General features: G+C 65.3%; 59 protein-coding genes and 1 tRNA gene (1 of these 60 only partly in view). 32 read left to right on the top strand and 28 right to left on the bottom strand.

Features of this window, described 5'->3' with window-relative positions; genetic code table 11:
- A protein-coding gene (locus GFD32_RS05135) for a universal stress protein (protein WP_163575490.1) crosses the window boundary here: on the bottom strand, positions 1–366 show its 5' portion. 90 nt of this gene lie to the left of the window's left edge; only the first 366 of its 456 coding nucleotides appear in the window; it begins with the start codon at positions 364–366; the stop codon falls past the left edge of the window.
- Between the two features lie 104 nt (positions 367–470).
- Here GFD32_RS05135 and GFD32_RS05130 point away from each other — a divergent pair, with 104 nt between their 5' ends.
- The gene (locus GFD32_RS05130; protein WP_163575489.1) at positions 471–1013 is read left to right on the top strand and encodes a preprotein translocase subunit YajC; all 543 of its coding nucleotides are present in this window, start codon (positions 471–473) and stop codon (positions 1011–1013) included.
- A gap of 28 nt (positions 1014–1041) precedes the next feature.
- Here the strand turns inward: GFD32_RS05130 and slyA are convergent, their stop codons facing one another.
- Positions 1042–1485 (bottom strand): transcriptional regulator SlyA, encoded by a 444-nt coding sequence (slyA, locus tag GFD32_RS05125; protein ID WP_163575488.1) that lies wholly within the window; start codon positions 1483–1485, stop codon positions 1042–1044.
- 203 nt (positions 1486–1688) lie between these two features.
- On the opposite strand from slyA, the gene fadB reads away from it, so the two are divergent.
- The 3 genes from fadB (at position 1689) to GFD32_RS05110 (ending at position 5390) form a co-directional block, all read left to right on the top strand.
- Entirely contained in the window at positions 1689–3851 is a 2163-nt protein-coding gene (gene fadB / locus GFD32_RS05120) for a fatty acid oxidation complex subunit alpha FadB (protein WP_163575487.1), read from the top strand.
- A 29-nt stretch (positions 3852–3880) separates the two neighbouring features.
- Positions 3881–5059, top strand: coding sequence for an acetyl-CoA C-acyltransferase FadA (gene fadA, locus GFD32_RS05115; protein WP_163575486.1), 1179 nt, complete (start codon positions 3881–3883; stop codon positions 5057–5059).
- 157 nt (positions 5060–5216) lie between these two features.
- Entirely contained in the window at positions 5217–5390 is a 174-nt protein-coding gene (locus GFD32_RS05110; protein ID WP_163575485.1) for a CCGSCS motif protein, read from the top strand.
- A gap of 158 nt (positions 5391–5548) precedes the next feature.
- Here the strand turns inward: GFD32_RS05110 and GFD32_RS05105 are convergent, their stop codons facing one another.
- Complete coding sequence (locus tag GFD32_RS05105; protein ID WP_163575484.1) at positions 5549–6013, bottom strand: flavodoxin family protein; 465 nt, start codon at positions 6011–6013, stop codon at positions 5549–5551.
- A 72-nt stretch (positions 6014–6085) separates the two neighbouring features.
- Between GFD32_RS05105 and GFD32_RS05100 the strand changes: the two genes are divergently transcribed.
- Positions 6086–6562 carry a YbhB/YbcL family Raf kinase inhibitor-like protein gene (locus GFD32_RS05100; RefSeq protein WP_163575483.1) on the top strand — a complete coding sequence of 159 codons (477 nt, stop codon included), beginning with the start codon at positions 6086–6088 and terminating at the stop codon, positions 6560–6562.
- 10 nt (positions 6563–6572) lie between these two features.
- Here GFD32_RS05100 and GFD32_RS05095 read toward each other — a convergent pair whose 3' ends face one another.
- On the bottom strand, positions 6573–7454 hold the full coding sequence (locus tag GFD32_RS05095; RefSeq protein WP_163575482.1) for a LysR family transcriptional regulator: 882 nt from the start codon (positions 7452–7454) through the stop codon (positions 6573–6575).
- A gap of 122 nt (positions 7455–7576) precedes the next feature.
- Here GFD32_RS05095 and GFD32_RS05090 point away from each other — a divergent pair, with 122 nt between their 5' ends.
- Both GFD32_RS05090 and GFD32_RS05085 read left to right on the top strand, forming a co-directional pair.
- Positions 7577–8458: a HalD/BesD family halogenase gene (locus tag GFD32_RS05090; RefSeq protein ID WP_163575481.1), complete on the top strand. Its 882-nt coding sequence runs from the start codon at positions 7577–7579 to the stop codon at positions 8456–8458.
- Positions 8459–8543: 85 nt separating this feature from the next.
- Complete coding sequence (locus GFD32_RS05085) at positions 8544–9827, top strand: M24 family metallopeptidase (RefSeq protein WP_163575480.1); 1284 nt, start codon at positions 8544–8546, stop codon at positions 9825–9827.
- A gap of 99 nt (positions 9828–9926) precedes the next feature.
- Here GFD32_RS05085 and GFD32_RS05080 read toward each other — a convergent pair whose 3' ends face one another.
- Positions 9927–10613 (bottom strand): type 1 glutamine amidotransferase domain-containing protein, encoded by a 687-nt coding sequence (locus GFD32_RS05080; protein WP_163575479.1) that lies wholly within the window; start codon positions 10611–10613, stop codon positions 9927–9929.
- A 186-nt stretch (positions 10614–10799) separates the two neighbouring features.
- Between GFD32_RS05080 and GFD32_RS05075 the strand changes: the two genes are divergently transcribed.
- A complete protein-coding gene (locus GFD32_RS05075) occupies positions 10800–11162 on the top strand; it encodes a thiol-disulfide oxidoreductase DCC family protein (RefSeq protein ID WP_163575478.1) in 363 nt (120 codons plus the stop codon).
- 85 nt (positions 11163–11247) lie between these two features.
- The gene (locus tag GFD32_RS05070; protein ID WP_163575477.1) at positions 11248–12201 is read left to right on the top strand and encodes a GGDEF domain-containing protein; all 954 of its coding nucleotides are present in this window, start codon (positions 11248–11250) and stop codon (positions 12199–12201) included.
- 28 nt (positions 12202–12229) lie between these two features.
- On the opposite strand, the gene GFD32_RS05065 is transcribed toward GFD32_RS05070, so the two are convergent.
- From GFD32_RS05065 to GFD32_RS05035, 8 genes are all read right to left on the bottom strand, one after another.
- Positions 12230–12652, bottom strand: a complete 423-nt coding sequence (locus GFD32_RS05065; RefSeq protein ID WP_163575476.1) for a secondary thiamine-phosphate synthase enzyme YjbQ — start codon at positions 12650–12652, stop codon at positions 12230–12232.
- A gap of 31 nt (positions 12653–12683) precedes the next feature.
- Complete coding sequence (locus GFD32_RS05060) at positions 12684–13526, bottom strand: nitrilase-related carbon-nitrogen hydrolase (RefSeq protein ID WP_163575475.1); 843 nt, start codon at positions 13524–13526, stop codon at positions 12684–12686.
- 39 nt (positions 13527–13565) lie between these two features.
- A complete protein-coding gene (locus GFD32_RS20050) occupies positions 13566–13694 on the bottom strand; it encodes a hypothetical protein (RefSeq protein ID WP_276208791.1) in 129 nt (42 codons plus the stop codon).
- 74 nt (positions 13695–13768) lie between these two features.
- The gene (locus GFD32_RS05055; protein WP_163575474.1) at positions 13769–15079 is read right to left on the bottom strand and encodes an MmgE/PrpD family protein; all 1311 of its coding nucleotides are present in this window, start codon (positions 15077–15079) and stop codon (positions 13769–13771) included.
- 74 nt (positions 15080–15153) lie between these two features.
- Positions 15154–16035, bottom strand: coding sequence for a glycine betaine ABC transporter substrate-binding protein (locus GFD32_RS05050; RefSeq protein WP_163575473.1), 882 nt, complete (start codon positions 16033–16035; stop codon positions 15154–15156).
- Positions 16036–16074: 39 nt separating this feature from the next.
- Positions 16075–16806 (bottom strand): ABC transporter permease, encoded by a 732-nt coding sequence (locus GFD32_RS05045; RefSeq protein WP_163575472.1) that lies wholly within the window; start codon positions 16804–16806, stop codon positions 16075–16077.
- 4 nt (positions 16807–16810) lie between these two features.
- Complete coding sequence (locus tag GFD32_RS05040; RefSeq protein WP_163575471.1) at positions 16811–17971, bottom strand: ABC transporter ATP-binding protein; 1161 nt, start codon at positions 17969–17971, stop codon at positions 16811–16813.
- Between the two features lie 36 nt (positions 17972–18007).
- Positions 18008–18673: an ABC transporter permease gene (locus GFD32_RS05035; RefSeq protein WP_163575470.1), complete on the bottom strand. Its 666-nt coding sequence runs from the start codon at positions 18671–18673 to the stop codon at positions 18008–18010.
- 381 nt (positions 18674–19054) lie between these two features.
- Here GFD32_RS05035 and GFD32_RS05030 point away from each other — a divergent pair, with 381 nt between their 5' ends.
- The 3 genes from GFD32_RS05030 (at position 19055) to GFD32_RS05020 (ending at position 22314) form a co-directional block, all read left to right on the top strand.
- Positions 19055–20635, top strand: a complete 1581-nt coding sequence (locus GFD32_RS05030) for a thymidine phosphorylase family protein (protein ID WP_163575469.1) — start codon at positions 19055–19057, stop codon at positions 20633–20635.
- The gene (locus GFD32_RS05025; protein WP_163575468.1) at positions 20635–21540 is read left to right on the top strand and encodes a ribose-phosphate diphosphokinase; all 906 of its coding nucleotides are present in this window, start codon (positions 20635–20637) and stop codon (positions 21538–21540) included. The genes GFD32_RS05030 and GFD32_RS05025 overlap by 1 nt, the downstream gene beginning before the upstream one ends.
- 141 nt (positions 21541–21681) lie before the next feature.
- Positions 21682–22314: a hypothetical protein gene (locus tag GFD32_RS05020; protein ID WP_163575467.1), complete on the top strand. Its 633-nt coding sequence runs from the start codon at positions 21682–21684 to the stop codon at positions 22312–22314.
- A gap of 20 nt (positions 22315–22334) precedes the next feature.
- Here the strand turns inward: GFD32_RS05020 and GFD32_RS05015 are convergent, their stop codons facing one another.
- Positions 22335–22781, bottom strand: coding sequence for a M48 family metalloprotease (locus tag GFD32_RS05015; RefSeq protein WP_163575436.1), 447 nt, complete (start codon positions 22779–22781; stop codon positions 22335–22337).
- Positions 22782–22912: 131 nt separating this feature from the next.
- On the opposite strand from GFD32_RS05015, the gene GFD32_RS05010 reads away from it, so the two are divergent.
- Both GFD32_RS05010 and gloA read left to right on the top strand, forming a co-directional pair.
- Positions 22913–23671: a VIT1/CCC1 transporter family protein gene (locus tag GFD32_RS05010; protein ID WP_163575466.1), complete on the top strand. Its 759-nt coding sequence runs from the start codon at positions 22913–22915 to the stop codon at positions 23669–23671.
- Between the two features lie 111 nt (positions 23672–23782).
- Entirely contained in the window at positions 23783–24316 is a 534-nt protein-coding gene (gene gloA / locus GFD32_RS05005) for a lactoylglutathione lyase (protein WP_163575465.1), read from the top strand.
- Between the two features lie 11 nt (positions 24317–24327).
- Here gloA and GFD32_RS05000 read toward each other — a convergent pair whose 3' ends face one another.
- Together GFD32_RS05000 and GFD32_RS04995 are read right to left on the bottom strand one after the other, a co-directional pair.
- Positions 24328–25224 carry a complex I NDUFA9 subunit family protein gene (locus tag GFD32_RS05000; protein WP_163575464.1) on the bottom strand — a complete coding sequence of 299 codons (897 nt, stop codon included), beginning with the start codon at positions 25222–25224 and terminating at the stop codon, positions 24328–24330.
- A gap of 87 nt (positions 25225–25311) precedes the next feature.
- The gene (locus GFD32_RS04995) at positions 25312–25515 is read right to left on the bottom strand and encodes a putative motility protein (protein ID WP_163575463.1); all 204 of its coding nucleotides are present in this window, start codon (positions 25513–25515) and stop codon (positions 25312–25314) included.
- Between the two features lie 225 nt (positions 25516–25740).
- Between GFD32_RS04995 and GFD32_RS04990 the strand changes: the two genes are divergently transcribed.
- The 8 genes from GFD32_RS04990 to GFD32_RS04955 all read left to right on the top strand — a co-directional run bounded on the left by GFD32_RS04990 (position 25741) and on the right by GFD32_RS04955 (position 34504).
- Positions 25741–27396, top strand: coding sequence for a putative bifunctional diguanylate cyclase/phosphodiesterase (locus GFD32_RS04990; RefSeq protein ID WP_163575462.1), 1656 nt, complete (start codon positions 25741–25743; stop codon positions 27394–27396).
- Between the two features lie 252 nt (positions 27397–27648).
- Positions 27649–28113 (top strand): SUF system Fe-S cluster assembly regulator, encoded by a 465-nt coding sequence (locus tag GFD32_RS04985; protein WP_163575461.1) that lies wholly within the window; start codon positions 27649–27651, stop codon positions 28111–28113.
- Positions 28114–28199: 86 nt separating this feature from the next.
- On the top strand, positions 28200–29642 hold the full coding sequence (gene sufB / locus GFD32_RS04980; RefSeq protein WP_163575460.1) for a Fe-S cluster assembly protein SufB: 1443 nt from the start codon (positions 28200–28202) through the stop codon (positions 29640–29642).
- 134 nt (positions 29643–29776) lie between these two features.
- Positions 29777–30529, top strand: coding sequence for a Fe-S cluster assembly ATPase SufC (gene sufC, locus GFD32_RS04975; protein WP_163575459.1), 753 nt, complete (start codon positions 29777–29779; stop codon positions 30527–30529).
- Positions 30526–31902: a Fe-S cluster assembly protein SufD gene (sufD, locus tag GFD32_RS04970; RefSeq protein WP_163575458.1), complete on the top strand. Its 1377-nt coding sequence runs from the start codon at positions 30526–30528 to the stop codon at positions 31900–31902. The genes sufC and sufD overlap by 4 nt, the downstream gene beginning before the upstream one ends.
- Positions 31903–31915: 13 nt before the next feature.
- Positions 31916–33175: a cysteine desulfurase gene (locus GFD32_RS04965; protein ID WP_163575457.1), complete on the top strand. Its 1260-nt coding sequence runs from the start codon at positions 31916–31918 to the stop codon at positions 33173–33175.
- A 31-nt stretch (positions 33176–33206) separates the two neighbouring features.
- Positions 33207–33779, top strand: a complete 573-nt coding sequence (gene sufT, locus GFD32_RS04960; RefSeq protein WP_163575456.1) for a putative Fe-S cluster assembly protein SufT — start codon at positions 33207–33209, stop codon at positions 33777–33779.
- Positions 33780–33799: 20 nt separating this feature from the next.
- Positions 33800–34504, top strand: coding sequence for a SanA/YdcF family protein (locus GFD32_RS04955; protein WP_163575455.1), 705 nt, complete (start codon positions 33800–33802; stop codon positions 34502–34504).
- Positions 34505–34536: 32 nt separating this feature from the next.
- Here GFD32_RS04955 and GFD32_RS04950 read toward each other — a convergent pair whose 3' ends face one another.
- The 4 genes from GFD32_RS04950 to GFD32_RS04935 all read right to left on the bottom strand — a co-directional run bounded on the left by GFD32_RS04950 (position 34537) and on the right by GFD32_RS04935 (position 37506).
- Positions 34537–34977, bottom strand: a complete 441-nt coding sequence (locus GFD32_RS04950; RefSeq protein WP_163575454.1) for a hypothetical protein — start codon at positions 34975–34977, stop codon at positions 34537–34539.
- 89 nt (positions 34978–35066) lie between these two features.
- The gene (rimK, locus tag GFD32_RS04945; protein WP_163575453.1) at positions 35067–35975 is read right to left on the bottom strand and encodes a 30S ribosomal protein S6--L-glutamate ligase; all 909 of its coding nucleotides are present in this window, start codon (positions 35973–35975) and stop codon (positions 35067–35069) included.
- A 31-nt stretch (positions 35976–36006) separates the two neighbouring features.
- On the bottom strand, positions 36007–36444 hold the full coding sequence (locus GFD32_RS04940) for an ATP-dependent zinc protease family protein (RefSeq protein ID WP_163575452.1): 438 nt from the start codon (positions 36442–36444) through the stop codon (positions 36007–36009).
- A gap of 18 nt (positions 36445–36462) precedes the next feature.
- Positions 36463–37506 (bottom strand): DUF3549 family protein, encoded by a 1044-nt coding sequence (locus tag GFD32_RS04935; RefSeq protein ID WP_163575451.1) that lies wholly within the window; start codon positions 37504–37506, stop codon positions 36463–36465.
- A gap of 273 nt (positions 37507–37779) precedes the next feature.
- On the opposite strand from GFD32_RS04935, the gene GFD32_RS04930 reads away from it, so the two are divergent.
- The gene (locus GFD32_RS04930) at positions 37780–38112 is read left to right on the top strand and encodes a YqcC family protein (protein WP_163575450.1); all 333 of its coding nucleotides are present in this window, start codon (positions 37780–37782) and stop codon (positions 38110–38112) included.
- Between the two features lie 79 nt (positions 38113–38191).
- Here GFD32_RS04930 and GFD32_RS04925 read toward each other — a convergent pair whose 3' ends face one another.
- Positions 38192–38866 carry an OmpW/AlkL family protein gene (locus tag GFD32_RS04925; protein ID WP_163575449.1) on the bottom strand — a complete coding sequence of 225 codons (675 nt, stop codon included), beginning with the start codon at positions 38864–38866 and terminating at the stop codon, positions 38192–38194.
- Positions 38867–39182: 316 nt separating this feature from the next.
- Here GFD32_RS04925 and GFD32_RS04920 point away from each other — a divergent pair, with 316 nt between their 5' ends.
- Complete coding sequence (locus tag GFD32_RS04920) at positions 39183–39479, top strand: hypothetical protein (RefSeq protein ID WP_163575448.1); 297 nt, start codon at positions 39183–39185, stop codon at positions 39477–39479.
- A gap of 77 nt (positions 39480–39556) precedes the next feature.
- Here the strand turns inward: GFD32_RS04920 and putP are convergent, their stop codons facing one another.
- From putP to GFD32_RS04890, 6 genes are all read right to left on the bottom strand, one after another.
- Positions 39557–41035 carry a sodium/proline symporter PutP gene (gene putP / locus GFD32_RS04915; protein WP_276208790.1) on the bottom strand — a complete coding sequence of 493 codons (1479 nt, stop codon included), beginning with the start codon at positions 41033–41035 and terminating at the stop codon, positions 39557–39559.
- Between the two features lie 58 nt (positions 41036–41093).
- The gene (putA, locus tag GFD32_RS04910) at positions 41094–44285 is read right to left on the bottom strand and encodes a bifunctional proline dehydrogenase/L-glutamate gamma-semialdehyde dehydrogenase PutA (protein WP_163575447.1); all 3192 of its coding nucleotides are present in this window, start codon (positions 44283–44285) and stop codon (positions 41094–41096) included.
- A 187-nt stretch (positions 44286–44472) separates the two neighbouring features.
- On the bottom strand, positions 44473–45276 hold the full coding sequence (locus GFD32_RS04905; protein ID WP_163575446.1) for an AraC family transcriptional regulator: 804 nt from the start codon (positions 45274–45276) through the stop codon (positions 44473–44475).
- 54 nt (positions 45277–45330) lie between these two features.
- The gene (locus GFD32_RS04900; RefSeq protein ID WP_163575445.1) at positions 45331–45717 is read right to left on the bottom strand and encodes a hypothetical protein; all 387 of its coding nucleotides are present in this window, start codon (positions 45715–45717) and stop codon (positions 45331–45333) included.
- 80 nt (positions 45718–45797) lie between these two features.
- Positions 45798–45871, bottom strand: a tRNA-Gly gene (locus GFD32_RS04895).
- Between the two features lie 358 nt (positions 45872–46229).
- The gene (locus GFD32_RS04890; protein WP_163575444.1) at positions 46230–46637 is read right to left on the bottom strand and encodes a CBS domain-containing protein; all 408 of its coding nucleotides are present in this window, start codon (positions 46635–46637) and stop codon (positions 46230–46232) included.
- 199 nt (positions 46638–46836) lie between these two features.
- Here GFD32_RS04890 and GFD32_RS04885 point away from each other — a divergent pair, with 199 nt between their 5' ends.
- The 8 genes from GFD32_RS04885 (at position 46837) to GFD32_RS04850 (ending at position 53479) form a co-directional block, all read left to right on the top strand.
- On the top strand, positions 46837–47337 hold the full coding sequence (locus GFD32_RS04885; RefSeq protein WP_163575443.1) for a YqaE/Pmp3 family membrane protein: 501 nt from the start codon (positions 46837–46839) through the stop codon (positions 47335–47337).
- Positions 47338–47407: 70 nt separating this feature from the next.
- A complete protein-coding gene (locus tag GFD32_RS04880) occupies positions 47408–48277 on the top strand; it encodes a carboxylate/amino acid/amine transporter (RefSeq protein WP_163575442.1) in 870 nt (289 codons plus the stop codon).
- A gap of 75 nt (positions 48278–48352) precedes the next feature.
- Positions 48353–49249 (top strand): NAD(+) kinase, encoded by an 897-nt coding sequence (locus GFD32_RS04875; protein ID WP_205599049.1) that lies wholly within the window; start codon positions 48353–48355, stop codon positions 49247–49249.
- Between the two features lie 3 nt (positions 49250–49252).
- A complete protein-coding gene (locus GFD32_RS04870; RefSeq protein ID WP_163575440.1) occupies positions 49253–50257 on the top strand; it encodes a metallophosphoesterase in 1005 nt (334 codons plus the stop codon).
- 174 nt (positions 50258–50431) lie between these two features.
- Positions 50432–51280: a rhomboid family intramembrane serine protease gene (locus GFD32_RS04865; protein WP_163575439.1), complete on the top strand. Its 849-nt coding sequence runs from the start codon at positions 50432–50434 to the stop codon at positions 51278–51280.
- Positions 51281–51305: 25 nt separating this feature from the next.
- Entirely contained in the window at positions 51306–51590 is a 285-nt protein-coding gene (locus tag GFD32_RS04860; protein WP_163575438.1) for a YeaC family protein, read from the top strand.
- A gap of 49 nt (positions 51591–51639) precedes the next feature.
- Positions 51640–52440, top strand: coding sequence for a DUF2797 domain-containing protein (locus GFD32_RS04855; RefSeq protein ID WP_163575503.1), 801 nt, complete (start codon positions 51640–51642; stop codon positions 52438–52440).
- 40 nt (positions 52441–52480) lie between these two features.
- Positions 52481–53479 carry a zinc-dependent alcohol dehydrogenase family protein gene (locus GFD32_RS04850; protein WP_240455549.1) on the top strand — a complete coding sequence of 333 codons (999 nt, stop codon included), beginning with the start codon at positions 52481–52483 and terminating at the stop codon, positions 53477–53479.
- A 6-nt stretch (positions 53480–53485) separates the two neighbouring features.
- Here GFD32_RS04850 and GFD32_RS04845 read toward each other — a convergent pair whose 3' ends face one another.
- Positions 53486–54568, bottom strand: a complete 1083-nt coding sequence (locus tag GFD32_RS04845) for a PA0069 family radical SAM protein (RefSeq protein WP_163575437.1) — start codon at positions 54566–54568, stop codon at positions 53486–53488.
- Between the last annotated feature and the right edge of the window lie 155 nt (positions 54569–54723).

Here is a 54723-nt window from a genome sequence, read left to right as displayed (position 1 = left end):
GAGCAGCAGGGCGAAGCCGTGCCGGCCATGGGAGCCCACCACGATGAGATCGACGTCGTGCTCCGCGGCGAAGCGATGGATCTCCGTGTCGGGCATGCCGACGACGACGTGCTGGTTCTCCTTGGGCACGTGCTCGTCGGCGATCTCGGCCAGGCGATGCTTGGCGTGCTCGTCGAGCTGGTCCTGGATGCTGGTCAGGTCCATGGGAATGTCGCCGCCGTAGGCGAAGCCCAGCGGCTCCAGCGTATGCATGATGGAGAGCTTGGCCTCGTTGCGCTCGGCGATCTGCAGCGCACGTTCCAGCACCTTGTGGGAGTCCTTGGTCAGGTCGACGGCGACCAGGACGTGGCGGTATTCGTTGCTCATGGCAGGCTCCTGCAGTGAGGTAGGGTCCGAAATCGTATAGACACTCTAGGACGACGAATGAGCGAGGACAACGACTTGCATCAAGAAACACTCGGGAGGTGGCGATGAGCTGGCTGGTGATCGTGCTCGTGCTGATGCTGATGCTCTCGCCGGTGATGTGGCTCAAGCCCAGCCCGCGTCAGCGCCGCATCGTGCCCTTGCGCAAGGCGGCCCGTGAGGCCGGGGTGACGGTGAAGCTCGAGCGGCCTCCGCTGCATGGCGAGAAGGCCGCCATGCCCGGCTATCGCTGGGATTTTCCGGTAGAGCGGCCCGGGCCGCGGTTCGTGCTGGTGCGCGATAGCGAGGCGAGCGAGGTTCTCGAGCCCTATCTGGCTGGCTGGCGCTGGCGCATCGAACCGTTGAGGCCGCTGCCGGCGAGTGCCCGCGAACCGTTGGAAGCGTTGCTGACGCGTTTGCCGCAGGATGCGCTGGTGCTGGAATCCAGCGAGCATGGCGTTACCCTGTGGTGGTGGGAATCCCAGGATGCGGCACGCTTTCGCACCTACCTCGACGACTTCCGTCGCCTGCGCGACGCTTTGACTGGCCAGCCCGACCGGCCGGATGGGCTGCGGGCTTTCGGGGCCGGCGGATCGTCGAACGACACGTGACGGTGCCCGCTGCCGGCTGCCAAGGCATTCAGCTTTCGTTTTCGCCGGCCTGAATCGCCAATCCATTCTCTTCGATGTGTGCCAGCAGGGCATCGAGGCGTTTCACGTCCTCGTCGCTGAGCCCGTCGAGCATTTCGCGTCGGGCCTGGGTCACGACTTCATCGATTCGCTCCAGCAAGGGCGTTGCCTCGCGAGTAAGGTAGACCCGTTTGGTGCGACGATCCTGATCGCAGGGACGACGTTCGATCAGGCCCTGTTCGGAAAGTTGGTCTAGCGTTCGCACCAGCGAGGGCGCTTCCACGCCGATGGCACGCGCCAGGTCGCACTGGGCCTGGCCGTCGCCGAGGCGCCACAGGTGATAGAGCGTGACCCAACGAGTCTGGGTCAGGCCCAGAGGTGCCAAGCGCTCATCGATGATCGCACGCCACAGTCTTGGCACGCGGGACAGGCGGAAGCCGATGTTCTGATGCATGACGTGTCGCTTTCCGTAGAGTTTGGCGAATTGTCCGGAGCCACGGCGTGTAATGCAACTGGCCATGCTTGCTCTCCACGACCTCGTCCCCGGCGCTTTTCACAGGGAGACGCTGAGATCGCCCTGCCGGGGCTTGACGCGTCGCTGGTTGTGCACCAAGCTTGCAAAAATCAAACGGCCGTATGAAATCGGGAGATGCTGGGATGATCTATCAAGGCAACGCCATCACGGTGGCGCGTGGCGATGACGACATCGCTACGCTCACCTTCGACCTGAAGGGTGAGTCGGTCAACAAGCTGTCGAGTGCGGTGGTCGCCGAACTGAGCGAGGCCGTGCAGGCCATCCAGGCGCTGAGCGGGTTGCAGGGCCTGGTGATCGGTAGCGCCAAGGATGCCTTCATCGTGGGGGCCGACATCACCGAGTTCCAGGGCATGTTCGGCAAGGGCAGCGAGTTCCTGGTCGAGATGCTCGAGCGAGTGCACGGCATCTTCAACGCCATCGAAGACCTACCCTTTCCCACCGTTTCCGCCATCAACGGCCTGGCGCTGGGCGGCGGGTGCGAGGTGACGTTGACCACCGACTTCCGGGTGATGAGTGAGCAAGCGCAGATCGGTCTGCCCGAGACTCAGCTGGGCATCCTGCCCGGCTGGGGCGGTTGCGTGCGCCTGCCGCGGCTGATGGGTGCCGACAACGCCATCGAATGGATCGCCGGGGGCAGCCAGAACAAGGCCGATGCCGCCCTAGCAGTTGGCGCGGTGGATGTCGTGGTGCCAGGCGAACAGCTCGCTGCGGCGGCCAAGGACATCCTGGCCCGCGCGAACGCCGGCGAGCTGGACTACCAGGCTCGTCGCAACGAGAAGACGCAGCCTCTCAAGCTCAATGCCATCGAGCAGATGATGGCCTTCGAGACCGCCAAGGGCTATGTGGCCGGCAAGGCAGGGCCCCACTATCCGGCGCCCCTCGAGGCGATCAAGGTGATCCAGAAAGGCGCCGGCGAGGAGCGCGCTCGGGCCCAGGCCATCGAGGCCAAGGCCTTCGCCAAGCTGGCGCTCTCCGATGTGGCCTTCAATCTGGTCGGTCTGTTCCTGAACGATCAGGTGGTCAAGAAGCAGGCTGGCAAGTACGAGAAACAGGCCAGCCCCATCGAGCAGGCCGCCGTGCTGGGGGCCGGCATCATGGGCGGCGGCATCGCCTACCAGAGCGCCTCCAAGGGCACGCCGATCCTGATGAAGGACATCAAGGAGGAGGCCATCGAGCTGGGGCTCAAGGAGGCTCGCAAGCTGTTCGCCAAGCAGGTCGAGCGCGGCAAGCTGACCACCGAGCAGATGGCCGAAAAGCTCACCAACATTCGTCCGACGCTCTCCTACGGCGATTTCGGTCACGTCGATCTGGTGGTCGAGGCGGTGGTCGAGAATCCCAAGGTCAAGGGCGCGGTTCTCACCGAGGTGGAAGGTCTGGTGGGGGAGGACACCATCCTCACTTCGAACACCTCGACCATCTCCATCAACCGTTTGGCGGCCAACCTCGAGCGCCCCGAAAACTTCTGTGGCATGCACTTCTTCAATCCGGTGCACCGCATGCCCTTGGTCGAAGTGATCCGTGGCGAGAAGACCGGTGACGCTGCCGTGGCCGCTACCGTGGCCTATGCCCGGGCCATGGGCAAGACACCCATCGTGGTCAACGACTGCCCGGGCTTTTTGGTCAATCGCGTGCTGTTTCCCTACTTCGGCGGCTTCAGCCAGCTGATGGCCCAGGGCGCCGATTTCCAGCGCGTCGACAAGATCATGGAAAAGTTCGGCTGGCCCATGGGTCCCGCCTACCTGCTCGACGTGGTGGGCATGGACACCGCCGTGCATGCCGGGGAGGTGATGGCCGAAGGTTTCCCCGAACGCATGGGCAGCCTGGGCGGCGACGGTGGCAAGAGCGCCATTCAGGCGATGTTCGAGAACGATCGTCTGGGGCAGAAGAATGCCAAGGGCTTCTACGCCTACGAGGAAGACAAGAAGGGCAAGCCGAAGAAGGTGAGCGACGCAGCCGCCATCGAGCTGGTCAAGGGCGTGGCCAAGGAGAGCCGCGAGTTCAGCGACGACGACATCATCGCCCGCATGATGGTGCCCCTTTGCCTGGAGACGGTGCGCTGCCTGGAGGACGGCATCGTCGGCAGTGCCGCCGAGGCCGATATGGCGCTGATCTACGGCATCGGTTTCCCGCCGTTCCGCGGCGGCGCGCTGCGCTACATCGACGCCATGGGCGTGGCAGCCTTCGTCGAGCTGGCCGACGGCTTGGCCGAAGAACTGGGGCCGCTCTACGCCCCCACCGACAAGCTGCGCGAGATGGCCGAATCCGGCGAGCGTTTCTACGGCTAATACCCCGCCACGAACAGGAGTAGCGAGACATGAGTTTGAATCCGAGAGACATCGTGGTGGTCGACGGTGTGCGTACCGCCATGGCCAAGGCCAAGAACGGCGCCTTCCGTCACGTGCGCGCCGAGAACCTCTCCGCCGCCGTCATGCAGGCGCTGTTCGACCGCAACCCGGGCTTCGACCCGGCCGAGGTCGACGACGTGATCTGGGGCTGCGTCAACCAGACCCTGGAGCAGGCCATGAACATCGCTCGCAACGCGGCGATCATGACCGGCATTCCGCGCAGCGTGCCGGCACAGACGGTCAACCGCCTGTGCGGCTCTTCCATGACCGCGCTGCACATCGCCGCCGCCAACATCAAGGCCGGCATGGGCGATGCCTACGTGATCGGCGGCGTGGAGCACATGGAGCACGTGCCCATGACCCACGGGGTCGACGTCAACCCGGCGGCCAGCAAGCATGCCGCCAAGGCGGCCATGATGATGGGTCTCACCGCCGAACTGCTGGGCAAGATGCACGGCGTCTCCCGCGAGGAGCAGGATGCCTTCGGCGTGCGTTCCCATCAGCGTGCCCAGGCGGCCATGGAGAAGGGTTACTTCGACCACGAGACGATCGGGGTCGAAGGGCACGACGAACGCGGTTACCGCGTGCGGGTCAAGCGGGACGAGGTGATTCGCGCCGATGCCAGCCTGGAGAAGATGGCCGAGCTGAAGCCGGTGTTCGATCCGCGTACCGGCTCCGTCACCGCAGGCACCTCCTCGGCACTCTCCGTGGGCGCCTCGGCCATGGCGGTGATGAGCTACGAGCGTGCCCAGGCCCTGGGTCTCGAGCCCATCGCTCGAGTGATCTCCACCGGGGTGGCGGGCTGTGACGCTTCGATCATGGGCTATGGCCCGGTGCCGGCGTCCAAGAAAGCGCTCAAGACGGCTGGCCTGACCGTCGACGACATCCAGACCGTGGAGCTCAACGAGGCCTTCGCCGCGCAGAGCCTTCCGGTGCTCAAGGATCTGGGGCTGCGCGACGCCATGGACGACAAGGTCAACCTCAACGGCGGCGCCATTGCCCTGGGGCACCCGCTGGGTTGTTCGGGCGCGCGCATCTGCACCACCCTGCTCAACGTGATGCAGCAGCAGGACACCAGCCTCGGCCTGGCCACCATGTGCATCGGCATGGGTCAGGGTGTCGCCACGGTGTTCGAACGCCTGAAGTGATCCTATGCGGCCGGCGCCCCCTGACCTAGCTAGGCAGGGGGCGTTTGCGGCGCTGGCTGAGCCAATTGTCCGCTTCTCGTGGCGTTGACGGCTTGGCCGATGCACAAGAAGATGTATTTTTTATGCATCTTATTAATGCCGCTGTGAGGTCACGCTGATGGGACTCAAGAATCTTTTCAAGAAAGACAAGGCAGAAAAGCCGGTGGTGCAGACGCAGGAGGCTGTTTCGACCAAGTCGGACGCGGCCGTCAACGTCGACCCGAAAAAGGTCGATGCGCAGCAAAAGGGCAAGCACGGGGATTCCGGCAATTGCTGCGGATCCTGCCAGTAACCCAGGCGGAAACCGGTCGTCAATTGAGCTGCCCGGGCCACCGGTCAGAACGATAGCCGCCCGAACCACGCCAGCAGCAGCGGGCTTGCCTTCCCGGCAGGCCCGTTCGTATATGGGCACGACGCACAGCGGCCACGCGTAGTGACATGGCCGATGGGCTACAGTACACCCGCCTCGAGCCCGGCAGCCAAGTAGAGGCCCAGTTCCTCCACCTGCTCCGCGAACGCCTCCTGCCACTCGCCGCGCAGAATCAGCGGTTCCTGCGCCCAGCGCCAGCGCAGGCCGGTGACGATGCCCTCCACGGCGCGGCGGGTGCCGGTGCCGTCACGGCCCGCACGCACGTAGAGCGCGCAGGGCAGACCCTGCTTCTCCTCGATCACGGCGTAGTAGCTGCGGTCGAAGAAGTCCTTCAGTGCTCCGCTCATGTAGCCGAGGTTTTCGGTGGTGCCGAGCAGGATGGCATCGCAGGCCAGTACGTCCTCGGGGCCGGCGTCGAGGGGGGCCTTGACCGTGATCTCGACGGCCTCGATATCCGGGTGGTGGGCACCGCGCTCGGCCGCCTCGCGCAGCTTGAGCGTATTGGCGGAGGGTGCGTGGGCCACGATCAGCAGTTGTTTGCTCATGTTGACAGCTCCTGGCCTTTTTCCGACGCTGAATCGGCATTTACCGTTCAGCGAATCTGGAGGACGATCGACATGGCCTTTGCGCTTTCAACCATGCAGCTGGAAAGCAGTGCCTTTGCCCCTCAGGGGGCCATTCCCACCAAGCATACCGGTGAGGGCGACGACGTCTCCCCGGCGCTGAGCTGGCAAGGGGCTCCCGAGGGCGCCAAGGGGTTCGCGGTGATCTGCCATGACCCCGATGCCCCGCTGGTGCAGCACGGCACCTATGGCTTCGTGCACTGGGTGCTCTACAACCTGCCCGGTTCCACCACCTCCCTGGAGGAGAACACGAACCAAGGCACCAGTGGCAAGAACGATTTCGGCAAGCTCGGCTACGGTGGCCCGATGCCGCCCGAAGGCCATGGCCTGCATCAGTATTACTTCTGGGTACTGGCGCTGGACAAGCCGACCGACCTTCCCGAGGGCTTGTCGCTGCCCGAGGTGCTCAAGCAGCTCGAACCGAACCTGATCGGCATGAACCGCCTGATTGGCACGTACCAGCGCGACTGAGGCCACGCCTTCATACCGAGGCCTGTGGCTGAGGGGCGGCCACGCCATCGTGGCCGCACACCAGGCGTTGCAGCTCGCGGCAGAAGGCCTCCAGCGCCTCGCTGGGGGCATCGCTGCGCCGGTGCAGTTCCACCTCCACCTGATCGAGGGGCGGTAGCCCCTCGGTCTCTCCCACGATGCGACACCCCTTGGGCACGCTGCGTGGTGTCTTGATCGTGGCGGCCAGCCCGGCCTGCACGGCCAGGTTGATGCCGGTCGGTGACGGGCTCACGTAGTGCAGTTCCCAGCGCCTGGCGGCACGCCCCAGTGCCGACAGCGCATGGGCACGAAAGATGCACCCCTCGGGGTTGAGAGCCAGCGGCAGCGTCTCCCAGGCCAGGACATCGCAGTGCTCGGCCACTACCCACACCATCGGCTCCCAGCCCAGCAGGTGGCCCGATGGCGTCGGTGCATGGCGAATCGATAGCACCACGTCGAGCAGGCCTTCCTGGAAACGCTCCACCAGCGCAGCGCTGATATCGCAGGTGATGTCGAGACGCGTCTCCGGGAAGCGTTCGGCGTGGCGGGGCAGCAGGTCGGGAAGGTAGGTGGCCGCCTGCTCCTCGGAGGTGCCGAAGCGGATCAGCTCGCCACGTCGCGATTCGCCGAGCGCTTCGCGAGCCTCCGATTCGAGCTTGAGCATGTGTCGGGCATAGGGCAGCAGGCGCTCGCCGGAGGCGGTCAGCAGCACGCTGCGGCTGGTGCGCTCGAACAGGGGATTGCCCATCTGCTCCTCGAGCCGCTTGATCTGCAGGCTGATGGCGGACTGAGTGCGATGCAGTACCTTGCCGGCGGCACTGAATCCCTCGCATTCGGCCACGGTCACGAAGGCGCGTAGCAGGTCGGTATCCATTATCGATGAGCCTTTTAAATTTATTGTATCTCAAGCATTCATTTTTATTATGGTTGTCGGCTCACTATCCTGTCCAGGGACAAGACGACACCGTCAAACCCCGACGAACAGGAGTCATGTTCATGCACGCGACGGCAACCGAGACATCCACGCACGCGCTCAGCGGATTGATCGACTTGGCCCGCTACCCTCTCGACGATCTGGACGGCGAGGCCGGCCAGGCGCTGCTGGCCCAGTGCCGCCGCCAGCTCGCGGACGACGGCTGCGTGGTGCTCGAGCGGTTCGTGCCCGATGAGGCGGTGGCACGCCTCGAGCGCGAGACCGAACGTCTCTCGCCGGAAGCGCACTACAACCAGACCGAGACCAATCCCTACAACAGCGCTGGCGACCCGAATCGCCCGGCCGGCCACCCGGTCAACCGCTTCGACGATCGCACCAACGGATTCGTGGCCGGTGACCGTATCGACGACGACACCCTGATCCGCCAGGTCTACGCCAACCCGGACTTCCAGCGCTTCATCGCTGCCGTCGTCGGCATGGAGACGATCCACCCTTACGCTGACCCGCTGGCCGATCTGGTGGTCAACGTGCTGCGCGACGGCTGCCAGCATCCCTGGCACTACGACACCAACGAATTCATCGTGACGCTGATGACGCGCCAGCCCGAAGGCGGCGGTCTGTTCGAATACGTGCCGGGCATTCGCAGTCCCGAAGGCGAGAATTTCGACGCGGTGAAAGAGGTGATCGATGGCGATCGTTCGCAACTCACTTCTCTGGCGTTGCGCCCGGGGGATCTGCAGATCTTCTTCGGCCGCTACTCCCTGCACCGCGTCACGCCGGTGGAAGGCCCCCGCGAGCGCCATACGGTGATCTTCGCCTACGCCAAGGAGCCGGGGTTCGTGGGCCGTCCGGAGCGCGCCCAGCGTATCTTCGGCCGCATGGCGCCGATCCACGAGCGGCTTCTCGAGGAAGGCATGGATCGCAGCGACAGCCTCGCCGATTGACCCCTGGTCTTGCGTTCCCCCAAGCGCTTCTGCCGATGGCCGCGCTGCGGGCGGCCGTCACCCTGACGACACAGCGAGAGTATCCATGAGCATCGTAGAGTCAGAGAGACTGACCGACAGCGAGCCGGACCGGATTCCGGTCGTGCCTTCTGCGCCGATGGCCAACGGCGATAGCATCCCCACCGCCTTCGACCCCGTGCAGTTGCGCGCCGGGCGTCTGGCGCGACTGCGGGACATGATGGCCGAGCAGGGCTACGCCGCCCTGGTACTGTTCGATCCCAACAACCAGCGCTATGCCACCGGTTCGCGCAACATGTTCGGCTATTTTCTGCGCAACTCCACGCGTTACGTCTACGTGCCGCTGGAAGGCCCGATCATCCTCTTCGAATATCCGGGCAGCGCTCATGTCTCCACCTGGCTGGAGACCATCGACGAGTCGCGCACCTCCAAAGTGGTGTGGTCGGCGGTGAACCAGCGTGACGACCTCTCCTCGGACCCCTTCGGCGTGGAGATCGCCGAGCTGGTCGAGGAGCACGGCCGCGGCAACAAGAAAGTGGGCCTCGACCGCTGTGCGCTCAACCTGGCCCGCTCCCTGGAGGCCCAGGGGCTGGACGTCTTCGACTGTATGCAGGACACCCTGCACTGCCGGCGCATCAAGACCCCCGAAGAGATCGCCTGCCTGGCTCAGTCCATGGCAGCGAGCGAGGCCTCGGTGGCCGAGGTGGAGGCTGCCATCAAGCCCGGCATCACCGAGAACGAGCTGTTCGCCATCATGTACGGTGAGGTGATCCGCGGCGGCGGCGAGTTCATCGAGACGCGTCTGCTCAATTCCGGGCCGCGCACCAACCCCTGGTTCCACGAGGCCAGCGACCGCAAGATCCGCCCCGGGGAGCTGGTGGCCCTGGACACCGACACCATCGGCTGTCACGGCTATTACTCCGATTTCTCACGCACCTTCCCGGTGGGGCCGGGCAAGCCGACCGCCTATCAGCGCGAGCTCTACCGCATGGCCTACGATCAGGTGCACCACAACATGGCGATTCTGAAGCCCGGCATGAGCTATCGCGAGGTGGCCGAGAAAGCCTGGAAGATTCCCCAGCGCTTTCTGGATCGCCGCTACCCCTCGATCATCCACGGGGTGGGCATGCACGGCGAGACGCCGCTGGTGGCGCACCACATGGACTTCGATCGTTTCTCCAAGGACGGCATCCTCGAACCCGGCATGGTCGTCTCGGTGGAGAGCTATATCGGCGAGGTGGGTGCCGCCGACGGCGTCAAGCTCGAGGAGGAGGTGCTGATCACCGACAGTGGCATCGAGAAGCTCTCGCGCTATCCTTTCAACGAGGCGTTGCTCGGCCGCGAGTACTGAGCAACCGGCCAACCGCAACTCTCGATCTGGTTTCGCAACGCCCGCACTGTCTCGGCAGGCGGGCGTTGCGTTCGGGACGTTGCACTGCCGGCCTGCCGGTTACTTGCCCAGCGCTTCGAGCAGCACTTGGGCGACCGGCTCGGAGGAGGGCGGGTTCTGACCGGTGATCAGTTGGCCATCGCGGCGGGTGTAGGGTGTGAAGTCGTCGGCCTTGGAGTAGCGGCCACCGCCGGTGATCAGTGCATCCTCAACCAGCTTGGGAACCACGTCGGTGAGGCCCACGGCGGCTTCCTCGCCGTTGGTGAAACCGGTGACCTCACGCCCCTGAATGATCGGCCGCCCCTCGGGGTCGCGGGCGTTGATCAGTGCGATCGGAGCGTGGCAGACCGCGGCCACCGGCTTCTGCTGGGCCCAGAAGGTCTCGATCAACCGGATGGAGTCGGCATCCTCCACGAGATCCCAGAGCGGGCCGTGACCGCCGGGGTAGAAGATGGCATCGAAGTCGTCGGCGCTGACATCGGCCAGGCGGTGCGTGTTGGCGAGACGCTCCTGGGCGTCGGCGTCCTGCTTGAAGCGACGGGTCGCTTCTGTCTGGCTGTCCTCGGCGTCGCTCTTGGGATCCAGCGGCGGCTTGCCGCCCTTGGGCGAAGCCAGCACGACGTCTGCGCCGGCATCCAGGCAGGCGTAGTAAGGCGCCGCCAGTTCCTCCAGCCAGAAACCGGTAGGCTGGCCGGTATCGCCCAACTGGTCGTGGGAGGTCAGGACCATCAGAATGCGCTGGTTCATCGAGCTCTCCTCCGTGTGGCATTGCCTTCGTTGAGTGTGCCCACCATTGTGGTGGCATGCCGGATCGTTGGGAATCGGTGTCTGTCTATGACAGGCATTCAGTCACTTTATCACGCAGACAGGCAGAGGTTTCATGTGTGTTCTCGCATCGCCTCATCGACGGTTCGCGACGCTGGAGGTGACGGCATGGCAGCGCTGAAGGTCTACTACGACGGTGTGTGTCCCGTCTGTCGGCGAGACCGTGCCCGCTACGAGCGCTGGGCCGGCGAGGCCGGCCGGCAGGTGGTCTGGTGCGACTTGAACGCCCATCAGGAAGCGCTGCGCGACAAAGGCGTCGACCCGCGGGCGGCGCTGCGCTCGCTGCACGTGGAAGAGGAGGATGGGCGCATCGCGGAGGGCATCGACGCCTACGTTCTGCTGATGCGACGGGTGCCGAGGCTCAAACCCTTGGCCTGGTTCATCGGTCTGCCCGGGCTCAAGCCGCTGCTGCGCTGGTGCTACGATCGCTGGGTCAGGCGGCGCCTGGCGAAAGAGGGACGCTTGTCCTGAGGTCCAATGGCAATCGCCGGGATGGGCAGACATAGTCGTTCGATCGTTGACGATGGCCCATGGCCGGTATCCCCGAAGGCTTTCCATGACCCGCAAGATACCTACGTTCCAGGCTCACGAGGGAGCCACCGCTTCGGCTTCGCCAAGTGCCCAGGATCTGCTGGGCATTCTCGATAGCCTGGATGCGGCAGTGTATGCCAGCGACATGCACTCCCACGAGCTGCTCTTCCTGAACGCTTATGGGCGTCGACAGTGGGGAGAGCCGGCGGGGCGCAAGTGCTGGCAGGTGCTGCAGGAAGGGCAGAGCGGTCCCTGTGAATTCTGCAACAACCCTCAATTGCTGGATGAGCGCGGCAGGCCTGGGCCTGCCGCGGTGTGGGAGTTCCAGAACACTCAGGATGGCCGCTGGTACCAGTGCCGCGATCAGGCCATCGTCTGGAGCGACGGGCGTTTGGTGAGGGTCGAGATTGCGACCGACATCACCGAGCGCAAAGCGCTGGAGGATGCCCTCAAGGCCTCGCATCGGCGTTTCGAGAAGTTGGCTTATCGCGATGAATTGACCCAACTGCTCAACCGGCGCGCTTTCTTCTCCGTGTGCCGCGAGCAGTTGGCCAGCCGACGGTCCGTGGATCCCTTCGCCGTGGTGCTGATCGACGTGGATCACTTCAAAGCGATCAATGATTCCCTTGGCCATGCGGCCGGTGACCAAGTCCTGCGTGAGGTGGCCGGGCGCTTTCAGGCAGAGCTGCGCAGCGATGACTTCCTGTGCCGCTTCGGCGGCGAGGAATTCGCTTTGGCGCTACCCGGTAATTCCCTCGATGCGGCCGCGGAGCTGGCCGAGCGCCTGCGCCTGGCACTGCGTTCACGCCCGCTGGCCTACGCAGGGCAGCGTTTCGACGGCACGGCGAGTTTCGGGGTGGCGGCGGTGGCGGGTGACGAGGTCGATCTGGATGCGCTGATCAAGGCGGCCGATCAGGCGATGTACCGCGCCAAGCGACAGGGGCGGGACCGGGTCTGCACGGCCTCGGGCGTGGAATAGCCGCCGCGTGAGAATGGCACGCCGCGTGTCACTCTTCTCCGTTCAGGGTGGCGATCAGCCGTCGTGGGCCGCCGTGGTGGCGGTGCTCGCCCAGCCAGATGCCCTGCCAGGTGCCCAGCGCCAGGCGGCCGTCGTGCACGGCCAGAGTCAGTTGGGTGCCCAGCAGGCTGGCGATCACGTGAGCGGGCATGTCGTCGGGTCCTTCCAGCGTGTGCCGGAAGTACGGCAGATCGCCCGGCACCAGGCGGCGCAGGAAAGCGTCCATGTCGTGGCGCACGTCCAGGTCGGCGTTTTCGTTCAGCGTCAGCGATGCCGAGGTGTGCAGCAGTTGCAGGTGCAGCATGCCCACTCGGCAGCGGGCCAGGTCGGGCAGGGCCTCGACGACCCGGTCGGTGATCAGGTGAAAGCCGCGCTCCATGGCGGGCAGTTGGATCCGTTGCTGGCTCCACATCGCTAACGCCTCCTCTTCGGGGCTCTTGCGATCAACGATACCCCGCCATCAGCTCGCGGATCAGCGGCGTATCGGCGTCGCGATGAGTGGGTAGCTCGAAGCGCGCGCGGGCGATGGCGGTGCGCGAGAGCTCGGCGACGATCAGCGTTTCGCGGTCGTCGGCCTCGGCCAATATCTCGCCGCGGGGCCCGAGGATCCGCGAACCACCCCAAAAGTGGCTGCCGTTCTCGGGGCCGTAGCGGTTGGCCATGACTACCGGGGTGCCGTAGGTCATGGCGTAGAAACGCACGTTGAGTGCCCAGTTCTGCTCGTTGGAAAAGTCGTCGCTGACGATGCCGCTGGCCGAGTTGATCGGCGCGCACAGCACCGTGGGGCGGGGAAGCAGGGTGGCATGCACCAGCGCCGGGTTCCACAGGTCGGCGCAGATCAACTGGGTGGCCGACCAGCCCGGGCGAATCTCGGTGTGGGTCAGTTCGCTGCCGTGGGTGAACCACTTGCCTTCTTCCAGGCCGCCGTAGGTGGGTAGGTTGAGCTTGCGGTGCACGGCGACGATCTCGCCGGCCTGGAGGATGGCCAGGGCGTTGTAGTATTCGCCGGGGCTGGCTTCCTCGACGAAGCCGACGACCGTCTGCATGTCGCCGCACGCCTTGGCCAGGCGGGTCAGGCGCGGGTCCTCCAGCGGCATGGCGACCTGCATCACGCGGCTGCCCAGGCCGTAGCCGGTCAGCGAGAGTTCGGGAAAGACCAGCAGTTCTACGCCCTGGCCCCGGGCCTTCTGGAGGAGATCGAGGTGGCGTTCGAGGTTGGCGTCGACCTCGCCGAGGCTGGCGTTGAGCTGGGCGGCGGCGACATGGAGGGCGTTCTGGTAGTGCATATCACGCTCTCAGTGAGACAGGGGAAGGGGCCGGACGAGTCATCCGTCGGACCGGGCGTCACGCTCCGAGCGGGCCATCGCCCGCTTGACCAGTCGGAACAGCAGCCAGTGTAGAGCCGCCAGCACGGCCAGGGCGCCGCCCATCATCAACAGGAAGGAAGTCGTCATCGGCGCGTTCTCCAGCGGTTTTGCGACATGCTAGCGGGGCGGCGGCCGGGCGTCGATGCCCGAGCGCCCTTGGATCAGCCCGTTTCGGGCGCCCCGATCAGGGCCAGCAGGTCGCCGACCGAACGGTCGTCCAGGGTGGTGATCGCCTCCCGTAGAGACTCGGCGCGCTCGCCGATAACCGGGTCGGCCAGCGCCTGGTACTTGGCCCTGAGTTCGTCGTCCGACAGCGGATTGTGCGGATTGCCGCGGGCTTCGCAGGGCGCGCTCTCCAGCACCCGGCCGTCGGCCAGGTGCAGCCGGGCCGAGGCCCAGCGCTCGGCGGGAAAGCGGGCGTTGAAGGTCGCGCTCTCGCGGATATCGACCCGGGAGGCCAGGGTACGCAGGTCCGGCGCCTCGAGAGTGATGACGGCTTCGGCGCCCAGGGTGCCGTGGGCCAGCGCGCAGGCCACCGACCAGGGCAGGCTGTACTGGGCCTGCTCGGTGCTCGATGGATGGACCACGTGCAGCCGCTTGCCTTCGTGGAAGGTGAGGATCTCGATGCGGCGGACCTGCTCCGGGGCGTCGATCTTCTCGCGTAGCGACAACACCGCCTCCACCGCCGGCTGGGCCCAGCGGCAGACCGGATAGGCCTTGAAGTACTGCTCGTGCAGGTACCAGCGGCTACCGAGGTCGGCCCAGATCTCGTCGACCACGGGGTCGGTCACGGTCAGCGCCGGCGCCCCGGTGAAGCCGTCGCGGGCCAGCAGGGCGGCGGAGATGCCGGTCATGGCGCCCCAGCCGGAGCCGTCCTTGAGCATGGTGGGGTAGTCGATGCAGCGCATCATCTGGCTGCGCGGTCCGTAGAACTCGGCGATGCCCAGCGCATGGTGGAGGCGCTCGGCGTCAAGGCCCATCAGCCGGCCCGCCACGGCGGCCACGCCGAGGGCGTTCCAGGCGCCGGAAGTGTGGTAGTCCGGGCTTGTGGCATGTAGGGCGATGCCGGCGCGGGTGGCGATCTCGTAACCCAGCGTCAGCAGGCCGAGGAAGTCGCGGCCGGACAGCGTATCCACCTCGGGTAGGGCGAGCAGCCCGGGCAGCAGTGCCACTCCGGCATGGCCCTTGGTCAGCACCTGGCCGTCGTGGGCGTCCAGAGCATCGATCAACCAGGCGCCGTGCAGGGCCACGCCGGTGGGCGAGGCCCGGCCGTCGGCGAACAACAGCGGCCGGTCGCCGCCGTGCTGGGTGGTGACGAAGCGGCGGGCATGCCCGGCCAGGTCGGTGCGGGTGGCCCCGGCGGCCACGCCGACGAGGTCGAGCAGGCAACGCTTGGCCTGGGGGAGCAGGTCGGGGTGGGAGAGCGGGTCAGCGTCGAGGATCCAGTCCAGGAGAGCAGTTGGCGTGGTCATGTCGAGTCCGAGGGCGGCTCTTGAGACGACGAAGGCCGCTCGGGGGCGGCCTTCGGCAGGGTGCAGGCGGGAGGTTAAAGCAGCTCGTTCGCTTCGAGAAAGTCTTTTGCGACATCCTCGATGGTCTCGCGCTCCACGTCGACGCGGGCGTTGAGCTCGGCCATCACTTCGTCGTCGAGCAGTGCTGAGAGGGCGTTCATCTGCTCGGCCAGTTCGGGATTGGCGTCCAGAGTCTCTGCCCTCACGACCGGAGTCAGGGAGTAGGCCGGGAAGAAGTTCTGATCATCGTCGAGCACGTGGAAGTCGAAGGCGGGAATCCGGCCATCGGTGGCGAAGACCAGGCCGACGTCCACCTCGCCGTCACGCAGGGCCTGGTAGACCAGCCCCGAATCCATGCGCTTGACGTTGCCACGATCCACCCGGAAGTCGTAGGCCTGCTGCAGCGGTCGCCAGCCGTCCTCGCGCGCATAGAACTCGGCGTTCATCGCGAAGGTGAGATCGTGACCCTCATCGATCGCTTCGGCCAGCTTCGAAAGGTCGTCGATGCCGGTTTGTTCGACGCTCTCCTCGCGCATCGCCAGGGCATAGGTGTTGTTGGCCTGGGATGGATCGAGCCACACCAGGCCCTTCTCGCCGTCGAGCTCCTTGACGCGCTGATAGGTCTCCTCGGGCGAGAGGCTCTCGGTGACGTCGTTGTAGTTGATCAGCGAGGTGCCGGTGTATTCCCAGTAGAGGTCGATCTGGCCGTTTTCCTGGGCCTGGCGCAGCACGGCGGAGCCCATGCCGGCCCGGCTGTCCACCTCGTAGCCGAGGCTCTGTAGATACTGGGTGGTCATGCTGGCCAGCAGCTGCTGTTCGGTGAAGTTCTTGCCGCCGACCACGATCTCCTCGGCCTGTGCGGTGGCGAACGTGCCGGCGAGCGCCAGGCCGGCCAGGGTTGTCATCAGATGCTTCATGGGATGCGACTCCTCTTGTGTCGTCAGTGTTACGGGGTTTCAGGCTCGATTGGGGTTCACCCCGCGGGGAACCATCAGGAAGGCGACGGTGGCGATCAGCGCGTCGACGACGATCGCCAGCAGCGCCGTGGGGATGGCACCGGAGAGCATCATTACCGGGTCGTAGAGGTCGATGCCGGTGAAGATCAGCTCGCCGAGGCCGCCGGCGCCGATCAGGAAGGCCAGCGGCACGGTGCCGACGTTGATGGTCAGTGCCGTGCGTATGCCGGCGAAGATCACGTAGAGCGCGTTGGGCAGCTCGACCCGGAGCAACTGCTGCAACGGCGACATGCCGATGCCGGCGGCGGCCTCCACCAACGCCGGGTTGATCCCCTTGAGGCCGGCATAGGTGTTGCGCGTGATGGGCAGCAGGGTGGCGACGAAGAGCCCGAACACGGCCGGCACCGTGCCGATGCCCAGGAAACTCATGGAGAGTGCCAGCACCGCCAGAGTGGGGATGGTGGTGCCGACGTTGAGTATCTGCATCAGCGATTCGGCCCAGCGCGCCATGCTCGGGCGTGAGAGCAGGATGCCCAGTGGGATCGCCACGGCGATGGCCAGCCCGCCGGATATGGCGGTCAGCCACAGGTGCTGCACCGCCAGGAACTGCACGTCGGGCAGGTACCAGAGGAAGTCGTCGATCACCCCGCTCGACTGGCTCCATACCCCGGCGAAGAAGATCGCCACCAGCAGGAGCGCGCGCAGGGCCCCTTTCAGGCTCTGGATGGGCATGGGTTCACTCCTTGGTCGCTGCGTCCGGGGTCAGGTCATTCGTCTCCTGGGCTCGAAAGCGGGCCCCCAGATGGTGCGTCATGGCACGCTGGGTGATCTGTCCGCATACGCGGCCATCGTCGTCCACGCAGGGCAGCCAGGTGGTGTCCTGGGCGAACATCAGCGAAGCGACCTTGCGTAGGTCGTCGTCGAGATTGACGGTGGCCGGTACGTTCTGGAAGTGATCGCGACAGTAGCCGCGGGTAGTCCGGGCGACTGCGCGGGTAATCAGGCCCACCGGTTGGCGCTGTTCGTTCACCATCAGGATGGAGTTCTGGTAGCCGAAATCGTCGATCTTGGCCAGTGCCGTTTCCAGCGTGTCGCCGGGCACGACCGTGCCGATCTCGTCGCTCACCACCTCGCGCACCTTGACCAGGTTGAGGCGCTTGAGGGCTCGATCCTCGCCGAGAAACGATTCGACGAAGGCATTCTTCGGCGCTGCCAGCAGGTCATCCGGCGTCGAATACTGCACCAGCTTGCCTTCGCGGAACACGGCGATGCGGTCGCCCATCTTGATCGCTTCGTCGATGTCGTGACTGACGAACATGATGGTCTTGTTGAGTTCCTGCTGCATCTTGAGGAACTCGTCCTGAATCACCGTGCGGTTGATCGGGTCGATGGCCCCGAAGGGCTCGTCCATCAGCATCACCGGCGGATCGGCGGCCAGCGCTCGGGCCACCCCGATGCGCTGCTGCTGGCCGCCGGAGAGTTCGCTGGGGTAGCGCTTGAGAAAGGCGTCGGGCTCCATGGCGATCATCGCCATCATCTCGCGGGCACGTTCCCGGTAGCGGGCCTTGTCCCAGCCTAGCAGCTTGGGCACCACCGTGATGTTTTCCTCGATGGTCATGTTGGGGAACAGGCCGATCTGCTGGATGACGTAGCCGAGGTTGCGGCGCAGCTGCTGGGTGTCCATCCCGGTGGTGTCCTCACCGTCGATGAACACCTTGCCGGAGGTCGGTTTCACGATGCGATTGATCATCTTCAGCGTGGTCGTCTTGCCGCAGCCGGAGGGACCGAGCAGGATGCAGATCTCGCCGGCGGGCACTTCCATGCTGATATGGTCGGCAGCGACCACGGCGCCCTTGGGCGTGTCGAAGACCTTGGTCAGGTTGTCGAGCTGGATCATGGGGGTTCCTTGCTTCGCAATCTGTCGTCAGGGGCGTCAAGCCGGATCGGCGGTGCGTTCCATCCCGCTGGGCGTCAGGCGCTTTTGCACGTAGAGGAGGGCGTAGTCGACCACGACGGCCAACAGGCTCACCGCGACGGCGCCGACGATGAGCTGGCGAGGGTCTGACTGCGAGATGCCGCGGCTGATGAAGGTGCCGAGTCCGCCGGCGCCGATGTAGGCAGCGATGGCCATGACGCCGATGTTGAGCACGACGGCGGTGCGCACGCCGGCCATGATGACCGGCACAGCCAGCGGTATCTCCACCATGCGCAGGCGCTGGTTGGGGCTCATGCCGATCCCGCGAGCGGCCTCGCGCAGCGCCGGGTTGACGTTGTTGATGGCCGTGTAGGTGTTGCGGATGATCGGCAGCTGCGAATAGAGCAGAACGGCGATCACTGCCGGCACGTAGCCGATACCGTGGCCGATCAGCGAGAGCACCGGGATCATGATGCCGAACAGGGCGATGGAGGGAATGGTGACGATGATCGAGGCCAGATAGAGCACCGAGCGCGCAACCCGCTCGCTCTTGGTGATGGCGATGCCGATGGGTACGCCGGTCAAGGTGGCGATGCCCACGGCAACGCCCACCAGGGAGATGTGCTCGATGGTGCGCCGGATCAGCAGATCGAGATTGTCAAGGGCATACAGAATCAGTTCCAAATGCGCTCTCCTCTGTGGGCCCCGAACCGTTGGTCGGAGCCGTCATTCTTGAACAAGCTTAGCCGCTGCCTGCGGCTCGGAGCGCCACGACCCAGGGGAGGGCGGACGAGCAGGGTGCGACAAATTGCCCCGCTGGAATGACCCCAGCTTAGCAGAGCTGCATAAGCATTTGTTTTCCTGAAGGATGACGATGCGCAATGCGTGGCATTGCATCGCCTGATGCGTGTTGGGCCAGAGCTGGTCGGGGGCCGTTGGCCCAGGGCCTACCGAGGGCTTGCGAGGGAGAATGACGCCCATCCGGGGCGCTGCTAGGATGGAGCTATCCGTCACACGCGTGTCACGTTGCCGGTGTATCCGGCACGTGCTGCAGGGAACGCTGCCATGATCACCGACCGACCCAACGGCGAGACGGTGGACGATACGCTCACGCCGCTGGCGCTGAAGCGCGTGGGTATCGACACCTATCGTGAGAACGTCGCCTACCTGCATCGCGACTGCGATCTCTACCGTGCCGAGGGCTTTCAGGCACTGGCCAAGGTGGAGGTGCGCGCCAACGGCCAGTGCATTCTGGCGAGCCTCAACGTGGTCGACGACCCCGCCATCGTCGACTGCGTCCAACTCGGGCTCTCGGAGGATGCCTTTCATGCCCTGGGGGTCGAAGAGGGCCATCCGGTCAGCGTCTCACAGGCCGAGCCGCCGGCGTCGATCCCCGCCCTGCACCGCAAGATCGCCGGCGAGCGCCTGTCTCGCGAGGATTTTCACGCCATCGTTCGTGACATCGCCGAGCTGCGCTACTCCAAGATCGAGCTCACCGCTTTCGTGGTCGCCTGTGATCGCGGCGAGCTCGACCGCGAGGAGGTGTTCTATCTCAGCGATGCCATGAGCCGGGTGGGCCGCCGTCTCGATTGGCACGAGCAACCGGTGGTCGACAAGCACTGCATCGGCGGCATTCCCGGCAATCGCACCTCGCTGTTGGTGGTGCCCATCGTCGCCGCCCATGGCCTGCTGTGCCCCAAGACGTCGTCGCGAGCCATCACCTCGCCGGCCGGCACCGCCGACACCATGGAGATGCTGGCCAACGTCGATCTCCCGTTCGATACCCTCGGGGAGATCGTGCGCACCCACCGCGGCTGTCTGGCGTGGGGCGGCACCAGTCAGCTGTCGCCCGCCGATGACGTGCTGATCGCCGTGGAGCGGCCACTCTCCATCGACTCGCCCGGCCAGATGGTCGCCTCGATTCTCTCCAAGAAGGTGGCTGCCGGCTCCACTCACCTGCTGCTCGACATTCCGGTGGGGCCGCATGCCAAGGTGCACTCCATGCCCGAGGCGCGCCAGTTGCGCAAGCTGTTCGAGTACGTCGCCAAGTGCCTGGGGCTGACCCTCGACGTGGTCATCACCGATGGCCGCCAGCCCATCGGGCGTGGCATCGGGCCTGTGCTCGAAGCGCGCGACGCCATGCGGGTACTCGCCAATCACCCCGAAGCGCCCATGGACCTGCGGCAGAAATCGCTGCGCCTGGCCGGTCGTATGCTCGAGTTCGACCCCGACGTGCGCGGCGGCGACGGTTTCGCCATCGCCCGGGACATCCTCGATTCGGGGCGGGCCCTGGAGAAGATGCGCGCCATCATTGCTGCCCAGGGCGAGAAACCCTTCGACCCCGAAGCGCCACCGCTGGCGCCCCAGCACTTCGAGGTGGTCGCCCCGCGGGCCGGCGTGGTGATCGCGCTGGACAACCTGAAACTGGCACGCATCGCGCGTCTTGCCGGTGCGCCCAAGGCAGTTGGAGCCGGTGTGGACATGCAGGTGCGCATCGGTGATTCGGTCGAGGCTGGCCAGCCGCTCTACCGGGTCCATGCCGCCTATCGCAACGAGATGACTTTCGCCCATCAGGCCAGCGAACGTGACAGCGGCGTGACGCTCGGCAGCCGAGAGTCGATCCAGTGTCTCAACGTGGAGTTCTGATGAGCCCTGAACTGCTCCATTTTTCCGATGAAGCGGCGCCGGCGCGACGCTTGGCGGAGGCGGCGGGTCTGAGCGCTGGCGTCGTGGAGCGCCACCGCTTTCCCGATGAGGAGCTGAAGCTTCGACTGCCCTTCGCTGGGCGGAATGACGTGCCGGAAACGCTGGTGGTCTATCGCAGTCTCGACCGCCCCAACGAGAAACTGGTCGAGCTGTTGCTGATTGCCCGCCATGTACGCGAGCGGGGCGTGAAGCGCGTGGTGCTGGTTGCCCCCTATCTCGCCTACATGCGCCAGGACACGGCCTTCCAGCCCGGCGAGATCGTCAGCCAGGCCATCGTGGGTGGTTTTCTGGCCGAACTCTTCGATGCGGTCATTACCGTCGACCCTCATTTGCACCGCATCGAGCGTCTCGATCAGGCGATACCCATCGAACGGGCCATCGCGCTCACCGGCGCACCGCGGCTGGCGGAACTGGTCGCCGAGAAGCGGCCCGGGGCATTGCTGCTGGGGCCGGATGAGGAGGCGCTGCAGTGGGTGCAGCAGGCCGCCGCCGCGACCGGCCTCGATCACGGTGTGTGTCGCAAGGTGCGTCACGGCGATCGCGAGGTCTCCATCGCATTGCCGGCGCTGGAGGTGAAAGGGCGCCAGGTGGTGCTGATGGACGATGTGGCCAGTTCCGGTCATACCCTGGCCGGTGCGGCTCGAGGCGTGCTGGAGGCGGGAGCTGCGTCAGTGGATGTGGCCGTGACTCATGCGCTTTTTGCGGGTGACGCCCTGGCCGTGATCGAATCGTCGGGGGCCGGTCAGGTGTGGAGCACTGACTGCATCGCTCACGCCAGTAATGCCATTGCCATGGCGCCGGTGTTGGCCAGGGCCTTGAATGATATGCTGAAGTGTACGGACTGATGCGGCCTCCCTCCCCGACGCTGCAGACATAATGATAACGAGGCAACGGGCGCCCACGGTGCGCTCGATGGGATCGATACGCCTGCTCGGGTGGCGCCGACAGCGGACGCTGCAAGCAGGCTCGGGAAGGAGTGGGAACGGATGAATTCGATGAATGGAGCCATTCTGCTGGCGGGCCTGGCGATCGCGCTGGCATTGAGTGCCTTGGGGATATTCCTGTACGTACGCCGCGCCCAGCCGGACGACGAGCCCGGCGCGAGCGTGCCGGAGCCATCGCCGAGTGCGACTGCACCGCAGGAGCCTGAGCCGGTGCCGACGAAGGCTGAAACGAGCGAGCCTGAGGCGGAAGCGGTCTCCCACCGATTTCAGGTCGTTCGGGGAGATGGCGTGCAGCAATGTCTGTTCGTGGTATTCGACTGGCCGGCATTGGATACCAATCGGCGACTCAACAAGGTCCTCGAGGAGGAAGGCGCCGTCTTCGATGCCAAGCAAGGCGTTTATGCCATTCGCGACGGACGCGCCGGTTACCGCCTGACGGTGGCCGACAGTACGCCGCCTGGACGGCTGCCGCCACTCCATGAGGCCGGGGAGCACCCCATCGTCGGGGGCATTTCCATTCTGGTGCATTTTCGTAACAAGAAACGGGTCGCCCAGAGTCCGGAAACGCTGATCCGCTTGACCCAGTCGGTGGCGGCCATCGGCGGCAAGATTCTCGATGCCGAGCGCAATGAAGTCAGCACCGAGGACTTTGCTCGTCTGCGCCAGGGACAGTGACGACGAGTTCTGTGGTGTCGTCAGCGCCGCAGTATCCAGTAGCGATGCCCCATGGGCCCTGGGCGCTGATGCAGCGTCGGTGGGTCGTCGGGGACCGTGTCGTCGAACGGGAATGACGGTCGGTCCGGTGGTACCAAAGCCATCAGCCGCCGAATGCGCTCACTGGTGGGTGTGTGCGTAGCCAGTTGATCCAGGTCGGCGGTGTACTCGCGGTTGCGTGACAGGGCGAGCTGCAACAGCGTGCTCAGGGTTGGGGCGAGGGCAACCAGCAGCAGCGTGGCGAAACACAGAACGACCCCGAACGGTCCGGCGAACAGGTAGCCGGGTATCGACAGCACCAGCGCCAGACTGACCATGATCAGCAGTGTCTGCAGGGCATTCTTGATACGGCTGCGCCACAGCCGCTGTGGAGTCGGTGGTATGCTGACCCTTCGTCGCTGGTGTGGCGTTCTGCCGAACGTTGCCATGAACGTCGGTCATCCTCATTATTGTCGGCCGATACAACCGCTTGCCTCGGTCACGGGGCGGATGCTCCACGCGCCGACTGGATGGCTGACGGTGTTAAGGTGACGGTAGGCAGGAACTGTGAGGAAGCGGCATGGATCCACGAAAACGGCGCGAGCTGGAAGCCGAACACCATCCGGATGCGGTTCGCCATCGCCTGAACGCACCGCAGCCGGTGCGTACGGTGCCCGATGCCATCCTGGGTGGCATCGATGGCTGCGTCACCACCTTTGCCGTGGTGTCGGGCGCCTTCGGTGCCGGCTTCTCAGCTACGGTGGCGCTGGTATTGGGTGCTGCCAACCTGCTTGCCGACGGCTTCAGCATGGCGGTGAGCAACTACGAGTCGATTCAGGCCCAGCGGGACTACATCCAGGGCGTGCGTGACCGCGAGCATCTGCATATCGACGAAGTGCCCGAAGGCGAACGCGAGGAGATCCGCCAGATCTTTCGCCGCAAAGGTCTCGAAGGCGCGACGCTGGAGCGTGTGGTCGAGGCGATCACCGGGAATCGCGAGGTCTGGGTCGACACCATGCTCACCGAAGAGCATGGCCTGCAGACGCTGGGGCTGAGCCCGCTGCGCTCTGCGCTCACCACCTTCCTGGCCTTCCTCGTCGTGGGTGCCATGCCCTTGCTGCCCTACACGCTGCCTGCGCTCGGCATTGCTCAGCAGTTTTTCGCCAGCCTTGCCGTGGCGGGCCTGATGTTCTTCGGGATCGGCATGCTGAAGAGCCTGGTCTACGGTCAGCCGGTGCTGAAGTCGGGAGTGCGTACGCTGTTGATGGGCGGGGCCGCGGCGGGCCTGGCCTTTGCCACCGGACATCTTGCCCAGGCGCTATTCGGGGTGGCGCCATGAACGTTGTAAGATGCTCTCCGTGTCGCTTGGCCGGCACCCGCGGGTAACGCTGAGACCCGCTGGGCACGTTTCGTCATTGTGTATCTTCGAGCCGGATCAGAGGAGAGAGTCATGAGTTTCGAGGGAGAACGACATCCCGGCGTGCAGGCGCCGACGCGCGATACCGAGGGATTTCGCCTCAACCACACCATGCTGAGGATCAAGGACCCGGAGAAGGCATTGGCTTTCTATACCCGGGTGTTCGGCATGCGCGTGCTGCGTCGTCTGGACTTCGAAGAGATGCAGTTTTCGCTCTATTTCCTGGCGCGTCCGGAACCTGGCGAGACGGTGCCCGAGGATGTCGGCGAGCGCACCGTGTGGACCTTCAGTCAGCGTGGCGTGCTCGAGCTGACCCACAACTGGGGAACCGAGCACGAACAGGACTTCGCCTACCATGACGGCAATGCCGAGCCTCAGGGGTTCGGGCACATCTGCTTCAGCGTGCCCGACCTGGAGGCGGCCGAGGCCTGGTTCGATGCCAATGACGTGACCTTCGTGAAACGCTCCGACCAGGGCAAGATGAAAAACGTCATCTTCGTCAAGGATGTCGACGGTTACTGGATCGAAGTGGTTCAGGCGAACCGGTTGGCGGCACTTGGCGACTGAGCCGAATCCGCTCAACCACCGGGGAGGCAGCTAGGTAGGCTGTCGCGCAAGGCGTGGGGCAGAATGCCGAGGCTCTCGAACCCGGCGATATCGGGGTTGGCGAGGTTGTTTCGGGACATGAGAATGACCTGGTCTCGCGTGAGGGGCGGATGGGGCAGGATGGATGCCAGCAGCGCCAGCCCGTGCCACACCGCAAGGGGCACCGGGATCAGCGGTCTTTCCCGTCCCAAGTGGGCCATCACCAGGCCCAGTACATCGCGATAGCGAAGCACATCGGGGCCGCCCAGCTCGAAGAGGCGCTGGCGTGGTGGGTGACTGCCGAGGATGCGATCCACGGCGCGCGCCGCATCGCCCACGTGAACCGGTTGCAGGCGCATCTCGCCATGGCCGAACAGGGGGATGGCGGGCAGCCGGGTGAGCCCGGCCAGCGTCGAGAGGAAAGCGTCTTCGGGGCCGAACAGTACGCTGGGACGCAACAGCGTTGCCTGGGGGAAGGCCTCGAGAACGGCGGCTTCGCCGGCGGCCCGAGCGCGCACGTAGGCGGACGGCGACCGGGCGTCGATGCCGATGCCTGAAAGATGCACCAGCCGTTCGACGCCGGCTTCGCGCGCCAACCGAGCCAGCTGCGCGGCGCCGTCGACGTGAATGGCGGCGAAGCTCGAGTCGCGGCGCTGCACGTACAGGCTCACTGCATTGACCGCCCCGTCGGCACCGTCAAGCGCTTCGGTCACCTGACCGGCGTCACGGATGTCGACGCGGATGGTCGACAGTGGGTCGCTGGCGTCCGACCAGGCGGGCAGCGTTGGCAGACGGGCGGCGATTCGTACGTGATGGCCGGCGTCTACCAGCGTGCGCACGATGGCTCGGCCCACGAAACCGGTGCCGCCGAATACCGTAATGGTCGTCATGTTGGCCGCTGCAAAGACGGACGTTACACGCAACTCACCCCGCGCCCTGAGGGCACGGGGTGAGTCATGATGGGGTCAGGGGGCGAATCAGGCGTAGGCGTTGATCTGCGTACCGAGGTTGCCCTCGTCGGCAAGCTCCGGTTCGGCACCGGCCGACTCCATCAGGGCACTGACCTGATCCTTCTGAGACTCAAGCGCTTCCTTGAGCACCTGCATCTGCGCCTGCTGTGCGGTTTGAGCCTGTTCCAGGCCCAGAGAGGTGCCTACGGCACTATTGACGGCGGAATCCATGTCTCGCCTCCTCGATTCAGCGAATGCCTCTTCAACTTATCAGGCGTGGCGCCGTGTTGCAAAGCATAGGCCGGATGGTGCCTTTCCGGTGGCTTGGCGTTGATTGTTCCCCTATGCCGATATGAGCATGGGCAGCTACGCTGCTTTTGGGGACGTCCTTAGAGGGTGGTTCAAGTCATCAGGGAAGGGGACGGCATGGGGACACCGAGAAGAAGCTGGCGGGAGATGTCGTTTCGGCCCGCCTGGGAGACCAGAGGGCCTGCCTTCACACGGGAACTGGCACGGTTGGCGGTGCTTGCCGTGGTGCTGGCGCTGGGCACGCTGATCGTTTACGTCACTGGCGGCACGCGGTTCGCCTATCCGTACCTGATGCTGATCCCGGTGTTGCTCTCGGCTGCCTGGTACGGTGTGGCCGGCGCCATCGTGGTAGCGCTGCTGGCGGGATTGGCCATGGCCGCCATACCGTTGAACGTGGCCACCGGCGAAGCGCAAGGCATGCTGAACTGGCTGATTCGTCTCGGTTTGTACCTGGTCATTGGCGGGTTTGCCGGCTGGCTGTTTTCCCGGCTTCGCAATACCCATGCCGAGCGTGACGTGGCGGCACGTACCGATCCGCGCGTCGGGCTACCCAATCAGGTGGCCATGGAAGAGGATCTGGCCGGCCTACTGGCCGATTCGCCGTGCCGTGATGGCAAGACCGTTGGCCTGATCCTGGTTCAGGTCGCCGACATCACCGATATCCTCGAGGCCATGGGGGCGGACGCCTCCGATGAGCTGGTTAGCTCGATGAGTCGGCGGATCGCCCGCCTGGATGGCGTGAGGGGCGTTTATCGGTTTAGCGGTGCCGAATTGATGCTGCTACTGTGGCCGGTGGATCGTGAAGGCCTGGAACTGACCGCCGAACGATTGGTCGCGCTAGGCGAGGACAACCTGCCGGTGAAGGGCATTCCTGCCCGGGTGCAGCTCGTCCTGGGCAGTACTCTGCCGCGGGATCGGCCAACGCCGGGGGAGCTGGTGCGCGAGGCGCGCATGGCGCTGCTGGCGGCAACGGAAGCGCATCGTTCGCACTGTCACTACCGACCCGAGTTCACTCAGCGCACCGTGCAGACGATCAAGATGATCTCGCGGGTCCGGCATGGCCTCGAGCAGGGTGAGTTCCTGCTCCACTATCAGCCCAAGCTGAAGCTCGCCGACGGCAGCGTGTGTGGCTGCGAGGCATTGATTCGCTGGCAGGGCGACGATGGCCGCCTCATACCGCCGGGGCTGTTCATGCCCAAGGTGGAGAACACCACACTGATCGCGCCGGTCACGCGTTTCGTGGCCGGCGAGGCGTGCCGGTTCGCCAAACGCTTCGCGGGAACCGTCAGTATCAACGTCTCGGCCCGTAACCTCCAGGATCCGGCCCTGCTCGGCGAGATCGAAGCGCTACTCGAGCGTAACGAGTTGTTGCCGTCCCGGCTGGAAGTGGAGATCACCGAAACGGCATTGATGAACGATCTGACGGCGGCACGGGAGGCGCTGGAGCGGCTGCGCAGCTTCGGCATCGGAGTCAGCATCGATGACTTCGGCACGGGCTTCGCCTCCTTCGAGTACCTGCGCTACTTGCCGATCACCGGCCTCAAGATCGACCGTGCCTTCGTCGACGGCCTGGGCCACGACGAGCGGTCGCGCAAGTTGATGGCCTGCCTCATCGACGTCGGCCATGCGTTGGGTCTGGAAGTGACTGCCGAGGGCGTCGAGACAGCCGAGCAGCACCGCATTCTGCGCGAGCTCGGCTGCGATCTGGCCCAGGGCTTTCTGTACACCAAGGCGCTGCCCGCCGACGAGCTGTTCGCTTGGCAGGGTGTCCACGAGGGCAGGGATGACGCCTCCCGGTGGTGATCCTTGCCTGACTTTGCGCTTTTCGCCTCTCCTCCGTGATGCCGTCTTCCAGTTGTGGGGCGGTATTTTTGCCGCCCATAGAATGAGAATGATTGATGTTATTGTCGCTAACGTCCTCGAACATGCCGCCATTCAGCCGGAAAGCGGTGCAAAGGGGACCGTGGGGGTTCACATCGCAGGCATAGAGGACTAAAATGGTCCCCAATACGTTGTGGGTCAGCTCGACCGCCGACCTAGCCTGGAGGAATCGCCATGCTCAAGCTTTCACGGCTGACCGACTACGCCGCAGTGGTGATGGCGCAGATCGCCCGCCATCCCGACCAGTCGCACGCGGCGGGTGAGCTGGCCGAGGCCGTGCAGCTGCCGCACCCCACCGTCAGCAAGACGCTCAAGATGCTGGTGCGAGCCGGTCTTCTTGAATCGCGGCGCGGCGCCCAGGGCGGCTATTCGCTGGCGCGTCCGGCCTCGCAGATCACCGCTCGCGATATCATCACCGCCATTGAAGGGCCTGTGGCGATGACCGAATGCAGCCAGGCGGACGGCGACTGCGATCTGGTGTCGGTATGCGGCGTGGCCGACAACTGGCAGCGCGTGTCGCTGGCCATCCGCACGCTGCTCGACAGCGTGACTCTGGCCCACCTGGCCGACACGACACCGATCAAGCTGCCGGTACATTTACCCATCCAGAGCGTCAGTCTGGCCGCGGATACGGCGTGAGGTCCGCTGCATACCGCGCGATGAACCATCAAGACCACCCTGGCGAGTCGTCCTCGCCGTCCCAACCGCCCGGGAGGGGGAACATCATGGCAAGTGAGGAAATGGAACAGCTCGTCCGTCGCGAATACAAGGAAGGGTTCGTGACCGACATCGAGAGCGATACGGTACCGCCCGGCCTCGACGAGAACACCATCGCCTTCATCTCCAAGAAGAAAGGCGAGCCGGAGTGGATGCTGGAGTGGCGCCTCAAGGCCTATCAGCAGTGGTTGAAGATGACGCCGCCGTCCTGGGCGCATCTCGACTACCCGCCGATCGACTACCAGGCAATCTCCTACTATAGCGCTCCCAAGCGCGACGAGGATCGCCCACAGAGCCTCGACGAGGTCGATCCCAAGCTGCTCGAGACCTACGAGAAGCTGGGCATTCCGCTCCACGAGCGCGCGGCGCTGGCCGGCGTGGCAGTGGATGCGGTGTTCGATTCCGTGTCGGTGACCACCACCTTCAAGGAGAAGCTCCACGAGGCTGGCGTGATCTTCTGCTCCATGTCCGAGGCGATCCGCGACTACCCGGAACTGGTCAAGCAGTACCTGGGCAGTGTGGTGCCACAGGGCGACAATTACTTCGCGGCGCTCAACTCGGCGGTGTTCACCGACGGCTCCTTCGTCTTCGTACCGGAAGGCGTGACCTGCCCCATGGAGCTCTCCACCTACTTCCGCATCAACGAGCGCAATACGGGGCAGTTCGAGCGCACCCTGATCGTCTGCGAGAGCCGCGCTCAGGTGTCGTATCTCGAGGGTTGCACGGCGCCGCAGCGCGACGAGAATCAGCTGCATGCCGCGGTGGTGGAGCTGGTGGCGCTGGAAGACGCCTACATCAAGTACTCCACGGTGCAGAACTGGTATCCCGGCGACGAGGACGGCAAGGGCGGCATCTACAATTTCGTGACCAAGCGTGGCGACTGTCGTGGCGACCGCTCGCGGATCAGCTGGACCCAGGTCGAGACGGGCTCCGCCATCACCTGGAAGTATCCTTCCTGTGTGCTGCGCGGCAAGCACAGCATCGGCGAGTTCTACTCCGTGGCGGTGACCAACGGTCGCCAGCAGGCGGACACCGGTACCAAGATGATCCACATCGGCGAGGGAACTCGCTCGACCATCGTCTCCAAGGGTATCTCCGCCGGTCGCGCCGATCAGTCCTACCGTGGCCTGGTCAAGGTCGGCCCACGGGCCAAGAACGCGCGCAACTTCACCCAGTGCGATTCGCTGTTGATCGGCGACCAGTGCGGCGCTCACACCTTCCCCTATCAGGAGATCGGCAACAGCACCGCCACCGTGGAGCACGAGGCGACCACCTCCAAGATCGGCGAGGACCAGCTGTTCTATTGCCAGAGCCGCGGCATCTCCGAGGAGGACGCGGTGAGCATGATCGTCAACGGCTTCTGCAAGGACGTCTTCCAGGAGTTGCCCATGGAGTTCGCCGTCGAAGCCGAAGCCCTGCTGAATGTCACCCTCGAAGGGGCTGTGGGTTGAAGCCGTCATCGAGCGGCCAGCGATATGAGCGCCGGAAAAGCTCATACGGACCATGGCTTGTCCATGTGACTGAATAACGAACCCATTTGTGCAAGTCGCCGCGGCGGCTCATCAGAATCGAAAAGGTACCGAAGATGCTCGAAGTCAAGGATCTGCACGTCACGGTCGAGGGCCAGGAAATCCTCAAGGGCCTCGATCTGACCATCAATGCCGGCGAGGTCCACGCCATCATGGGCCCCAACGGAGCCGGCAAGTCGACCCTGTCGGCGGTGATCGCCGGCAAGGAAGGGTACGAAGTGACCCAGGGCTCCATCACCTTCGAGGGCAAGGACGTGCTGGAGATGGAGGTCGAGGAGCGCGCCCAGGCCGGTCTGCTGCTCGGGTTCCAGTATCCGGTGGAGATCCCCGGGGTGAAGAACATCTACCTGCTCAAGGCGGCGCTCAACGCCCAGCGCGAGGCGCGCGGCGAAGGCGAGATGCCGGCGCCGGAGTTCATGAAGCTGATCAAGGAGAAGATCGCCTTCATGAAGATGGATCCGAGCTTCCTGCAGCGCGCCGTCAACGAGGGTTTCTCGGGCGGCGAGAAGAAGCGCAACGAGATCCTGCAGATGCTGGTGCTCCAGCCCCGGCTGGCGATGCTCGACGAGATCGATTCCGGCCTGGACATCGACGCCATGCGCGTGGTGGCCGAGGGCATCAATTCGCTGCGCAGCGAGGAGCGCGGCGTCCTGCTGGTGACCCACTACCAGCGTCTGCTCGACTTCGTGGTGCCCGATCAGGTGCACGTGCTGGTCGACGGTCGCATCGCCAAGAGCGGCGATGCCGATCTGGCGCGCGAACTCGAGGCGCGTGGTTACGACTGGGTGGTGGAGGAGTCCGCGGCATGAGCGATGTGCAATCTCCCAGCGACGACGTTCGGCGCTTTCTGGCGCGGCTGACCGATCGCAACGCCAGCCGTGGGCCGGAGCCGACCTGGATCACGGCTCGGCGCCAGGCCGGGGCGGCACGCTTCGAGGCCATGGGCTTTCCCCACCGCCGGGTGGAGAACTGGAAGTACACCGACGTGCGCGCCATTGCGCGGAACGATTTCGCGTTCAGCGACGATACCAGCTTCTCGCCGGCCACGGCGGCGGCGCTGACGCTGCCCATCGAGGCGCACCGTATCACCTTCGTCGACGGCGTCTTCTCCGCGGCGCTGTCGCAGCTCGACGAGCTGCCGGCCGGCGTGTCGCTGCTGCCGCTCTCCCAGGCGCTTGACGAGAACCACGAGGCGGTGGGGGGGCCGCTGGGGCGCCTTACGGGAGTGGAATTCTCGCCCTTCGCTGCACTCAACACCGCCTGCATGGAAGAGGGCGCCGTGCTGCGTCTAGCGCCGGGTACGCTGGTCGACAAGCCGGTCGTGGTGCAGTTCCTCTCCCGGGCCAACGATGCGCCGGTGATGAGCCATCCGCGCATCCTCGTCGAGGCCGGGGCGCGCAGTCAGGCCACCGTCATCGAGCATCACGTGGGCGAGCCGGAGGCGGCCAACTTCACCAACCTGGTGGAGGAGATCATCCTCGAGCGTGGGGCCATACTCGCTCACTACAAACTGCAGGAGGCGCCCCTCGCCGACCTGCACGTGGCCAGCATCCACGTCGAGCAGGGGCGCGACAGCCGCTTCACTTCCTTCAATCTGAATCTGGGCGGCGGCCTGGTGCGCAACGACCTGATCACCGAGCTCAACGGCCAGGGCGCCGAGGCGACCTTCAACGGCCTCTTCTATGGTCAGGGACGTCAGCACGTGGACAACCATACCCTGGCCAACCACAACGCGCCGCACACCACCTCCAACGAGAACTACAAGGGCATCCTCGACGATCGTGCCCATGGCGTGTTCAACGGCAAGGTGGTGGTCAAGCGCGACAGCCAGAAGATCGAGGGCTACCAGAGCAACGCCAACCTGCTGCTCTCCGATCGCGCCGAGATCGACGCCAAGCCGGAGCTCGAGATCTACGCCGACGACGTCAAGTGCTCCCATGGCACCACCACCGGCCAGCTCGACGAGGAGGCGGTCTTCGCCCTGCGCACCCGCGGTATCGACGCTCAGACCGCCCGCGGCCTGCTGACCCTGGCCTTTGCCGGCGAAGTGCTCGATCAGGTGGGGCTGGATGCCATTGCCGAGCGCGTCGAGCGTGCGGTGGCGGGCAAGCTGCCCGAGCGTTTCAACCTCGCCGGGCTGGTGGAGACGGCAGCGGTACTCGATGAAATGGCGGGCGACTGACGGGAGAGCGACCATGAACGACTTGGCAACCAGCGATGCCCACGCGGTTCCGACCCTGGACGTGACGGCCGTGCGGGACGACTTTCCGATCCTGGCGCGCCAGGTTCATGGCCAGCCGCTGGTCTATTTCGACAATGCCGCCACCAGTCAGGCTCCGCGGCAGGTGATCGAGGTGTTCGACGACTATTACGGTCGCTACAACGCCAACATCCACCGTGGGCTGCATACCCTGGCCGACGAGGCGACGGCGGCCTTCGAGGGCACCCGCGATACCGTTCGAGCCTTCCTCAACGCCGCCGATTCCCGCGAGATCGTCTTCACTCGCGGCACCACCGAGGCGATCAACCTGGTGGCCCATGCCTGGGGGCGGGCCAACCTCGGGGCCGGCGACGAGGTGCTGATTTCGCGCCTCGAACACCACTCCAATATCGTCCCCTGGCAGCTGCTCGCTCGGGAGCTGGGCTTCACCATCAAGGTGATTCCCGTTGACGAGCGCGGCGTGCTGGATATCGAGGCTTATCGGGCGCTGTTCACCGAGCGTACCCGGCTGGTGGCGGTCAACCACGTTTCCAACGCTTTCGGCACGGTGAATCCGGTGCGTGAGATGGCGCGCATCGCTCACGATCATGGCGCGCGCATTCTCGTCGACGGTGCTCAGGCCGTCCCCCATCAGGCGGTGGATGTGCGCGACATCGATGCCGACTTCTACGCCTTCTCCGGCCACAAGGTCTATGGGCCGACCGGGGCCGGGGTGCTCTACGGCAAGGCCGAGCTGCTCGAGGCGATGCCGCCCTGGCAGGGCGGAGGAGAGATGATCGCCACCGTCTCGTTCGAGCGCGAAACCACCTTTGCCGACATTCCGCACAAGTTCGAGGCGGGCACGCCGGCCATTGCCGAGGTGATCGCGCTGGGTGCGGCGCTCGACTGGGTGAGCCGGATCGGCATCGACGCCATTGCTGCTTGGGAAGGTCGTCTGTTGACCTACGCCACCCAGCGGATGTCGCGTATCGATGGCCTGCGCATCCTGGGTACCGCACCGGACAAGGCGGGCGTGCTGTCGTTCGTGGTCGACGGCGCTCACGCCCAGGACATCGGTTTGCTCATCGATCAGCTCGGCGTGGCGATCCGTACCGGCCATCACTGTGCCCAGCCGCTGCTGCATCACTTCGGGGTGGAAGCGACTTGCCGGGCATCTTTCGCGGCCTACAACACCCTGGAAGAGATCGACGTCTTCACGCAGGCGCTGGAGCGAGTCATCGGCATGGTCCGCTGAGGGAGTCAGGGTCAAGGACATTGAGAGCGATATGAGCGACATCGAGCAGATAGCCAGCCTCCACAAGGGACAGCAATTGCCCCTGCAGCGCGACGTGGCGGCAATCTCCATTCCCTTCGGCAAGACCGTGACCCTGCCCGAGGACAGCATCGTCAGCGTGATGCAGGCCAAGGGCAGTTCGGTGAGCATCGGCCACGAAGGGCGGCTCTATCTCATCGAGGGCAGCAACCTCGATGCGCTGGGCCTCGAGCCGCTGCCGCGGCCGACCCTGGCCGAAGACGCCACGGACGAGGGCATCGAGCAATTCGTGTGGGACCAGCTGCGTACCTGCTTCGACCCCGAAATCCCGGTCAACATCGTCGATCTGGGGCTGGTCTACGGCTGCCGTATCGAGCGGCTGATCAGCGGCGAACGCATCGTCACCATTCGCATGACCCTGACCGCGCCGGGCTGTGGCATGGGCGACGTGATTGCCGCCGATGCCCGCAACAAGATCCTGGGTGCTCCGCAAATCAGCCAGGTGCATACCGAGATCGTCTTCGACCCACCCTGGAGCCGTGAGATGATGAGCGACGAGGCCAAGCTGGAGCTCGGCATGTTCTGAACCCCGGTGCGGGAAGGGTAATGAAAACGGCGGCGTGGAAGGCGTTCAGGGTCGTATTGATGGGGTCGGGAGCGCTGGCGCTTCTGGCCGCCATGCTGTTCGTGGCAGGAAACGCCTGGGTGCTGACCCAGACCCAAGGGCGCATTGAGCGGATGTTGCCGCAATGTGGCTCCGAGCAGGTGGGTATCGTCTTCGGCACCTCTCACTGGACGCGCAGCGGTGTTCGCAATCCCCATTTCGATGCCCGGATGAGTGCGGCCTCGCAGCTGGTACACCTGGGTCGGGTGCGGCATCTTCTGCTTTCCGGCGACAACCGTACGCGTTTCTACAACGAGCCGATCACGATGTGGCGCGAGCTGCGCGAACGCTACGTGCGTGACGAAGACATGACGCTGGACTACGCGGGATTCAGCACCTTCGATACGCTGGCTCGCGCGCGGGATGTCTTCGGGGTGGAGCGGGCGCTGCTGGTCACCCAGGCGTGGCATCTGCCGCGGGCACTGTTCATTGCCGATGCTCTGGGCCTGGAGGTCGTCGGCTGTGCCGCACCCACGGAGAGAGTGGACGGCCAGTGGCGCCTTCAGGCACGAGAATGGGTAGCGCGGGTTGCCACGCTGGGCGACCTCTACCTGTGGGGACGCGAACCCTACTTTCTCGGCCCTCTGGAGCCGCTGGAGATCGCTCCATCTGCCTGGGAGCTGCCACACGAGGAAGGGCGGGACTAGGTCGGTTCGGAGAGGCGGCCATGCGGCGTTGCTCAGCGGCGCATCTTCTGAAGCGCATACAGCTCGCGAATGAGCGCCCGACAGCCCGTCCAGCAACGCTCGACGGCCGCTTCCACGGGTTCGGGAAGCGGGTGGGTATAGAGAGTGGCCAGCGCCTGCATCAGCACGCGCTCCTGCTCGAGCAGTTCGCCGATCACGACCTGGCTCTCGTTGCCGACGAAGCTCTTCAGCCGGCTCCACAGCCATAGGTAGTCGTCGCGTTCGACGTCGGCATCCCGGGGTAACAGCTTGAGGTGACGCCTGGCCAGTTCCCGCAGTTCCCGCATCGCCTTGCTGCGCGCCTCGTAGTGAGGCTTGAGCGCCTCGCGCAGGGAAGGGCGCAGGCGCTCCAGATTGTCCTGAAAGTAATCGATACTGTCGGCCAGCGCTTCCAGTACGCTGTCCATCGCCACCTGGCGATTGTCGAGAAACATGGGCGGTCACCTCCTCCGGTGACGCCGATTGTGGGGCCGTCGTGGCACTTTTGCCACCCCCGGCGTCGAGAAAATCGTGTGCCGTGGTCTCATCCTTTCGGCTTGGGTGGCGCCTTGCGGGGGGCGACGGCATTTTTCTCCAGGTGCTCGATGATCAACCCGGCGATGTCCTTGCCGGTGGCGCTCTCGATGCCCCGCAGCCCCGGCGAGGAGTTGACCTCCATGATCACTGGCCCGTGGTTGGCGCGCAGCAGGTCGACACCGGCGACGCGTAGCCCCATGGCCTTGGCGGCACGAATCGCCGTGGAGCGCTCTTCCGGCGTGATGCGGATCACGCTGGCACTGCCGCCGCGATGGAGATTGGAACGAAATTCGCCTTCGATGGCCTGGCGCTTCATGGACGCCACCACCTTGTCGCCGATCACCAGGCAGCGGATGTCGGCACCGCGGGCCTCCTTGATGTACTCCTGCACCATGATGTTGGCCTTCAGGCCCATGAAGGCCTGGATCACCGACTCGGCGGCCTGATTGGTCTCGGCCAGCACCACGCCGATGCCCTGGGTGCCTTCCAGCAGCTTGATCACCAGCGGGGCGCCACGAACCATGGTGATCAGATCGGGGATGTCGTCCGGCGAGTGGGCGAAGCCGGTGATCGGCAGGCCGAGCCCCTTGCGCGAGAGCAGCTGCAGTGAGCGCAGCTTGTCGCGGGAGCGGGTGATGGCCACCGAGTCGTTGAGCACATAGGTGCCCATCATCTCGAACTGGCGCAGCACGGCGCAGCCGTAGAAGGTGATCGAGGCGCCGATCCGTGGGATGACGGCATCGAAGGGTTCCAGGTTCTCGCCCTTGTAGTGGATCGAAGGGTGGTGAGCGGCGATGCTCATGTAGCAGCGCAGGGTATCCACCACGCGGATCGTGTGGCCGCGGGTCTCCGCCGCCTCCACTAGGCGGCGGGTCGAGTAGAGATTGCGATTGCGGGATAGCAGCGCGATACGCATCGAGGGCTCCGCGTCGTAGTGTCGGGGGGAGTCAGGGCTCACCGTGCAGGAAAGCGGCGCCGGGGGCGACCAGCAGGCGACGCAGGGCACGGCGACCGAGCAGCATGGGATGACGCATGTCACGGCGATCGGCTAGGGTCAGCTCCACCATCATCTCCATCTGGCCGAGCCGCATGGGCGTGCGGATGACGTAGCGCCACTCTTTGTGACCGTTGGAACTGGTCACGAGGCGGCGATCGTGCAGGTGCAGGCGAAAGACGTGAGCCGGGGTGTCCGGCCCGCCGCTGCGTGTGGTGAAACTGACCCACAGGTGCCCTTGCTCCTCGAAGGTCTCGATGTCCTCGGCGTGCAGCGCGGAAGTGCGCGCGCCGGTGTCGGCCTTGGCGCACAGCGACAGACCGAGCTCCGGCAGGGTGACCATCTCGCGGCGTCCGATCACGGCTTTGGCGGTATAGGGCAGTTCCTTCATGGTGTTCTTCCCCTGTTGTCACGCGTGTCGCTGAGGCGGTCTCGTCAGCTCGGCGAGACGGCGACCGATGGCGGAGTCCGGCTTGGCCTCGCGCAGCGACATTAGCACCGGCAGTCGCAGGCGCGGAATCAGCGCCAGATCGCGAGCCACGGCGGCAAAGTCGCTGCGTGGCGTTTCCGCCAGCCGAGCGAGAAACTGCGGCAGTCTCGAGGCCTCCTCGAGATGCGCCCAGCCACGGCCGGCGATGGCGGCCAGCAGGTCGGGGCCGCAGGCATCGGGGTCGGCCAGCAGCGCATCGAACCAGTCCCCGGCGATGGCCGTATCCGCGCCACCCATGGCGCGCACGCAAGCGCAGAAGGTTTCGACATCGCCCGCTGTGGCGGCATCCTCACCGCGCTGGCGCAGGGCTTGGGCCAGCTCGTCGGGAATGGCGACGTGCTCCAGACAATAGCATAGCGAGGTGAGCACCTCGCTCGGCAGAACGGCGATGCGCCCGGCCAGCGCACGCGCGGCTTCGGCGTCCAGGCGTACGGCGTAGTCGGCCAGGCCCTGCAGCCCCAGTGCCTGCCAATCGATGGCCTGTTGGCCGCTCAGGTAGGCCTCCACCGGTTCCAGATGCTGGCTGGCCGGCTGTCCCCTGTCCCGGGTGGCGCGGGCGTGCAGCATCGCCTGGAAGGGCAGCGAAGGGGTGAAGGCCAACGGGTTGTCCTGCATCAGGTTGTCCACCTCGTCGGGCGCCGATGCGTCGAGGCTGCGCACGTTGCGGCCCAACGTCTCGAGCAGCCGCTGCAGGAAGGCATCGCGAGGCGCCGGGTCCAGCGTCCCCTGTTCGTCCAGTGGCAGGGCCAGGAACCAGATCACTGGGTCCGGCATGTCGCCGACCCGAAACACCAGGCCCAGGCGCGCTTCGCCTTGCCAGGGGGCCGGCCAAGCCAGTTCGCCGCTTTCGAAGGCAGCCAGGGTGTCGAGCGAAAAGGGCTCGACCCGGCGACCCAGGTGGTAGGCACGCACCTCGGCGCCGGTGCGCAGAAAGAACTCGTGAAGGGTATGAATCGGCTGCATGGCGACTCCCGAATCGAAGCGTGCACTCTACCGCGGTGCACCCGACCTTGTCAGCCACCGGGCGGCGTGAACGAGGGCGCAGTGATCAATGATTGATCAAGTCCGTGCAGCGACCGTCATTCGTGACCCGGAGGTGACTTTCCATAGCTTATCCACAGTCTCGTTCAGCGAAGCTGTGAATGATGCGCTGCGAGCCAACGACGAGTTCGCGGGGTGGCCAAGCCCCGAGGCGGGACGGGATAATGAGGGTCAATTCACGCGAGGACTTCGACAATGACGGTTCACGAAGAGCTCGATGTGGCCCTGCGTCGCCTGGAAGCGACCATGAAGGCCACCAACCTGTGGCAGATGGAAGCCCCAGGCCCCGAGGCTTTTACCAGCCAGCAGCCCTTTTGCATCGATACCATGGCGTTGCCGCAGTGGCTGCGCTTCGTGTTCATTGCCCGGCTGGACGCGCTGGTGGAAGCCGAAGCGCCGATGCCCGAGACCTGTGACGTCGCCCCGGCGGTGGAAGCCTATCTGGCCCAGGAGGGCGCGCGCGCCAACGATCGCTTGCTGTTGTGCAAGGCGGTGGAAGAGATCGACCGCCTGGTGACCGACAACTGACGCCGCTGGCTGCCAGTGCCGCGAATGCAGCGAGGCCCGCCAATGGCGGGCCTCGCTGGGTAACGAGCCTGTCAGCGGCTTAGAAGCGATAGCTGAAGCCGGCCATGAAGACCCAGGGATCGATGTTCACGGTACCCACATCGACGCCTTCGATGGAGGCATCGGTGTCGATGTCGATGTACCAGGCGGCGGCGTTGACGGCCCAGTTGTCGTTGATCAGCACGTCGGCGCCCAGCTGACCGGCGGCACCCCAGGAACTATCGAGGTCCAGGTCGACTTCTGCGTCGCCGAGTGCGTGGACGGTCGCTTTCTCGTCAAAGAACCTGGTGTAGTTGAGGCCGATACCGGCATAGGGCTGCACGCGGGCATCGGTGCCGCCCAGCGGGTAGTACTGCAGGGTCACGGTGGGCGGCAGGTGCTTGGTGGAACCGGTGGCGCCACCATCGCCTACATTGATGTCGTGCTTGAAGGGCAGGGCGGCCAGCAGCTCGATGCCCAGTTTGTCGTGGAAGCGATAGCCCAGGGTAAAGCCCAGGTTGGTATCGTCGTCGACATCGGTACCCAGTACCGGCAAGCCAAGGCCGAGCTCGGGTAAATCGAGGTCTCCATTATCGCTCTTGGGGCTGACGTGGGCGATGCCCACGCGGGTGAAGAAATCGCCTTCGCCGTAGGCCAGGGCCTGGGTACTGGCGGTAGCTGCGGCAGCCGCGACGAGGCCGGTGGCGAGCAGGGTAGGCAGAGCGGACTTGCGCATGGAACGACTCCTTTCGGTACGCGTTTCAGAAGAAGCGGCCGCGGCCGCTGCGGTGCAATAGGGCTAGTCTAATAAGCCCACACTGCTTTTTTCTTGATCCAAGGCAATGGTTGCAGCCGACAACTAAAGAGGTATTTCTAATATTTGTTTTGCCGCTGGCCCCAATGCTGAGGAGCAACTGCCTGGTGCCTCAGAGAGCCCTTGTCGGCGAGAAGGCGTCGGATGAATGATTCTTGCCAAGGCAAGGCATTCTCTGCTCGCCGGGTACGTGCAAATCGGCTTCACTGAAGGCGGAAGGGCGTAGAGGAGTGTTGTCATGCAACCGCGCGACGTCGACCGACCGCTGCCTCGGGTGCCGCTGGTGTCCATGCTGGTGGCTGCTGGCCTGGCGCTGTGGCTGCTGTTGCGCCCCGAGCTGCTCAGCGGCCTGGCCATGCCGCTGCGCCTGCCGCTGATCGGTCTGGGGGTATGGGCGCTGGGTTCGGCCTTCATGCAACCGCTGGGGCTCGAGGTTCGCCGCCCCTGGTTGCGCCGTGTCACCATGCCGCCGCTGAGCCTCGCCGCCCTGGCGCTGTTCACGCTGGTGGTGGTGCTCAGAGCCTGGTGGTCGTGAGGGGAGGGAAACGCAACGAGCCGCCCGAGGGCGGCTCGCTGGTCGATGCCTGAGGCCTGGGGCCGTCAGACGATCGCTCAGGTCTCGTCGAAGGTATCGAAGTCGGCGGTGACCTGGAGGTTGGGCTCTTCCGTGGCCAGGCTCGCCACCACGATGGCGATGTAGGCGAAGATCACCCCGGGCACGATCTCGTAGAGATCGAAGATGCCGCCGGAGGCCTCGGCCCACAAAACCACGGTGACGCCGCCCACCACGATGCCGGCCAGCGCGCCCCAGCGGTTCATGCGCCGCCAGTAGAGCGACATGATCAGCGCCGGGCCGAAGGCCGCACCGAAGCCGGCCCAGGCGTAGGCGACCAGGTCGAGCACCGTGGCGTCGGGATTGAGCGCCAGCAGGTAGGCGATGACGGCGATGCCGATGACGGCGAAGCGACCCACCCAGACGAGCTCGGTCTGGCTGGCGTCCTTGCGGAAGATCGCCTTGTAGAAGTCGTCGGTCAGTGCCGAGGAGGAAACCAGCAACTGGGAGTCGGCGGTGGACATGATGGCGGCCAGGATCGCGGCCAGCAGAATGCCGGCGATCACCGGGTGGAAGATCAGGTTGACCATCACCATGAACACCGTCTCGCCGTCGGCCAGGTCGCGCTGGACGAAGCCTACGCCGAGCAGACCCACGGCTACGGAGCAGATCAGTGCAATGGCCGTCCAGCTCACCGCGATACGGCGCGCCGCGGGGATGTCGCGGTCGCTGCGGATGGCGGCGAAGCGTGCCAGGATGTGCGGCTGACCGAAGTAGCCCAGGCCCCAGGCCAGGGAGCTGACGATGCCGATGACCGACAGCGCCTCGCCGGTGGAGGCGTCGCGGAACCAGGCCAGCATGTGCTCGCTCTCGGCGGCGAGTGCCGCGCCGGCACCGCTGGTGCCGCCCAGGTCGCTGAAGGCGATGATGGGCACGATCACCAGCGCTGCCACCATCATCAGGCCCTGGATCAGGTCGGTCCAGGAGACCGCCAGAAAGCCGCCGAAGAAGGTGTAGGAGATCACCGCGATGGTGCCGATGGTCACCGCCAGGGTGTAATCGTAGCCGAACACCGTCTCGAAGAGTCGGCCGCCGGCCACCAGACCGGAACTGGTATAGAAGAGGAAGAACAGCAGGATGAAGACCGCCGAGATCACCCGCAGCAGGTGGGTCTTGTCCTGAAAGCGGTTGGCGAAGTATTCCGGCAGCGTCAGAGCATCGCTCACCTTGAAGCTGTAGAGCCGCAGTCGGCGCGCTACGACCAGCCAGTTGAGCCAGGTGCCGATGAGCAGCCCCACGGCGATCCAGCTCGCCGAGATGCCGCTGACATAGGCTGCACCGGGCAGGCCCAGCAGTAGCCAGCCGGACATGTCCGACGCCCCGGCGGAGATCGCCGAGGTCCAGGGGCCGAGGGTACGGCCGCCGAGGATGTAGTCGGAGAGGTTGGTGGTTCGCATGTAGGCGACCAGGCCGATGCCGAGCATCAGCAGCAGGTACACCACGAACGTGAAGCCAATGGCCATGTTGTTCTCAACCATGATGGGGTTCCTTCAGTCGGTGTTGTTGTGTCGACAGTCGTTGGGATCGATCAGGTGATCACTCGTCTTCCAGCGCCAGCAGGGACGCATTGCCGCCCAGGGCAGCGGTGTTATTGGTCACCGTCTTCTCGGTGGCGAAGCGCAGCAGGTAGTGCGGTCCGCCGGCCTTGGGCCCGGTGCCGGAAAGCCCTTGGCCGCCAAAGGGTTGAACGCCGACGACGGCGCCGATGATATTGCGGTTGATATACACGTTGCCAGCACGAATCTTCTGCGCAATGGCCTCGGCAAAGGATTCGTTACGGCTGTGTACACCGAAGGTCAGGCCATACCCGCGCCCATTGATCGATGCGATCACGTCGTCGAGTTCGCTGGCCTTGTAGCGCACGATGTGCAGAACTGGACCGAATTGCTCGCGCTCCAGCGCCGCGATGCCGTCGATGGTGAAGGCCACCGGCGGCACGAAGGTGCCCTCGCCGGTGTGGGCCGCCTCGAGCGGAGTTTCGGCGACCAGGCGCCCCTCGTCCTTGAGGCGCTGGATGTGGGCCATCAGGGCCTGGCGGGCCTCGTCGTCGATCACCGGTCCCACGTCGGTGCCCAGATCCCGGGGGTCGCCCACGTGCAGCTCAGCCATGGCGCCTTTGAGAATCTCGATCACGCGATCGGCCACGTCATCCTGCAGGTAGAGCACGCGCAGCGCCGAGCAGCGCTGGCCGGCGCTCTGGAAGGCCGACTGGATCACGTCCACCACGACCTGTTCGGGGAGCGCCGTGGAGTCGACGATCATGGCGTTCATGCCGCCGGTCTCGGCGATCAGCGTGGGCAGCGCTGCATTCTCTCGGGCGGCCAGGGCGCGGTTGATCACCTGGGCGGTATCCGTGCCGCCGGTGAAGGCCACGCCGGTGATGCGTGCATCGCCGGTGAGCACGCTACCCACGGTGGGGCCGTCGCCGGGCAGCAGCTGCACCACGTCGCGGGGCATGCCGGCCTGGTAGAGGAGCTCCACCACGCGATGGGCGATCAGCGAGGTCTGCTCGGCGGGTTTGGCCAGCACGGTGTTGCCGGACACGGCAGCGGCGACCATCTGGCCGCAGAAGATCGCCACCGGGAAGTTCCATGGACTAATGGCGGCGAATACCCCGCGGCCGGCAAGCATGAGCTCGTTGGATTCGCCGGTGGGGCCGGGCAGCGGCATGGGGGCGCCGAACAGCGCCTCGGCGCGCATGGCGTAGTAGCGACAGAAGTCCACCGCCTCGCGGATCTCGTCGACGCCGTCGGTCAGTAGCTTGCCGCCCTCGCGGGAGCAGAGCGCCATCAACTCGGCGAGGTTTTCCTCGAGAAGGTCAGCGAAGCGGCGCAGGATGTCGGCGCGCTCGACGACCGGTGTGGCGTCCCAGCGTGGGAAGGCCTCCCAGGCGGCATCCAGCGCCTGGTTGGCCTGCTCGCGGGTGGTCCACTGCACGTGGCCGACGATCTGACGACGATCGAAGGGGCATTTCACGTCGTGGGTATTGGCCGGGTCGTCGGAGACATCGACGGCGAGCAGTGGACCGGCTCGGTAGGTCTTGTCCATGACCTTGGCCATGGCATCCATTAGCGGCCGATAGTGGCTGCGAATGTTCAGATTGACGCCGCGGGAGTTACGGCGTTTCTCGCCGTAGATGTCCGCCGGTAGCGGAATCTTGGGGTTGGCCAGTCGGTCGTGCTGGTGCAGCGTCTCTACGGGGTGCACGCACAGCGACTCCACCGGCACCTTGGGGTCGACCAACTGATGCACGAAAGAGGAATTGGCGCCGTTCTCCAGCAGGCGGCGGACCAGGTAGGGCAGCAGATCCTTGTGCGCACCCACCGGAGCGTAGATGCGGCAGTAGGTGCCCGCGGGGGCGCGCTGCAGCGCCGCGTCGTAGAGCGCCTCGCCCATGCCGTGCAGGCGCTGGAACTCGAAGTGGCGCTTCACTTCGTTGGCCTGCTCGAGGATGGTGCAGACGGTATGCGCGTTGTGGGTGGCGAACTGCGGGAAGATGCGCCCACGGGTCGCTTCCGAGAGCAGGAAGCGAGCGCAGACCAGGTAGGCGACGTCGGTACCCGCCTTGCGAGTGAAGACGGGGTAGCCCTCGACGCCGAGCTGTTGGGACTCCTTGATTTCGGTATCCCAGTAGGCGCCCTTGACCAGGCGCAGGGGAATCTCGTCGCCCTGGCGCTCGGCCAGGCGGTTGAGGTAGTGCAGCACCGGCAGGGCGCGCTTCGAGTAGGCCTGCACCACCAGGCCGAAGTGGCCCCAACCGTGGCAGGTTTCACTCTCGTAGACGGCGCGGAACACTTCCAGCGAGAGCTCCAGGCGGTCGACTTCCTCGGCGTCGATGGTCAGCGCCACATTGCGCTCGCGGGCCAGAGCGGCGAGCTCGCGCACGCTGCCCACCAACTCGCTCAGCACCTGATCGCGGCGACCGAACTCGTAGCGCGGATGCAGTGCCGAGAGTTTGATGGAGACCGAGGGGTCGGGCGTGGCGTCGCCCAGCGCCTGGCTCGTCTGGCCCACCCGCTCGATGGCGTGGGCGTAGTCCTTGAAGTAGCGCTGGGCGTCGTCGCGGGTGCGTGCGGCCTCGCCGAGCATGTCGTAGGAATAGGTATAGCCCTTGTCGAACAGCGGCTTGGAGCGCTTCAACGCCTCGTCGATGTCGCGGCCGAGCACGAACTGGCGCCCCATGATCTTCATCGCCTCGACCATGGCATGGCGAATCACCGGCTCGCCCATGCGGTTGACCAGCTTGTTGATGAAGCCGCTGGGCCGCCCGTCGCGGGGCTTGTCCAGGGTGACCACGCGACCGGTCATCAGCAGTCCCCAGGTGGAGGCGTTGACCAGCCAGGACTCGCTCTTGCCGACATGGGCTTTCCAGTCGGCCGGCCCCAGCTTGTCCTCGATGAGGGCGTCGGCAGTGGCCTTGTCGGGGATACGCAGCATGGCCTCGGCCAGGCACATCAGCATCAGGCCTTCGTGGGTGTCGAGGCTGTACTGCTGGAGCAGCTCGTCGATGGTATCGACGGCCGTGTCCATCTCGCGCACGTCGCGCACCAGGGCGGCGGTCTTGTCGGCGATGCGTCGGAAGTCGTCGGCATCGGCGGCGAGCACGTCGATGAGTTCGCCGACGAAGGCTTCCTCATCGACGGCGTAGTGATCGCTGATACGATCGAACAGGGTATCGAGATCCTGCTGCCAGGTATCGACAGCAAGCATGTTGTTGGCGTTGAGCATGAAAGATCCCCCGGGTTTCACCCGTCTGAAACGGCATACCCACGGCAACACGCGAGCGGCATCGCTCGAGGCCGGTGGATGACTTTGACTCTAGAGTGGGACACCGCGAACTGCTTGCGAATTTCCCGGAATTGTTTGTCGATTTCGCGGTTGCCGGCTGCCAGGGGGTTGAAAATTCGACTTAAGTCTAACGACTGGCGACGGTCAAACAGGGTGCGCTGGCTTGGCCCGGAGCTTGGCGCAGCTGGCTGGGGGGATGGCCGTAGGTGCGCCGAAAGGCGTGGGAGAGTGCGCTCTGATGGGCGAAGCCGGTACAGGCGGCGACTTCCGAAAGCGGCATCCGGCTGCTCTCGAGCAACTGGCGAGCCGCCTCCAGCCGGCGACGACGCACGTACTGCCAAGGAGTGACCCCCGTCTGCTCGCGAAAGCAACTGCGAAAATGCGCCTCGCTGAGGCAGGCTTCCGTGGCCAGGTCGCCGACGGTCAGCGGTGCGGCCAAGTGATGGTCGATGAAGCGGTCGAGCCGTTGCAGGTCGAGACGCCGCTGGGCGGGCGCGGGCTCGCCGCCCAGGCGGGCATGCAGGCAGCCGAGCAGGGTGGCTGCGAGCCGGTCGCTCTGCGCTGGATCGTCGAGCCCTTCGGGGGTCTGATCGAGTTCCATCAGCAGGAATTCCAGGTAGCGCTTCAGCGGGGCGTCGAGGTCGAAGAAGCGAGGTGCGTCGAACAGGCGCGAGAGTTCGCGATGATGGCCGGTGAGCGAGGGCGTATCGCTGGGCAGGTCGAGGATCAGCTGGCGATTGTCGCCTTGGCCAACGTAGTAGTGGACATGGTTGGCCGGCACGATACAGCCGGAGAAGGCTGCAATGGCGCCGCCCAGCCCTTCGATCTCGAACTCGGCCTGACCGCGCAGGCCGATGACGATCTGATGGAAGTCATGGTCATGGTGGCGAGTGCGCGGTTCGAGGGGGATCTGGCGAATGGCGCTGGGCATTGGGCGCTCCAACAGAGATCGGGATGTTGGGCGGGCAGTATAGCCGATGAGCGCTCAGCGCTCATGCCGTGTGGAATCGTCCGTTCCGCGCTGCAGACGCAGGCGTGCCGCCAGATGGTCGCGTAGCGCGGCGAGCTCCTCGTGTCCGGTGGCATCCAGCAGCGACCTGCCGCGGGCCAGGCGGCCATAGCGGCCGTGTTCGTCCATCAGTCGGTAGGCTCGACGGCGTACCCCTTCCAGATACTCGTCGTGGCGAATGGGATGGCCGATGACGGCATGCCATTCGTTCTCGTTGACGCGATTTTCCAGGGCTTGATCGAAGAGTTCGAGCAGGTGCTCGGGTTCGGTGCGGTAGCGCGGCGTACGCGACATGAGCAGCAAGGCCAACACGCTGCCGATGACCAGCAGGCAGACCGCCAGGACGAGTAGAAAGAGTGCCATGCCGAAGCTCTCCTCAAGAGGCGCTATGCATCGGAGCCGGGACGATGGTATTGGGGTGACGGTCGAGTCAGCAGCGGTAATGGAGCGGGTGAAGGGAATCGAACCCTCGTCTTAAGCTTGGGAAGCTTCTGCTCTACCATTGAGCTACACCCGCGAGGCGGACAGGGGATCATAAAGGAGGCTTTGCGGGGAAGGCAAGCCTTGCGGCGGGGGCTGCATTGCCGCTGCCTTGCTAGCGAGGCTGTTCCGTCGGCAGAGCGGCGAGCTCTGAAAAAGATCTTCACCGCGATGAGAACTTTTTGGCTGAAGGCTGTCATAAAGGTACGGACAGCAGCGCGATGGCAGTCGTTAACACTGTTGTTCTGTCTAGCAGTTTCGATCTTGCCGCCCATGCATTGGCATGTGGCGGCTTCTTTTATGCGCTGGTCGTGATGGATGCCTTTTGCCCGAGGAGTGCAACGCGTTGCGCCCGGCGATTGCCGGGCGCTTGACGTGCCTGGGGCGAGCGGCGATCAGGAATGGCGCATGCGTAGCAGGGCGCTCAGGACGTCGCGCCGGGTGACGATACCCACCAAACGATTCTGTTCGGTAACGGGGTAGACCTTGGGCTTGGGGCCCAACATTTCCTGAGCCAGGTCGGTGATGCTTTTGGTCGGAGAGACCGACAGCACTTCATGGCGCATCAGTTCCTTGACCAACGGCGGCTCGTCATTCAGGTAGGCGCTCTCCAGTACCTTGCCGAGCACGTCCTGCTCGGATATGAAACCGGTCAGGTGGTCATGACTGTCGACCACCGGAACCCCCGGCAGGCGATGCAGCGCCAGGCCTTCGGCCAGGGTGGTGACCGAGGTGTTGCCGGTAACCCGGTAGCAGTCGCGGGACATGATGTCGCGCACGGTGGTGGGGGCCTTGCTGGGCATGGCGGATCTCCTTGTCCAGTGACGATGAGCATGTCACGCCTTCAGCATAGCCGAGTCGCACCCAGGTTCTCTCGGCGCTGCCAACACTTTCGCCAACGCTGGGCGCGGAACCCGAGCCAGCTTTCGCGACTCTCAGCGAGAGGAGCCACGGGTGTCCTATCCTTTCTCGATGCCCGCTGAGCGACCGCTGGAGGTGCCAATGGACGCACGGGAATACATGGCCAAGAAAGGCATCGATCAAGGGCGTGATGAACAGCGCCCCAACACCCTGGAGGAAAAGGCCTGGGCGAGGGCTCGTGAATCCGGCGATCATCGACCCCAGGCCGGAACGCCATTCGACTGGGAGGAGTGGGAGCGCTATCACGCGGAACTGGCCGACGATGCCGAGCGCATCGAGCAGAAGATCGACCATGAGCATCGCCAGGCCGTCGAGGACGCGACAGGCGTATCTGCGCATGACAGTGCTGCCGTACAGTACTTCGAGCCGTCGACCGCCACGACCACGGCCGCTTCTGCCCCCGCCGTGCCGGATGAGCCCGCCCCTCGCGCGGCACTGCTGGCCCTGGCGGTGCTCCTGCCACCACTGGCGGTGGGGCTGGGCGGTTTCGGTGGGCGGCGCGTGGTGCGCAATCTCCTGCTGACGTCGCTGGGTTGGGTTCCTGGTGTCGTGCACGCCTGGCGGATGGTGAAAGGTCGGTGATGCGGCGCCTTGAAACGGCTTTTCGTCCGGGGGTATCCTTCGTCAACCTTTGAAACTGTTGGAGTTGACTGTGGGCTACCTCATTGGCGTCACTGTCCTGTGGGCGTTTTCCTTCTCGTTGATCGGCGTCTACCTGGCGGGACAGGTGGATAGCTACTTCGCCGTTTTTCTACGGGTGGCTCTGGCGGCCGCGGTATTCCTGCCGTTTCTGCGTCCCGCGTTGCTGCGTGGCCGCCAGCGCCTGGTCCTGATGGCACTGGGTGCGGTTCAGCTCGGCGTGATGTACATCTTCTTCTACCAGTCTTTCCTGCTGCTATCGGTGCCGGAGGTGCTGCTGTTCACCATCTTCACGCCGATCTACATCGCGCTGCTGGATGATGCCCTGTTCGGGCGCTTTACGCCTTTCTACCTGTTGACCGCGGCCCTGGCGGTGCTGGGTGCGGCGGTGATTCGCTACCAGGGGCTGGATGGTGGCTTCTGGGCCGGCTTCCTGGTGGTGCAGGGCGCCAACCTCTGTTTCGCTCTGGGGCAAGTCGGCTATCGCCGTTTTTCGGCGACGCTGCCGGAGAGCCTGCCTCGCCACAGCGTGTTTGCCTGGTTCTATCTGGGCGCCATGGTCGTGGCACTGCCCGCTTTCGCATTGCTGGGCAACGCTTCGGCACTGCCCACTACCGGCGTGCAGTGGGGCGTACTGCTGTGGCTGGGGCTGGTCGCTTCGGGGCTCGGTTACTTCCTGTGGAACCTCGGTGCGACTCGCGTGGATGCTGGGGCATTGGCCATCATGAACAATGCGCTGATTCCCGCCGGGCTGCTGGTCAACCTGGTGATCTGGAATCGCGATGCCGATCTGCCGCGCCTGGCGCTGGGCGGTGCCATCATCGTCGGTTCGCTGGTTCTCAATGAGTGGTGGTTGAAAAAACGGCAAACCGCCATGGCCTGAGGGCGTTTGGAGTCGAGTTTGCCCGCCTCGCGGCCAGTCGCCATAATGAGCGGCCGAGAGCGGATGAGCCAGGGCATGACGACTTTCACCAGCAAGGCTTTCAAGAACATCGGACTGATCGGCCGCCTGGGCAGCACCGAGGTGGTGGAGACCCTGAAGCGCCTGATGCGTTTCCTCGACGAGGGGGGGTACCACGTCATCGTCGAGGATCGCACCGCGACGGTGTTGCTCGATCACGGCCACCCGGAGGCGAGCCGCCGCACGCTGGGCGAGCTGTGCGACCTGGTGATCGTGGTGGGGGGCGACGGCAGTCTGCTGGGGGCCGCCCGCACGCTGTGCCACAGCGGTACCCTGGTGTTGGGCGTCAACCGCGGTCGGCTGGGCTTTCTCACCGATATCTCTCCCGGCGAACTCGAGGAGCGGGTCGGCGAGGTGCTGGCGGGGCGCTACGAGGTGGAAGAGCGCTTCCTGCTCGACGCCGAGCTCTACCGAGACGGAATCCTGGTGGGTAATGGCGATGCGCTCAACGAGGTGGTGTTGCACCCCGGCAAGGCGGTGCGCATGATCGAGTTCGAGCTGTTCATCGATGGCCAGTTCGTCTACAGCCAGCGCAGCGACGGCCTGATCATGGCCACGCCCACCGGTTCCACCGCCTACTCGCTGTCCGGCGGCGGTTCGATCATGCATCCCAAGCTCGATGTGATCGAATTGGTGCCGATGTTTCCGCATACTCTTTCCTCGCGCCCCATCGTCATCGATGCCGCCAGCGAGATTCGCGTGCACATCGGCGAGACCAACCAGACCTACCCGCACATCAGCTGCGATGGCCAGACTCGCGCGGTAGCCAAGCCCGATGACGTGCTGGTGGTGCGTCGCAAACCGCAGCGGGTGCAGTTGGTGCATCCGCACGGTCATAACTTCTACGAGGTCCTGCGCAGCAAGCTGGGCTGGAGCAACCGCCTGGGGGACTGAGCAGTGACGCGACACGCGAGTCTCGAAGGCTTCGATCTGATCGGCGACGTGCACGGTTGCGGTGCCACGCTGGCGAGCCTGCTGGAAAAGCTCGGTTATCATCAGCGCGGCGGCGTCTATCGTCATCCGCGGCGTCGGGCCATCTTCCTCGGCGACCTGATCGACCGGGGCCCACGCATCCGCCTGGCGGTGAACATCGTGCGACGCATGGTGGAGGAGGGCGAGGCCGAGATCGTCATGGGCAATCACGAGTACAATGCCCTGGCCTACTGTCAGCGTGCGCCGTCACGGCTGGGTCGCGAGTGGCTGCGCGAGCATACGCCGCGCCACAATCGCATCATCAAGGAGACCCTGGAGCAGTATCGGGACCATCCCGCCGAGTGGGACGACGCCCTTGCCTGGTTCCGGGAGATTCCACTGGTGCTGGAGCTGCCGGGGCTGCGCGTGGTGCATGCCTGCTGGGATCAGCCGCTGATCGATGCGCTGCGCCGTGAGCATCCCGATGGTCGCATCGACCAGACCTTCCTCGAAGCCTCGGTCGAGCACGGCACCCTCGCCTCGCAGGTGATGGACCGCCTGACTCGCGGTACTCATATTCCCCTACCCGAGGGCGTGACGATCCATTCCGGTGATGGTTTCACGCGTCGGAGCTTTCGTGCCCACTTCTGGGCCCGGGAACCACGCACTTGGGGCGACGTGGTCTTCCAGCCGGACAACCTGCCGGGCGATCTGGAGTCGCGTTTACTGACCGACCGCGAGCGGGGCTATCTCAGTCATTACGGGCCGGAGGAGCCGCCGCTGTTCATCGGCCACTACTGGTGCGAAGGCATTCCCGCTCTGCCGGCTCCCAACGTGGCCTGCCTGGACTACAGCGCCGTGAAGTTCGGCCGCCTCGTGGCTTATCGCTGGAGCGGCGAGTCGCGCCTGAACGCCGATCATTTCGTGTGGGTTCGGGTGCCGCAGGAGGAAGCGGCACGGCCGCGGCCCTGGGAGATCGACTTTGATTGATTTACAAAAAGCTACGTTTTTTTCTCGCCGCGATCGTGAACTTTCCGCGACCTCGCTTATCAGAGTAGGTGTTCCCTTGAATGATCCCTTGCTCTTGTCCGGCGGCCCCCCTTCCGCCGGATTTTTTCTGTGCGCGTACGGTGGCGGGATCGCGATGCCGACTCAGGAGAGCTCATGTATCGGGTGATGCTGTTTCCCCACGACATCGACACCAGCGAGTTGCGACGAGCGCTGTGGGCGCATCGCATCGGTCACCGCTTCACCGAGGAAGAGGATGGGCAGGTGCTGTGGTTGGCCGATCCCGACCAGCAAGCGGCCCTCCAGCAGTTGCTCGTGCGTTGGCAGCGCGGTGAGGCGCTCGAGCCCGAGCGTCGAAAGCCCACCGGCGGGGGCACTTCGCTGGCGGCGCCCTTTCGTCAGGCACCGGTGACCGCTTCGACCCTGGCGCTGTGTCTACTGGTCTTCGCCGCCATGGGGCTGTTCGGCGATCTCGTCGTGGCCTTGCTGACCATCGTGCCGGTGGGAGTGGCCAACGGTAGCCTTGCCGTGGGCAGCCTGGGAGAGGCCTTGAGCAGTGGTCAGATATGGCGGCCGTTGTCTCCGGCCTTTCTGCACTTCGGCTGGATGCACCTGATCTTCAACATGCTCTGGCTGTGGTATTTCGGCCGCCAGGTAGAAGCGCTGCACGGTTCCCTTCGCATGCTGGGCGTGCTGCTGATTGCCGGCATCGGCGCCAACCTGGCGCAGTACGCCACCGGCACGGTGCTTTTCGGCGGCATGTCCGGCGTCGACTTCGCGCTGCTCGGCTATGTCTGGCTGATGTCGCGCCGAGTGCCGGCGAGCGGCTTCTTCGTGCCGCAGATGCTGGTGGTCTTCATGCTCGGCTGGATGGTCTTCACCATGACCGATGCCGCCTCGGTGGTGGGGTTCGGCAACGTCGCCAACGAAGCCCATCTGGGCGGTCTGGTCGTGGGGCTGGCCATGGGCTGGTACTATTCCCAGAAGGCGCGCCGCCGCCAATGACTTCCCCTTCCGCGAGAACGATGCCATGAGCGAGATGACCTTCGAGCGCATGATCCAGCAGATGACCCCGACCATCTACGAGAGTCTCAAGCAGGCAGTGGCCCTGCGCAAATGGCCCGACGGCCATCGTCTCACCGCCGAGCAGACCGAGCTCTGCCTGGAGGCGGTGATGCGCTATGAGGCCGAGAATCGGGTGCCCGAGGAGCAGCGTGTCGGCTACTTGTCCCAGCGCACCTGCGGCAGCGCCTCCAGCGGCGCCGACGTGCCGCCCGAACTGGCCGGCCTGGCACGGGACGCCACCCGTGGATGAGGCATCCACCATTGCCGTTGGCCATGTCATCCGGGGGTGTCTGACCAAGATGGCTGTGGAGCCCGGGCGCGGCAACGCGCCGGCCCGCTATACGTTGCGTGCCGGTACGCAGCGGCTCGACCTCAATGCCTGTCTGGGACGTCCGCTGCGCCTGTCTTGGAGCGGTGCCATCGCCTGCACGCATTGCGGTCGAGCGACCCGCAAGAGCTTCGGTCAGGGCTACTGTTACCCCTGCTTCAAGCGTCTCGCCCAGTGCGATACCTGCATCGTCAAGCCGGAGCTGTGCCACTATTTCGAGGGCACCTGCCGCGAGCCGGAGTGGGGCGAGCGCCACTGCTTCCAGCCCCACGTCGTCTACCTGGCCAACGCATCGGGTCTCAAGGTGGGCATCACCCGGGCCACCCAGGTGCCGACCCGCTGGCTCGACCAGGGTGCCGTCCAGGCCCTGCCGGTGCTGGCGGTGGAGAGTCGCCAGCAGGCCGGCTTCGTCGAGGTGCTATTCAAGGAGGAGGTGGCCGATCGAACCAACTGGCGCGCCATGCTCAAAGGAGACGTCGCGGTGCTGGATCTTGCCGCCGAGCGCGACCGTCTGCTTGCGCGTCTCGACAGCGGGCTGGCCAACCTGCGCGAGCGCTTCGGTCACGAGGCCATCCGTACTCTCGATGAGCGTGCGGTGAGCCTTGACTATCCGGTGCTGGAGTATCCGCGCAAGATCGTCTCTCACAACTTCGACAAGCATCCGGAGGTAACCGGCACGCTGCAAGGCGTGAAAGGTCAGTATCTGATCCTCGACAGCGGCGTGATCAACCTGCGCAAGTTCACCGGCTACGAGGTCGAGGTCGCCGCTTGAGCTATCCTGGCATCAGGCAAGACCAGACAGGAGCTCGCCCATGAATGCCACGATGCGTGCCATGCGCCTGCATGGCCCCGGCCAGCCCCTGGCGCTCGACGACATTCCCGTTCCGCACCCGGGTGCCGGCGAGGTCCAACTGCGGGTGCTGGCTTGCGGCGTCTGCCGCACCGATCTGCACGTGGTCGATGGCGAGCTCGACGAGCCGCGCCTGCCGCTGATTCCCGGCCACGAGGTGGTGGGGGAGGTGACGGCGCTGGGCGAAGGCGTCGCCGGTCTGGAGGTGGGCCAGCGCATCGGCGTGCCCTGGCTCGGCTGGACCTGCGGCGAGTGCGAGCCGTGTCGCGCCGGCCGCGAGAATCTCTGCGAGCGTGCCGAGTTCACCGGCTACACCCGCGACGGCGGCTATGCCGAGTACGCCGTGGCCGACGCCCGCTACTGCTTTCCCATCCACGACGACGATGCCCAGGCCGCAGCACCGCTGCTCTGCGCAGGGCTGATCGGCTATCGCACCTGGCGGCTCGCCGGCGGCGAGGCGAACCGCTGCCTGGGCATCTACGGCTTCGGTGCCGCGGCGCACATCCTTGCCCAACTCGCTGTGGCCCGCGGCCAGCATGTCTACGCTTTCACCCGCCCGGGGGACGACGCGGCTCAAGCGTTCGCCCGGCGGCTGGGTGCCGTGTGGGTCGGCGGCAGCGACGAGACGCCACCCCAGCCGCTGGATGCCGCGCTGCTGTTCGCGCCGGTGGGGGCATTGGTGCCTACGGCGCTCGGTCACGTCAAACCCGGCGGCACGGTGGTCTCGGGGGGCATCCACATGTCCGACATTCCCGCTTTCCCCTATCGCCTGCTGTGGGAGGAGCGCAGCGTCCGGTCGGTGGCCAACCTCACCCGCCGCGACGGCGAGGAGTTCCTGGCGCTCGCCCCCGAGGTGCCGATCCGCACCGAGACCCGCGCCTACCCCTTGGAAGCCGCCAACCAGGCGCTGGACGACCTGCGCCAAGGGCGGTTGTCGGGCGCTGCCGTGCTCATTCCCTGATCGGGCTCAAGCGAACAGATCGCCCTGGGCGCGGGGCGGGCGAAACGCCGTGGTATCCAGTGACTGCGCCGCCCAGGCGTCTGGCGTGTTGAACCCCAGCTGTCGGCACGCACGGGCGAAGCGCTGCTCGAGCAGGTCGACGAAGATGCCTTCGCCGCGCATACGGTTGCCGAAGCGGCTGTCGTAGACCTCGCCGTTGCGGCATTGGCGCATCAGGCTCATGACCTTGGCGGCACGCTCGGGGTAGTGGGCCTCGAGCCACTCCTCGAACAGCGGCGCCACTTCTCTCGGCAAACGTAGCAGCATCCAGCCGGCGGTGCCGGCGCCCGCTTCGCGGGCAGCGGCGAGCAGGCGTTCCAGTTCGTGGTCGGTCAGCCCGGGAATCACCGGGGCGATCAGTGTGCCCACCGGTACGCCTGCTGCCGTCAGCTGCTCGATGGTGCGCAGCCGGGCTGCCGGCGAGGCGGCGCGTGGCTCCAGTGCGCGTTTGAGATCGCGATCCAGGCTGGTCAGGCTGATCATCACCCGTACCAGGCGGTGGCGGGCCATTTCGCCGAGCAGGTCGCGGTCGCGCAAGATGAGCGCGCTTTTACTGACCAGGGTCACCGGGTGGCGACATTCGAGCAGCAGGGAGAGCACCTCGCGGGTGGTTCGGCGCTCGGCCTCCAGCGGCTGGTAGGCGTCGGTGTTGCCGGCCAGGTTGATGGAGCGGCACACGTAGCCGGGCTTGGCCAGCTCTTCGCGCAGGCGCTCGACGAGCCCGGTACGGGCGATCAAGCGCGACTCGAAGTCGAGACCGGGGGAGAGATCCCAGTAGGCGTGGCTGGGCCTGGCGTAGCAGTAGATGCAGCCGTGCTCGCAGCCGCGATAGGGGTTGAGCGAACGGTCGAAGGGGAGGTCGGGCGAGCGGTTCCAGGACAGGGCGCTGCGAGCGCGTTCCTCGCGGACCTCGGTGGCCAGTCGCTCGGGGACGTCTTCTTGCCACCAGCCGTCGTCCTCCGCCTCCACCCGCGTGGGAGCGAAGCGATTGTCAGGGTCGAAAGTGGCGCCGCGCCCCTTGTGGGGAGCCGCGGCGGTGGAGCGAGGCATGCGGCAATCTCCGTTACTGTGTTTATGTGGCTATGTTGGTATCTGCTGTTGGCGTGCTTCAAAAATACTGTATAAACTACTGTATATGCAGTTTGCCTCTGGAGCACACCATGAAGCAAGCAGACCTCATAGCCCTTGAGCAGACCCTGGCTTCT

The organism is Halomonas faecis (assembly GCF_010993975.1).
GTDB classification, from domain to species: Bacteria; Pseudomonadota; Gammaproteobacteria; order Pseudomonadales; family Halomonadaceae; genus Halomonas; species Halomonas faecis.
The sequence above is the reverse complement of the archived record's forward strand: the minus strand, read 5'-3'. Positions and strand labels throughout refer to the sequence as shown.

Bases quoted from the DNA above. Each gene is read 5' to 3' on its own strand.
- GFD32_RS05130 (WP_163575489.1), top strand. From the start codon at position 471: ATGAGCTGGCTGGTGATCGTGCTCGTGCTGATGCTGATGCTCTCGCCG.
- slyA (WP_163575488.1), bottom strand. From the start codon at position 1,485: ATGCATCAGAACATCGGCTTCCGCCTGTCCCGCGTGCCAAGACTGTGG.
- fadB (WP_163575487.1), top strand. From the start codon at position 1,689: ATGATCTATCAAGGCAACGCCATCACGGTGGCGCGTGGCGATGACGAC.
- fadA (WP_163575486.1), top strand. From the start codon at position 3,881: ATGAGTTTGAATCCGAGAGACATCGTGGTGGTCGACGGTGTGCGTACC.
- GFD32_RS05110 (WP_163575485.1), top strand. From the start codon at position 5,217: ATGGGACTCAAGAATCTTTTCAAGAAAGACAAGGCAGAAAAGCCGGTG.
- GFD32_RS05105 (WP_163575484.1), bottom strand. From the start codon at position 6,013: ATGAGCAAACAACTGCTGATCGTGGCCCACGCACCCTCCGCCAATACG.
- GFD32_RS05100 (WP_163575483.1), top strand. From the start codon at position 6,086: ATGGCCTTTGCGCTTTCAACCATGCAGCTGGAAAGCAGTGCCTTTGCC.
- GFD32_RS05095 (WP_163575482.1), bottom strand. From the start codon at position 7,454: ATGGATACCGACCTGCTACGCGCCTTCGTGACCGTGGCCGAATGCGAG.
- GFD32_RS05090 (WP_163575481.1), top strand. From the start codon at position 7,577: ATGCACGCGACGGCAACCGAGACATCCACGCACGCGCTCAGCGGATTG.
- GFD32_RS05085 (WP_163575480.1), top strand. From the start codon at position 8,544: ATGAGCATCGTAGAGTCAGAGAGACTGACCGACAGCGAGCCGGACCGG.
- GFD32_RS05080 (WP_163575479.1), bottom strand. From the start codon at position 10,613: ATGAACCAGCGCATTCTGATGGTCCTGACCTCCCACGACCAGTTGGGC.
- GFD32_RS05075 (WP_163575478.1), top strand. From the start codon at position 10,800: ATGGCAGCGCTGAAGGTCTACTACGACGGTGTGTGTCCCGTCTGTCGG.
- GFD32_RS05070 (WP_163575477.1), top strand. From the start codon at position 11,248: ATGACCCGCAAGATACCTACGTTCCAGGCTCACGAGGGAGCCACCGCT.
- GFD32_RS05065 (WP_163575476.1), bottom strand. From the start codon at position 12,652: ATGTGGAGCCAGCAACGGATCCAACTGCCCGCCATGGAGCGCGGCTTT.
- GFD32_RS05060 (WP_163575475.1), bottom strand. From the start codon at position 13,526: ATGCACTACCAGAACGCCCTCCATGTCGCCGCCGCCCAGCTCAACGCC.
- GFD32_RS20050 (WP_276208791.1), bottom strand. From the start codon at position 13,694: ATGACGACTTCCTTCCTGTTGATGATGGGCGGCGCCCTGGCCGTGCTG.
- GFD32_RS05055 (WP_163575474.1), bottom strand. From the start codon at position 15,079: ATGACCACGCCAACTGCTCTCCTGGACTGGATCCTCGACGCTGACCCG.
- GFD32_RS05050 (WP_163575473.1), bottom strand. From the start codon at position 16,035: ATGAAGCATCTGATGACAACCCTGGCCGGCCTGGCGCTCGCCGGCACG.
- GFD32_RS05045 (WP_163575472.1), bottom strand. From the start codon at position 16,806: ATGCCCATCCAGAGCCTGAAAGGGGCCCTGCGCGCGCTCCTGCTGGTG.
- GFD32_RS05040 (WP_163575471.1), bottom strand. From the start codon at position 17,971: ATGATCCAGCTCGACAACCTGACCAAGGTCTTCGACACGCCCAAGGGC.
- GFD32_RS05030 (WP_163575469.1), top strand. From the start codon at position 19,055: ATGATCACCGACCGACCCAACGGCGAGACGGTGGACGATACGCTCACG.
- GFD32_RS05025 (WP_163575468.1), top strand. From the start codon at position 20,635: ATGAGCCCTGAACTGCTCCATTTTTCCGATGAAGCGGCGCCGGCGCGA.
- GFD32_RS05020 (WP_163575467.1), top strand. From the start codon at position 21,682: ATGAATTCGATGAATGGAGCCATTCTGCTGGCGGGCCTGGCGATCGCG.
- GFD32_RS05015 (WP_163575436.1), bottom strand. From the start codon at position 22,781: ATGGCAACGTTCGGCAGAACGCCACACCAGCGACGAAGGGTCAGCATA.
- GFD32_RS05010 (WP_163575466.1), top strand. From the start codon at position 22,913: ATGGATCCACGAAAACGGCGCGAGCTGGAAGCCGAACACCATCCGGAT.
- gloA (WP_163575465.1), top strand. From the start codon at position 23,783: ATGAGTTTCGAGGGAGAACGACATCCCGGCGTGCAGGCGCCGACGCGC.
- GFD32_RS05000 (WP_163575464.1), bottom strand. From the start codon at position 25,224: ATGACGACCATTACGGTATTCGGCGGCACCGGTTTCGTGGGCCGAGCC.
- GFD32_RS04995 (WP_163575463.1), bottom strand. From the start codon at position 25,515: ATGGATTCCGCCGTCAATAGTGCCGTAGGCACCTCTCTGGGCCTGGAA.
- GFD32_RS04990 (WP_163575462.1), top strand. From the start codon at position 25,741: ATGTCGTTTCGGCCCGCCTGGGAGACCAGAGGGCCTGCCTTCACACGG.
- GFD32_RS04985 (WP_163575461.1), top strand. From the start codon at position 27,649: ATGCTCAAGCTTTCACGGCTGACCGACTACGCCGCAGTGGTGATGGCG.
- sufB (WP_163575460.1), top strand. From the start codon at position 28,200: ATGGCAAGTGAGGAAATGGAACAGCTCGTCCGTCGCGAATACAAGGAA.
- sufC (WP_163575459.1), top strand. From the start codon at position 29,777: ATGCTCGAAGTCAAGGATCTGCACGTCACGGTCGAGGGCCAGGAAATC.
- sufD (WP_163575458.1), top strand. From the start codon at position 30,526: ATGAGCGATGTGCAATCTCCCAGCGACGACGTTCGGCGCTTTCTGGCG.
- GFD32_RS04965 (WP_163575457.1), top strand. From the start codon at position 31,916: ATGAACGACTTGGCAACCAGCGATGCCCACGCGGTTCCGACCCTGGAC.
- sufT (WP_163575456.1), top strand. From the start codon at position 33,207: ATGAGCGACATCGAGCAGATAGCCAGCCTCCACAAGGGACAGCAATTG.
- GFD32_RS04955 (WP_163575455.1), top strand. From the start codon at position 33,800: ATGAAAACGGCGGCGTGGAAGGCGTTCAGGGTCGTATTGATGGGGTCG.
- GFD32_RS04950 (WP_163575454.1), bottom strand. From the start codon at position 34,977: ATGTTTCTCGACAATCGCCAGGTGGCGATGGACAGCGTACTGGAAGCG.
- rimK (WP_163575453.1), bottom strand. From the start codon at position 35,975: ATGCGTATCGCGCTGCTATCCCGCAATCGCAATCTCTACTCGACCCGC.
- GFD32_RS04940 (WP_163575452.1), bottom strand. From the start codon at position 36,444: ATGAAGGAACTGCCCTATACCGCCAAAGCCGTGATCGGACGCCGCGAG.
- GFD32_RS04935 (WP_163575451.1), bottom strand. From the start codon at position 37,506: ATGCAGCCGATTCATACCCTTCACGAGTTCTTTCTGCGCACCGGCGCC.
- GFD32_RS04930 (WP_163575450.1), top strand. From the start codon at position 37,780: ATGACGGTTCACGAAGAGCTCGATGTGGCCCTGCGTCGCCTGGAAGCG.
- GFD32_RS04925 (WP_163575449.1), bottom strand. From the start codon at position 38,866: ATGCGCAAGTCCGCTCTGCCTACCCTGCTCGCCACCGGCCTCGTCGCG.
- GFD32_RS04920 (WP_163575448.1), top strand. From the start codon at position 39,183: ATGCAACCGCGCGACGTCGACCGACCGCTGCCTCGGGTGCCGCTGGTG.
- putP (WP_276208790.1), bottom strand. From the start codon at position 41,035: ATGGTTGAGAACAACATGGCCATTGGCTTCACGTTCGTGGTGTACCTG.
- putA (WP_163575447.1), bottom strand. From the start codon at position 44,285: ATGCTCAACGCCAACAACATGCTTGCTGTCGATACCTGGCAGCAGGAT.
- GFD32_RS04905 (WP_163575446.1), bottom strand. From the start codon at position 45,276: ATGCCCAGCGCCATTCGCCAGATCCCCCTCGAACCGCGCACTCGCCAC.
- GFD32_RS04900 (WP_163575445.1), bottom strand. From the start codon at position 45,717: ATGGCACTCTTTCTACTCGTCCTGGCGGTCTGCCTGCTGGTCATCGGC.
- GFD32_RS04890 (WP_163575444.1), bottom strand. From the start codon at position 46,637: ATGCCCAGCAAGGCCCCCACCACCGTGCGCGACATCATGTCCCGCGAC.
- GFD32_RS04885 (WP_163575443.1), top strand. From the start codon at position 46,837: ATGGACGCACGGGAATACATGGCCAAGAAAGGCATCGATCAAGGGCGT.
- GFD32_RS04875 (WP_205599049.1), top strand. From the start codon at position 48,353: ATGACGACTTTCACCAGCAAGGCTTTCAAGAACATCGGACTGATCGGC.
- GFD32_RS04865 (WP_163575439.1), top strand. From the start codon at position 50,432: ATGTATCGGGTGATGCTGTTTCCCCACGACATCGACACCAGCGAGTTG.
- GFD32_RS04860 (WP_163575438.1), top strand. From the start codon at position 51,306: ATGAGCGAGATGACCTTCGAGCGCATGATCCAGCAGATGACCCCGACC.
- GFD32_RS04855 (WP_163575503.1), top strand. From the start codon at position 51,640: ATGGCTGTGGAGCCCGGGCGCGGCAACGCGCCGGCCCGCTATACGTTG.
- GFD32_RS04850 (WP_240455549.1), top strand. From the start codon at position 52,481: ATGAATGCCACGATGCGTGCCATGCGCCTGCATGGCCCCGGCCAGCCC.
- GFD32_RS04845 (WP_163575437.1), bottom strand. From the start codon at position 54,568: ATGCCTCGCTCCACCGCCGCGGCTCCCCACAAGGGGCGCGGCGCCACT.